General features: G+C 36.9%; 44 protein-coding genes, 2 pseudogenes, 1 riboswitch and 1 other annotated feature. Of the genes and pseudogenes, 35 read left to right on the top strand and 11 right to left on the bottom strand.

Annotated features, from left to right (window positions below):
- Window positions 1-200 precede the first annotated feature (200 nt).
- The 4 genes from BN358_RS06760 to BN358_RS06745 form a co-directional block, all read right to left on the bottom strand.
- The gene (locus tag BN358_RS06760) at window positions 201-2,117 is read right to left on the bottom strand and encodes an ABC transporter ATP-binding protein (protein ID WP_019228468.1); all 1,917 of its coding nucleotides are present in this window, start codon (window positions 2,115-2,117) and stop codon (window positions 201-203) included.
- The gene (locus tag BN358_RS06755) at window positions 2,117-3,841 is read right to left on the bottom strand and encodes an ABC transporter ATP-binding protein (protein WP_019228467.1); all 1,725 of its coding nucleotides are present in this window, start codon (window positions 3,839-3,841) and stop codon (window positions 2,117-2,119) included. Before BN358_RS06755 ends, BN358_RS06760 begins: the two co-directional genes overlap by 1 nt.
- 4 nt (window positions 3,842-3,845) lie before the next feature.
- The gene (locus BN358_RS06750) at window positions 3,846-4,340 is read right to left on the bottom strand and encodes a MarR family winged helix-turn-helix transcriptional regulator (RefSeq protein ID WP_019228466.1); all 495 of its coding nucleotides are present in this window, start codon (window positions 4,338-4,340) and stop codon (window positions 3,846-3,848) included.
- 313 nt (window positions 4,341-4,653) lie between these two features.
- Entirely contained in the window at window positions 4,654-5,292 is a 639-nt protein-coding gene (locus BN358_RS06745; protein ID WP_019228465.1) for a hemolysin III family protein, read from the bottom strand.
- 395 nt (window positions 5,293-5,687) lie between these two features.
- Here BN358_RS06745 and BN358_RS06740 point away from each other — a divergent pair, with 395 nt between their 5' ends.
- The gene (locus tag BN358_RS06740) at window positions 5,688-7,004 is read left to right on the top strand and encodes a DEAD/DEAH box helicase (RefSeq protein WP_019228464.1); all 1,317 of its coding nucleotides are present in this window, start codon (window positions 5,688-5,690) and stop codon (window positions 7,002-7,004) included.
- 192 nt (window positions 7,005-7,196) lie between these two features.
- Here the strand turns inward: BN358_RS06740 and BN358_RS06735 are convergent, their stop codons facing one another.
- Both BN358_RS06735 and BN358_RS06730 read right to left on the bottom strand, forming a co-directional pair.
- Entirely contained in the window at window positions 7,197-7,397 is a 201-nt protein-coding gene (locus BN358_RS06735; RefSeq protein WP_019228463.1) for a cold-shock protein, read from the bottom strand.
- Between the two features lie 208 nt (window positions 7,398-7,605).
- Window positions 7,606-8,532 (bottom strand): LysR family transcriptional regulator, encoded by a 927-nt coding sequence (locus tag BN358_RS06730; protein ID WP_019228462.1) that lies wholly within the window; start codon window positions 8,530-8,532, stop codon window positions 7,606-7,608.
- Between the two features lie 163 nt (window positions 8,533-8,695).
- Between BN358_RS06730 and BN358_RS06725 the strand changes: the two genes are divergently transcribed.
- The 12 genes from BN358_RS06725 to tlp all read left to right on the top strand — a co-directional run bounded on the left by BN358_RS06725 (window position 8,696) and on the right by tlp (window position 21,313).
- A complete protein-coding gene (locus tag BN358_RS06725; protein ID WP_019228461.1) occupies window positions 8,696-10,960 on the top strand; it encodes an FAD-dependent oxidoreductase in 2,265 nt (754 codons plus the stop codon).
- A gap of 131 nt (window positions 10,961-11,091) precedes the next feature.
- Window positions 11,092-11,323, top strand: a binding site (T-box leader).
- 387 nt (window positions 11,324-11,710) lie between these two features.
- Window positions 11,711-12,871, top strand: a complete 1,161-nt coding sequence (locus BN358_RS06720) for a hypothetical protein (RefSeq protein ID WP_019228460.1) — start codon at window positions 11,711-11,713, stop codon at window positions 12,869-12,871.
- A gap of 46 nt (window positions 12,872-12,917) precedes the next feature.
- Window positions 12,918-13,724, top strand: a complete 807-nt coding sequence (locus BN358_RS06715) for an electron transfer flavoprotein subunit beta/FixA family protein (RefSeq protein ID WP_019228459.1) — start codon at window positions 12,918-12,920, stop codon at window positions 13,722-13,724.
- Window positions 13,725-14,714: an electron transfer flavoprotein subunit alpha/FixB family protein gene (locus BN358_RS06710; protein WP_019228458.1), complete on the top strand. Its 990-nt coding sequence runs from the start codon at window positions 13,725-13,727 to the stop codon at window positions 14,712-14,714. It begins immediately after the preceding gene.
- 203 nt (window positions 14,715-14,917) lie between these two features.
- Window positions 14,918-16,297 carry an FAD-binding oxidoreductase gene (locus tag BN358_RS06705; protein ID WP_019228457.1) on the top strand — a complete coding sequence of 460 codons (1,380 nt, stop codon included), beginning with the start codon at window positions 14,918-14,920 and terminating at the stop codon, window positions 16,295-16,297.
- A gap of 59 nt (window positions 16,298-16,356) precedes the next feature.
- The gene (locus BN358_RS06700) at window positions 16,357-16,686 is read left to right on the top strand and encodes a thioredoxin family protein (protein WP_019228456.1); all 330 of its coding nucleotides are present in this window, start codon (window positions 16,357-16,359) and stop codon (window positions 16,684-16,686) included.
- 284 nt (window positions 16,687-16,970) lie between these two features.
- Window positions 16,971-18,695, top strand: coding sequence for an aldehyde ferredoxin oxidoreductase family protein (locus BN358_RS06695; RefSeq protein WP_083851529.1), 1,725 nt, complete (start codon window positions 16,971-16,973; stop codon window positions 18,693-18,695).
- 9 nt (window positions 18,696-18,704) lie between these two features.
- Window positions 18,705-18,929 carry a MoaD/ThiS family protein gene (locus tag BN358_RS06690; RefSeq protein WP_019228454.1) on the top strand — a complete coding sequence of 75 codons (225 nt, stop codon included), beginning with the start codon at window positions 18,705-18,707 and terminating at the stop codon, window positions 18,927-18,929.
- Window positions 18,929-19,633 (top strand): HesA/MoeB/ThiF family protein, encoded by a 705-nt coding sequence (locus BN358_RS06685; protein ID WP_019228453.1) that lies wholly within the window; start codon window positions 18,929-18,931, stop codon window positions 19,631-19,633. Before BN358_RS06690 ends, BN358_RS06685 begins: the two co-directional genes overlap by 1 nt.
- Before the next feature lie 112 nt (window positions 19,634-19,745).
- Window positions 19,746-19,934: a DUF1540 domain-containing protein gene (locus tag BN358_RS06680; RefSeq protein WP_019228452.1), complete on the top strand. Its 189-nt coding sequence runs from the start codon at window positions 19,746-19,748 to the stop codon at window positions 19,932-19,934.
- Between the two features lie 106 nt (window positions 19,935-20,040).
- Window positions 20,041-20,904 carry a radical SAM protein gene (locus BN358_RS06675; RefSeq protein ID WP_019228451.1) on the top strand — a complete coding sequence of 288 codons (864 nt, stop codon included), beginning with the start codon at window positions 20,041-20,043 and terminating at the stop codon, window positions 20,902-20,904.
- Between the two features lie 178 nt (window positions 20,905-21,082).
- Window positions 21,083-21,313 carry a small acid-soluble spore protein Tlp gene (gene tlp / locus BN358_RS06670; protein WP_019228450.1) on the top strand — a complete coding sequence of 77 codons (231 nt, stop codon included), beginning with the start codon at window positions 21,083-21,085 and terminating at the stop codon, window positions 21,311-21,313.
- A 45-nt stretch (window positions 21,314-21,358) separates the two neighbouring features.
- On the opposite strand, the gene BN358_RS06665 is transcribed toward tlp, so the two are convergent.
- Window positions 21,359-22,318 carry a D-2-hydroxyacid dehydrogenase gene (locus BN358_RS06665; protein WP_019228449.1) on the bottom strand — a complete coding sequence of 320 codons (960 nt, stop codon included), beginning with the start codon at window positions 22,316-22,318 and terminating at the stop codon, window positions 21,359-21,361.
- A gap of 159 nt (window positions 22,319-22,477) precedes the next feature.
- Window positions 22,478-22,561: riboswitch (cyclic di-GMP riboswitch) on the top strand.
- A gap of 99 nt (window positions 22,562-22,660) precedes the next feature.
- On the opposite strand from BN358_RS06665, the gene BN358_RS22270 reads away from it, so the two are divergent.
- Window positions 22,661-23,551: a stalk domain-containing protein gene (locus tag BN358_RS22270; RefSeq protein WP_019228448.1), complete on the top strand. Its 891-nt coding sequence runs from the start codon at window positions 22,661-22,663 to the stop codon at window positions 23,549-23,551.
- Between the two features lie 118 nt (window positions 23,552-23,669).
- On the opposite strand, the gene BN358_RS06655 is transcribed toward BN358_RS22270, so the two are convergent.
- Window positions 23,670-24,575, bottom strand: coding sequence for a DMT family transporter (locus tag BN358_RS06655; protein ID WP_019228447.1), 906 nt, complete (start codon window positions 24,573-24,575; stop codon window positions 23,670-23,672).
- Between the two features lie 157 nt (window positions 24,576-24,732).
- Here BN358_RS06655 and BN358_RS06650 point away from each other — a divergent pair, with 157 nt between their 5' ends.
- The 3 genes from BN358_RS06650 (at window position 24,733) to iadA (ending at window position 29,525) form a co-directional block, all read left to right on the top strand.
- Window positions 24,733-26,742, top strand: coding sequence for a sigma-54-dependent Fis family transcriptional regulator (locus tag BN358_RS06650; RefSeq protein WP_198018348.1), 2,010 nt, complete (start codon window positions 24,733-24,735; stop codon window positions 26,740-26,742).
- Between the two features lie 201 nt (window positions 26,743-26,943).
- The gene (nhaC, locus tag BN358_RS06645) at window positions 26,944-28,371 is read left to right on the top strand and encodes a Na+/H+ antiporter NhaC (protein ID WP_019228445.1); all 1,428 of its coding nucleotides are present in this window, start codon (window positions 26,944-26,946) and stop codon (window positions 28,369-28,371) included.
- An 11-nt stretch (window positions 28,372-28,382) separates the two neighbouring features.
- Window positions 28,383-29,525, top strand: coding sequence for a beta-aspartyl-peptidase (gene iadA / locus BN358_RS06640; protein WP_019228444.1), 1,143 nt, complete (start codon window positions 28,383-28,385; stop codon window positions 29,523-29,525).
- 226 nt (window positions 29,526-29,751) lie between these two features.
- On the opposite strand, the gene BN358_RS22790 is transcribed toward iadA, so the two are convergent.
- Both BN358_RS22790 and BN358_RS06635 read right to left on the bottom strand, forming a co-directional pair.
- Window positions 29,752-29,895 carry a YvrJ family protein gene (locus BN358_RS22790; RefSeq protein ID WP_019228443.1) on the bottom strand — a complete coding sequence of 48 codons (144 nt, stop codon included), beginning with the start codon at window positions 29,893-29,895 and terminating at the stop codon, window positions 29,752-29,754.
- Between the two features lie 4 nt (window positions 29,896-29,899).
- Window positions 29,900-30,457: a sigma-70 family RNA polymerase sigma factor gene (locus tag BN358_RS06635; RefSeq protein WP_019228442.1), complete on the bottom strand. Its 558-nt coding sequence runs from the start codon at window positions 30,455-30,457 to the stop codon at window positions 29,900-29,902.
- Window positions 30,458-30,617: 160 nt separating this feature from the next.
- On the opposite strand from BN358_RS06635, the gene BN358_RS06630 reads away from it, so the two are divergent.
- The 8 genes from BN358_RS06630 (at window position 30,618) to ftsH (ending at window position 38,337) form a co-directional block, all read left to right on the top strand.
- On the top strand, window positions 30,618-31,088 hold the full coding sequence (locus BN358_RS06630; RefSeq protein WP_198018347.1) for a hypothetical protein: 471 nt from the start codon (window positions 30,618-30,620) through the stop codon (window positions 31,086-31,088).
- Between the two features lie 153 nt (window positions 31,089-31,241).
- Window positions 31,242-31,514 (top strand): sporulation protein YabP, encoded by a 273-nt coding sequence (yabP, locus tag BN358_RS06625; protein ID WP_019228439.1) that lies wholly within the window; start codon window positions 31,242-31,244, stop codon window positions 31,512-31,514.
- Between the two features lie 6 nt (window positions 31,515-31,520).
- Window positions 31,521-32,132, top strand: a complete 612-nt coding sequence (yabQ, locus tag BN358_RS22265) for a spore cortex biosynthesis protein YabQ (RefSeq protein ID WP_019228438.1) — start codon at window positions 31,521-31,523, stop codon at window positions 32,130-32,132.
- Window positions 32,083-32,538, top strand: a complete 456-nt coding sequence (locus tag BN358_RS06615) for a septum formation initiator family protein (protein ID WP_019228437.1) — start codon at window positions 32,083-32,085, stop codon at window positions 32,536-32,538. The genes yabQ and BN358_RS06615 overlap by 50 nt, the downstream gene beginning before the upstream one ends.
- Before the next feature lie 83 nt (window positions 32,539-32,621).
- Window positions 32,622-34,205, top strand: a complete 1,584-nt coding sequence (locus tag BN358_RS06610; protein ID WP_019228436.1) for a PP2C family protein-serine/threonine phosphatase — start codon at window positions 32,622-32,624, stop codon at window positions 34,203-34,205.
- A gap of 286 nt (window positions 34,206-34,491) precedes the next feature.
- Window positions 34,492-35,877, top strand: a complete 1,386-nt coding sequence (gene tilS / locus BN358_RS06605; protein ID WP_019228435.1) for a tRNA lysidine(34) synthetase TilS — start codon at window positions 34,492-34,494, stop codon at window positions 35,875-35,877.
- On the top strand, window positions 35,870-36,409 hold the full coding sequence (gene hpt / locus BN358_RS06600; RefSeq protein WP_019228434.1) for a hypoxanthine phosphoribosyltransferase: 540 nt from the start codon (window positions 35,870-35,872) through the stop codon (window positions 36,407-36,409). The genes tilS and hpt overlap by 8 nt, the downstream gene beginning before the upstream one ends.
- A gap of 116 nt (window positions 36,410-36,525) precedes the next feature.
- Window positions 36,526-38,337, top strand: coding sequence for an ATP-dependent zinc metalloprotease FtsH (ftsH, locus tag BN358_RS06595; RefSeq protein ID WP_040582143.1), 1,812 nt, complete (start codon window positions 36,526-36,528; stop codon window positions 38,335-38,337).
- Between the two features lie 104 nt (window positions 38,338-38,441).
- On the opposite strand, the gene BN358_RS06590 is transcribed toward ftsH, so the two are convergent.
- Window positions 38,442-40,385, bottom strand: coding sequence for a sigma 54-interacting transcriptional regulator (locus BN358_RS06590; RefSeq protein WP_019228432.1), 1,944 nt, complete (start codon window positions 40,383-40,385; stop codon window positions 38,442-38,444).
- A gap of 275 nt (window positions 40,386-40,660) precedes the next feature.
- On the opposite strand from BN358_RS06590, the gene BN358_RS06585 reads away from it, so the two are divergent.
- From BN358_RS06585 to BN358_RS06540, 10 genes and pseudogenes are all read left to right on the top strand, one after another.
- Window positions 40,661-41,845 carry a M20 family metallopeptidase gene (locus BN358_RS06585; RefSeq protein ID WP_019228431.1) on the top strand — a complete coding sequence of 395 codons (1,185 nt, stop codon included), beginning with the start codon at window positions 40,661-40,663 and terminating at the stop codon, window positions 41,843-41,845.
- Window positions 41,846-41,873: 28 nt separating this feature from the next.
- Window positions 41,874-43,241, top strand: a complete 1,368-nt coding sequence (locus BN358_RS06580; protein ID WP_019228430.1) for an amidohydrolase family protein — start codon at window positions 41,874-41,876, stop codon at window positions 43,239-43,241.
- 75 nt (window positions 43,242-43,316) lie between these two features.
- A complete protein-coding gene (locus BN358_RS06575; RefSeq protein ID WP_019228429.1) occupies window positions 43,317-44,723 on the top strand; it encodes a YfcC family protein in 1,407 nt (468 codons plus the stop codon).
- 74 nt (window positions 44,724-44,797) lie between these two features.
- Window positions 44,798-46,289, top strand: a pseudogene (locus tag BN358_RS06570) (acetyl-CoA hydrolase/transferase family protein).
- Between the two features lie 82 nt (window positions 46,290-46,371).
- Window positions 46,372-46,881, top strand: coding sequence for a prolyl-tRNA synthetase associated domain-containing protein (locus tag BN358_RS06565; RefSeq protein WP_019228427.1), 510 nt, complete (start codon window positions 46,372-46,374; stop codon window positions 46,879-46,881).
- 247 nt (window positions 46,882-47,128) lie between these two features.
- Window positions 47,129-48,808 (top strand): methylmalonyl-CoA mutase, encoded by a 1,680-nt coding sequence (locus BN358_RS06560; protein WP_019228426.1) that lies wholly within the window; start codon window positions 47,129-47,131, stop codon window positions 48,806-48,808.
- Window positions 48,809-48,821: 13 nt separating this feature from the next.
- Window positions 48,822-49,220 carry a cobalamin B12-binding domain-containing protein gene (locus tag BN358_RS06555; protein ID WP_019228425.1) on the top strand — a complete coding sequence of 133 codons (399 nt, stop codon included), beginning with the start codon at window positions 48,822-48,824 and terminating at the stop codon, window positions 49,218-49,220.
- 19 nt (window positions 49,221-49,239) lie between these two features.
- The gene (meaB, locus tag BN358_RS06550) at window positions 49,240-50,181 is read left to right on the top strand and encodes a methylmalonyl Co-A mutase-associated GTPase MeaB (RefSeq protein ID WP_019228424.1); all 942 of its coding nucleotides are present in this window, start codon (window positions 49,240-49,242) and stop codon (window positions 50,179-50,181) included.
- A gap of 113 nt (window positions 50,182-50,294) precedes the next feature.
- On the top strand, window positions 50,295-50,696 hold the full coding sequence (mce, locus tag BN358_RS06545) for a methylmalonyl-CoA epimerase (RefSeq protein ID WP_019228423.1): 402 nt from the start codon (window positions 50,295-50,297) through the stop codon (window positions 50,694-50,696).
- Window positions 50,697-50,998: 302 nt separating this feature from the next.
- A pseudogene (locus BN358_RS06540) lies at window positions 50,999-52,200 on the top strand (sodium ion-translocating decarboxylase subunit beta).
- The last annotated feature ends 195 nt before the right edge of the window (window positions 52,201-52,395 follow it).

The following is a 52,395-nucleotide window of genomic DNA, read 5'->3' as shown; positions in this document are numbered from 1 at the left end:
GCAATCAAAATTGCTGGATTTTTTTATAATGTAAGCGGCGGATTACTGTCCTCAAAATGCGGGCGGACAGTAATCCGCCCCTACGCGCTGGTAATTTAACATTAGCGATAAACTATAAATATCGGATTGTAGGGGAGAACCTTGTGTTCTCCCGCATATAACAATTTGCTGAAATAATAACACGGTCGGATATATGATTTTTATGAAAGCTCGAACATTCCTGTGTAGAGCTGGTAGTACTTTCCCTTTTGTCCTATGAGGTCTTCGTGGTTTCCTCTTTCTATTATTTTTCCGTTTTCTAAAACCATTATGGCATTGGAGTTTCTTACTGTTGAAAGTCTGTGTGCTATTACAAACACTGTTCTGTCCTTCATTAGTGTATCCATTCCTTTTTCAATCAATGATTCTGTACGGGTGTCTATGGAGCTTGTTGCTTCATCAAGAATCAAAACCGGCGGATCTGCAACTGTTGCTCTTGCAATTGCCAGAAGCTGTCTTTGTCCCTGGCTTAAGTTTGTTCCGTCTGAAGTGAGTATTGTGTTGTATCCTTCCGGCATGTGTTTTATGAATGAATGAGCATTGGCAAGCTTAGCTGCTTCAATAACTTCTTCATCAGTGGCATCAAGTTTCCCATAGCGTATATTTTCCATTATGGTACCGGTGAACAGGTGAGTGTCCTGAAGAACCATACCCAGTGAACGTCTCAAGTCATCTTTTTTGATTTTGTTGATGTTTATTCCATCGTATCTGATTTTGCCGTCAGGGACATCATAAAAACGGTTAATTAGGTTTGTAATGGTAGTCTTACCTGCTCCTGTTGATCCAACAAATGCAATTTTCTGACCTGGTTTGGCAAAAAGGTTTATGCCGTTTAAAACAGTCTTATTTTCATCATAACCAAATGTTACATCCTCAAATCTAACATCGCCCTTAACCAGAGTATAAGTCAATGCTCCGTCTTTGTGAGGGTGTTTCCATGCCCAAATTCCTGTTCTGTGTGAAGCTTCAGTAATATTTCCGTTATCATCAACTTCAGCATCCACAAGTGTCACATAACCATTGTCAACTTCCGGAGTTTCATCAAGAAGATTAAATATTCTTTCAGCACCTGCAAGGGCAGTCAACACTGAATTCAGCTGCTGTGATATTTGTGTGATTGGCTGGGAGAATGAACGAGTGTACTGTAGGTACGATCCTATGGTTCCCAAGTCCATGTAGCCGTTTACTGCAAGCAAAGCTCCTGCTGTTGCTGTCAGGGCATAATGCACATAAGACAGGTTTCCCATTATGGGCATCAGTATGCTTGCAAATGTATTGGCGCTGGAAGCAGCCTGGCGGAGTCTTTCATTTATTTCATCAAATTCTTCCTTTACTCTGCCTTCGTGGCTGAACACTTTTACAACCTTCTGGCCTTCAATCATTTCTTCAATGAAGCCATTGAATGTTCCCAGTTCCTTCTGCTGCTTTATGAAGTAGCTTGCGCTTTTGCTTCCTATTTTCTTTACTGCAAAAATCATTATTGAAAACATGAACACAACAAGGAGCGTAAGGATTGGGCTCAATATTACCATCATTGTAAAAACGCCAATGACTGTTATAGTTGATGACACAAACTGAGGAAGACCCTGGCTGAGCATTTCTCTTAATGTATCCGTATCATTTGTGAAACGGCTCATGGTTTCTCCATGGGTGTGAGTGTCGTAATATTTGATTGGAAGGTCCTGAAGGTGTCTGAACATGTCAACTCTTATTTTCCTCATTGTTCCGGTTGATACTTTAAGCATCAGACGGTTGTAAGTAAATGAGCATATTACACCGAAAGCATATACTGCAACCATTATTCCAATCATTCCTAAGAAGCCTGACAAATCAGGATTTTCCTGCCCTATGAATGGCACAACATAATCATTTATTATAGGCTTTAAAAAATATGTTCCTGCAACTCCTGACAATGAACTTCCTATTATTGCAATTACTATTGCAACAAGGTGGATCTTATAATCAAACAAGTAGCTTAAAAGTCTTTTAAGTGTTTTAGAGGTGTTCTTTGGTTTGGCAAATCCTCTCGTACCACCTCCCGGACCACCGTGACGTACTGCAGTTGTTTTTTTCTCCATTATGCCACCCCTTTCTGTTGCGATTCATATACTTCTTTATATATTTCATTTGTCGCTAATAATTCCTCATGTGTTCCAATACCGTCAATTTTTCCGTCATTTAGAACTATGATTTTGTCTGCTTCGCTAACAGATGAAATTCTCTGAGCGATGATTATAGTTGTTGTGTTTTGTAAATTTTCCTTGAAGCTTTGTCTTATTTTGCTGTCAGTTGCTGTGTCCACTGCGCTGGTTGAATCATCAAGTATGAGTATTTTGGGATTCTTAAGAAGTGCCCTTGCAATACAAATTCTTTGCTTTTGTCCTCCTGAGACATTGACACCGCCTTGGCCTAAATCTGTTTCATAGCCATCAGACATTGCAGAGATAAAGTCATGAGCTTGGGCAGCTTTGCATGCAGCTATAATTTCCTCATCTGTGGCATTTTCATTGCCCCATTTCAGGTTTTCCTTTATTGTTCCAGAAAACAGCACGTTCTTTTGAAGAACCATTGCAACATTGTTTCTGAGGGAGTCAAGACTGTAATCTCTTACATCGTGTCCTCCCACAAGAATTTGGCCTTCCAGTACATCATAAAGACGTGGGATGAGCTGAACAAGCGTTGTTTTTGCTGAGCCTGTTCCTCCGATGATTCCAACTGTTTCACCGGAATTGATTTTCAAATTCACATTGTCAAGAGTCAGGTTATCGCTTTTTCTTGCGTAGCTGAAGCTTACATTGTCAAAGACAATTGAGCCGTCATTGGCCGTAATTTCAGATTCTTCATTATTTTTTATGTCTATTTCTTCGTCAAGTACTTCCAATATTCTTTTTATTGATGCTCTTGACATAACAATTCCTATGAATGCAAAGGAAATCATCATCAAAGACATCAGAATCTGTGAAATGTAGCTTATGAAGCTGAAAAGCTCGCCAGTCTGCATGTCGCCTGCAATAACCAAATTTCCTCCGAACCATGCAATGAGTATGGTGCATGCATACATGGTGAACATCATTATGGGCATGCCTGTTATGACAATTCGTTCTGCTTTTATTTGAGCATCTCTTAATGTGTTTGCTGCCTCTTCAAATTTCTCATTTTCATAATCTCTTCTCACAAATGCTTTAACCACACGTATTGCCACAAGATTTTCCTGTACAGAAGAGTTCATTGAATCATATTTTTCAAGCATTTTCTGAAATCTTGGAAATGCCAGGTATGAAATGATTCCCATGGCACCTCCGAGAAAAGGAATTGCAAAAAGAAAAACAGTTGAAAGCTTTGCGTTTATGGACACTGCCATAATAGTTGCACTTACCAACATTATTGGGGCTCTCACAAGCATTCTTATAACCATCATGAATGCAGTCTGAGTGCTTGTAACATCTGCTGTTAGTCGTGTTATAAGTGAAGCTGTGCTGAATTTATCAACATTGGCAAATGAAAAGTCCTGTATTTTGTAAAAAAGTTTTTTTCTGATTCCTGCAGCAAGTCCTGTGCTTGCAAGAGAAGCAAAGCGTCCAGACATTGCTCCGAACACCAATGAAACTAAGGCCATCAAAACCATGAGGACTCCGATTTTAGCTATATATGCTACATCTGCATTGGCAATGCCCACGTCTATTATTTTGGCCATTAAAAATGGTATAAACACTTCAAGTATTACTTCGCCTATAACCATGATTGGCGTCAATAATGCATATTTCTTGTACTTCCCTAGGCAGGGAATAATTTTATCAATCATTTAATCACTCCTTGATGTTAAATTTTTTTGATTCATTTCTTAATGCAACAATTGAATAATAGTCTATTTTGCTGTCATCAGAAATATTTGCTATGAGACGGTCGAGATGCTCTTTAACTGAAAGAAGCTCTTCATCTGAAAAACCATTGAATAGTTTTTTGTCGAATTCATTAAAGCTTTCACGGCACTTTTTAGCCAACTCAATACCTTTTTCGGTAACTGAAAGCATGTTTTTTCTTAAATTATCTTCATCGATTTGTTTCTTTACAAGGCCTGCTTTCTGAAGTCTCTTTGTGGAAGTGGCAATTGAAGCGGGAGAAACACTCATCAAGTCTGCAATTTCCTTCTGAGTGCATCCGTCATGGTGGATGATGTATTCAAGAATCGGAAGCTGTCCCATGTACAAGCCTGCTTCTGCTGAAATTCTGTTTGCTTCCATACGCCTTAAAATGCTAAGCTTTTCAAGACGTCCAACTACTCCTAAAAATTTTTTGTTCATCTTTACCTCCAATGTTAACTGATTAACAGTTAACCGATTAACATTACATATCATACCACTATAATTTAATATGTCAAGATTTTTTAATAAAAAAAGCAGCATTGGCTGCTAAGGGTGCTAATATAACACGGCCGGATTGTACCCGCCTAATTTATTATCTTCGGGAGGATAGTAGTCCTCCCCTACAAACTGGAATGCGCTGGGAACCGAATTCACCGCAAGATGTTGATACAATCAAATCGTAGGGGCGGATCTTGTATCCGCCCGAGCTGTTAATTCAATAGTTTTGTTGTCTTCGGGATGTACTTTATTTTTATCCCACATAATAATACATCATGATGAAATGGCAGAAGGTTCCTGCCAGTACAAACAAGTGGAACAGCTCATGAAATCCAAAATATGTATTGTTGAAGTTTGGCTTTTTGATTCCGTAAATTGTTCCTCCTACGGTGTATGAAACTCCGCCCATTACAAGCCAGAACATTCCTCCTTCAGGCATGTTCTTTGCCAGTGGAGAAAGAACAAGTACAGCAAGCCAGCCCATAGCTATGTACATAATAGAGCTCACCCAGTTTGGAGCTTTAATCCAAAATATTTTAACGAACACTCCAATAAATGTTATGGTCCACACAAGTGCAAGGAGCCTGTAACCAGCACTATTGTTAAGTACAAGCATGCACATAGGTGTGTAAGTGCCTGCAATCAAAACAAATATCATGATGTGGTCAAGCTTACGCATAACAAGTTTTGTTTTTTGTTTTGATTTGTCGATGAAGTGGTAAATGGTGCTTGCGGAATATAATAATATCATGCTAAGTCCAAATATTAAAAACGCAACTGCAGTCATAATGTTGTTTGCATTTCCCAAAAGCAAAAATGTTCCCACAACTCCGAAAACAGCTCCTCCAAGATGAGTGAGGGCGCTGGTAATTTCTTTTTTATCCTGATTCATTCCTGCCTCCTATGTAGTTTTAATAACTATATTATATAGTTATAATATGCTATTTTTAATTATATGTCAACAGTAATATTGAAATTAAAGAATTATTATATGCAAGTTTCTGTCAACATAAGGAGCATTTAACTTTTCTTATAATATGTTGCTAAAATAAAACATTAACTATTATTTCTTAAATCCATGATTTTATTTTAGTTTAACTAAGAAATGTAGGCGAAAAATCAAAAAATAACCGGATAACAGACATAATTAAATAAAATAAGTCAAATGTGTTGCTTTTTTTATTTAATTAGGATATTATAAGGTACAAAATAAAATAGATTCTGAAATATGTAACGAGTTGAGTTGCCTTAGCATGCTTTGGAAAAGAAAAGAGAATAATTTAAAATATGAAATTTGAAAACTTAAATGTAATTGAACCAATCTTAAAAGCCTTATCGGATGAAGGTTACGAAGCACCTTCCCCAATACAGGAACAATCAATCCCTTCAGTACTTGAAGGAAGAGATTTGCTTGGATGTGCCCAGACAGGCACAGGAAAAACAGCAGCATTTGCTGTTCCAATCATACAAAAAATATATACGCAAAAAAACAAAGGATCCAAAAGACAAGTACAATCCTTGATATTAACCCCAACAAGAGAACTTGCAGTTCAAATTGAAGATAATTTCAGAGCATACGGAAAATATACAGGCTTAAAATACCTTTCTATTTTCGGAGGAGTTTCACAAAATCCTCAGACAGATGCGCTGAGAAGAGGTGTAGATGTTCTTATAGCTACGCCTGGAAGACTCATGGACTTAATAAATCAAAGACAGGTGAATCTTCAAAATGTAAAAGTATTTGTTCTTGACGAAGCAGACCGCATGCTTGACATGGGTTTCATTCATGATGTAAAGAAAATAATTTCTTATATTCCCCAGGAAAGACAGACATTGTTTTTCTCAGCAACTATGCCAAGAGAAATATCAGACCTTGTGAATTCAATTTTGTCTGATCCCGTGAAGGTTGCAGTAGCACCTGTTTCATCTACTGTGGACACAATAGAGCAAAGTGTTTATTTTGTTGATAAAAATAACAAGAAGAAACTGCTTGTGGATTTATTGAATTCAGATGAGATTTCTTCAGCTCTTGTTTTTACCCGCACAAAATATGATGCGGACAAAGTTGTGAAGGAGCTTGCAGCAAATAAAATAAATTCTCTTGCTATTCATGGAGACAAATCCCAGAATGCAAGACAAAATGCTTTGAACAGCTTTAAAAAGGGCGAAATTAAAGTCCTGGTGGCTACAGACATAGCTGCAAGGGGAATAGACATAAACGAATTGTCCCATGTAATCAACTTCAATTTACCGAACTTGCCTGAAACCTATGTTCACAGAATAGGAAGAACAGGCAGAGCAGGTATGAGCGGAACAGCAATATCATTTTGCGAATATGAAGAGAAGCCATTCCTGAAGGATATTCAAAAGTTAATCAAGAAAAATATTGAAGTGGTTAAAGATCATCCATATCCAATGCTTATAAACTGTGTTGTTCCTAAAGCTGAGAAAAAAGTGAACAGACAAAAAGTTGAAAGAATAGAAACTGAAATATCAAGAAGCAGAAAAAGTGCCAGCAAGGGATCTTCATACAGAGGAAATTCAAACAAAGGAAGCTCCAGCAAAGGAAATTCTAAAAAATCTTATGCTAGAAGCGGAAAATAATATTATACAAAGGCGGCCAGACCGTCTTTTATTATACCAATTTTCATGCTGTTTTCAAAATATGCTAGATCAGTGTGTAGGGGAGGACTACTGTCCTCCCGAATGTTTATCAATTCATGCAGTATAAATATTAAAAGTGCAAAAAATAAAAAAATCGGGAAATCCCGATTTTAAATGTTCACGCTATGCTATTTATATTATAGTAACATTAGCTGCCTGGTCGCCTCTGCTGCCTTGAGTAATATCAAAGCTAACTGCCTGACCTTCTTCTAATGATTTATATCCATTTCCTTGGATAGCTGAAAAATGAACGAATACGTCATTTCCGTTATCTCTTGTTATAAATCCAAATCCTTTTTCTGCGTTAAACCATTTAACTGTACCTTTATTCATGAGGTACCTCCTAATTATTATTGTATTCAAATTGCAAATAAAAAATTCACATATTTTTACAAATTATATACAAAACATAGATATAATCTCTAAAAACATGTGAAATCATTAAATACATCCGTAATACTTTGTTAATATAACATGGTGAATAATTTAAGTCAATCATTTTTTACATTTTTTTAAAAATTTTTTTAAATTATTTTAAAAATTAAAACTTATATCTTTCAGTCCATGCATTTTTCATGTCACTAATACTTAAACTTTCGATTGAATCCTGTATGCTGTCAATTAAATCATCCATAGATTGGTTGATTTCTTTCCCGTTAATTGTCAGGATATGAAAATTAGAATACACATTTAAATCCCTTACGGATTTAAGCGTTACATTTGCAGGCATATATTCACGGTTGCCAGAAAAGAATCCTACTGCCATGTTTGCGCCGCACAAGTCTGACTGAATGTTCATTTCTGCGGGATTTATAAAAATTTTAGGAATCACTCCATAGGACTTGAGCTTGTCTGTAAATGGTCCATAATGTTTGGTATCTTCGCTTAAAGCTATTACTCTCTCGTTTTTTAAATCATTCAATGATATTGATTCACAGGCTGATAAGGGATGGTTGTTGCTAATAACTGCAAATATTTCAGTTTTGCAGTACAAGGATGACTTAAATTCCTTTTCATTATAAGGGGCAGTACATATGCATATGTCAACCTCACCAGACAAAAGTGCCTGTTCGCATTTTAAATCAGGATATTTTTTGAAGATTACATTTACATTTGGATGAGAACTCATAAAGTTGCTAATGAAGTTTTTAGGCAACATGAAAAAAATCCCTTCTGCATAACCAACGGACATTGTTTCTTTGTTTGAATTTTTCGAAATGCGAATTTGTTGAATTATCAGATTGTATTGTTCTAATATGCTCATTCCGTAAACTTTTAAAAGTTCACCGTATTCTGTTGTTTCAAGTCCGTTGGATGTTCTTTTAAACAAAGGGGCATCAAATTCCTCTTCCAGTTTACTTATTGCCTTGCTCAGTCCCTGCTGTGATATGTATAAATTTTTAGCCGCCTTTGAAATGTTTTTATGTTCACAGGTTTCCATAAAAAGCTGCAGTGTCCTTATATCCATACTGTACCTCATCTCTTGTTATATATATTATACAGTTATTTGCCAGTGAAAGCTACAAAATTTAGTTGTATTTTATTTAACAATTATGTGTTTTACTTTGATTGTCTTAGCTATTATTCTTGATTAAGGGAAGAAAATCTAATTTTAAAAAGGTGGAGATGTTATGAAATCAATGAATAAGTTTATTAGCCTCTTGCTGTGCACATTGTTAATATTTTCTCTCTTTGGCTGCACAAAGACTGAAGAAACAGTTAAGCCGGAAGAAAACAATGAGCAGGAACCAAAGACTGCAACGTATACTGCAGAAGCTAAAGGATTTGGAGGTACAGTTACAGTTTCAGGCACATTCAAGGACAATGTTATTCAGGATCTGACAGTTGAAGCTGCAGATGAAACAAAGGATATCGGAGGAAAGGCTGCAGAGACACTTAAAGAAGCCATACTTGAAGCAAAATCAGCAGATGTTGACGGAATTTCAGGTGCAACTTATACCAGTGAAGCAGTTTTATCTGCTGCAAAGAAAGTTTTCAATCAGGCAGCAGGAATAGAAGAAACTGCAGAAATCAAAATGAAACCTGGAACATACACAGGTTCTGCCAAAGGTTACAGCGGAATAATCAAGGCTACTGTGGAAGTATCTGAAAATGAAATTCTTTCAATAAAACTGGAAAATACAATAAATGAAGACAGTACAATAAAGCCTGACCAGCCAATGTACATAATGCAAAACATTGCCGTAAGGGAACTGGATCAGATTTTCAGTGATGTCGAAAAGTTGCTCCCTGAACGCATTATAGCTGCACAGTCTTTAAGTATAGACACTATATCAGGAGCTACTGCAAGCAGCAACGGAGCAATTTCAGCAGTAAAAAATGCAGTGAAGGAAGCCGGCGCTGATCCGGAAGCTTTCAACAAAACAATTGCAAAAAATGATGCTCAGGAAACGTATGACTGTGATATTGTTGTAGTCGGCGGCGGAACTGCAGGAGCTACTGCTGCAGCACAGGCAAAGGAACTGGGAGCCAAGGTTGTATTGATAGAAAAATCAGCAAGGCTTGGAGGAACAGGGGGACTGTCTGCTGGGCCAATGGCTCTTAATACAGATGCACAGCTTGCACTTGGCCTGAAAGCAGATACAAAAGCTTATTATGACCACTATGATGAATTGATGCACTGGTCAATCAAAGGCTCATTGTTCAGCCAGCTTCTCAACAAGTCAGCAGATACTTTTGACTGGCTTAACGCAAACGGAGTAAAACTAATTCCTGACACAGGATGGTTTGCCGAGACACATGGAAAGACTTCTCTCACATGCTATACAGCTCTTCCATACATGGGACTCGAAGTAAGAAGCTATTTTGAAGACCTTGTGAGCGAAGTAGACAATGTGTTGTTAGAAACAACGGCAACTTCTCTTATAAAAGATGCTGGCGGAAAAGTTACAGGTGTTAAGGCAGAAAAGTATGACGGAACAAAAATTACAGTAAATGCCAAGGCAGTCATTATGGCAACAGGCGGTTTCGGTGGTAATGAAGAAATGATGCAGGAAAAATTAGGAGCTGTTTACAATCTTCTTGGAGTAAGACAAAACGACGGATCAGGACTTAATATGATGATTGATGCAGGAGCTAAAGAATACAACGCTTCGGCAATATGTACTCATGCCATAGGAATTCCAAAAGAAGTGACTGGATTTAACGGATTTGACAGAACAATACCATATTCTCTCGTTACAAGTGCAGCTCTTCTGCAGGTTAATGACAACGGCGAACGTTTCATGAACGAAGAAGTACAGGACACAGATATGACAAGAGGTTCTGTAATGCATGCGGCGCAGGGATCATATTACTATGTTGTTCTTTCACAAAAGCAGGTTAATGCAATAAAAGAAAAGGGAACAAGTGCTGTGGGACAGCAGTATGATCCAATGGCATTCAGCTTCCAGTATATTTCAGCAGGCAAGGATGTGCCTATGACCAACATTCAGGCAGTTCTTGATGCGGCAGTAAAAGAAGACCTGGCATACAAGGGTGCCACCCTGGAAGAACTTGCACAAAATGCAGGAATGGATCCTGAAATCCTCAAAATGAACGTAAAAAAATATGATGAGTCATGTAATGCAGGCAAAGATGAAATATTCGGCAAGACTGTAAGTGAACTCAATGCACTTGGAGAAGGCCCTTACTATGCAGTCAAGGGAACAACTGTAGCATACTGTACTGTAGGCGGAGTTGAAACTGCCATGAACCTTCAGGTTATGAATGAAGATGGACAGCTAATAGATGGACTTTATGCAGCAGGAGTTGAATCCATAGGAAACATTATGGACGGTAAAGGCTATACCAACGTATCCGGAATTGCTCTGTCATGGGGTTTCAATTCAGGAAGAATTGCAGCTGAAAACGCAGTTGAAGCTATAAACAAATAATATAGAGGAATGGAGGCGTCATAACCTTCATTCCTTTTGACATATTTATATATACATATGAATATTTTAAAATTTTTCAAAAAAACTGTTGACAAAGAAAACGCAATGGTTTAATATAACCATTAATATAAATAAATGCGTTGAAGCAGAGAAAGATATTTAAATCATTTAAAGAGAGTTGGGGAAGGTGAAAGCCAACAATGAAAAAATATGTAATATTCACTGCTGAGCATATCTGTTGAAAGGTAATACAAGTAGGCGGATGCGTGAACTCACGTTACAGAGTTAGAAGTTAACAGACTTCGAAGAGTGATGATTATTATATCATAAATAGGGTGGTACCGCGGATCTTTCGTCCCTATAAGCACAGTTGAATTTCAAATGTGTTTATAGGAGTGAAAGATTTTTTTTTATGACCTAACCATATTTTTTCGACCGGAGGGAAGAAAAAATATCTGGTAGGTCAAACGCAACGAAATCCAATTTTATGCGAACGATAGTGAGCTGATAAAATTGTGATTGAGACTGCGAATGACCAGCGACAAACAATGGAAGTCAAGGTAGGTCAAACGCAACGAGTTCCCAAATTATGCGACCGTAGGGAGCTGATAATTTGGTGAACGAGACTGCGAATAACCAGCGACAACTAATGGAAGTCAAAGGTAAACAAATCACATTCCAACAAAATTAAATTATTAAACTATGCGCAGAGTTTAATTTTCAAAACAAAAAAATTACAGGAGAATGAATATGGAAGCAAAAATCGAAAATCAAGCAGTACAAAACGTTAAAATCAAGAAATCCATCGTACCGCCTTTTGTAGGAATAGCAGCTGTATGGTTCGGCACTCATGCGGGACCTGGTGTTGCTTCAGGAAAACAGGTTGCAACTTACTTTTCATCATATGGTAAAATAGGAATGCTGACACCAGTATTTGCAATGGCACTATTAGGACTGGCTATGTATTTTGCAATTGAATATTCTAGAGTAAATAAAGTACATGATTTTAAAACTTTTACCAATAAATTCTTTCATCCTTATGAAAAATTATTCAGCGCATTCTTTGAAATATCTTTCCTTGTAACATCGCTTCTGGCTCCCGGACTATGCATTGCCACAAGCGCAAAATTATTTCAGCAATTCTTTGGCCTTAATATATGGGCAGGAACAGTGTTGATGGTATGCTTATCAGTTGTTCTGGTTATTTACGGTGCGGAAATTGTAAAGGCAGCTTCAACGGCTCTGACAGTGGGAATCCTTGTTGTAATAGGACTTATAGTTGTGCTTGGAATAAGCGCCAGCAAAGGAGCAATCAGCACTAACTGGGCTGCAACAAGCTTTTCAGATCATTCTCTTACAAGTGGCTTATGGTTGGCAATTACATATGCAGGGTTCCAGTCCACAGGCAACATAGGAAACTGCATTTCAGTTTCTCAAGGTCTGAAGAGTAAGAAAGAATCAATGATGTCTGCAGCATTGGGAACTTGTTTAAACGCCCTTATGCTTGTGGCTATAGTGCTGGTAAACTTTGCATATCAGCCTGAGTCAATTCAAAGTCTCCTGCCTAATTACTACATAGTGCAGCAGATAGGATTACCTGTTCTTGAAACTGTATATGTTGTATTCGTTGTAATGGCATCATTGTCTACAATCATCGCATTTGCATTTGCTTTAGTTGCAAGATACGGAAACAAAACTTACATGGTAAAAAGAATCAAGACAGAAAGAAACAGAAGCTTGATTATAGTTCTTTCAATGCTCATATTGGATGTTATGGTTTCAACATTTGGTATAGCTTCAATAGTAAACATTGGATACAAATATTTGGGATATTTCTCAATTTTCGTTGTTTTGTTCCCGTTTATAATAGTTGGATTAATAAGAAGCAAAAAATTAAAAACAGAAAATTAATATGCGCGAAGCATTTGCTTCGCTGCATTTTCATCAAGGAGGAAAAATGACAATAATAGTGCTTATCAAACAAGTGCCTGACATGGAGAAAGTGAAGTTTGACAGGGAAAAAGGAAGAATAGACAGGTCTTCCGCAGGAACAGAAATAAATCCGTTTGACTTGAACGCATTGGAGGCAGCTCTTGTTATAGCCGAAAAAACAGGTGCGAAGGTAGTTGCTGTTTCAATGGGACCTCCTCAGGCTGAGGAATCATTAAGAGAAGCAATTGCAAGAGGAGCTGATGAAGGAATATTATTGAGCGATGCAAAATTCGGCGGATCAGATGTGAAGGCTACCTCAGGCATATTGTCTGCAGCAATTAAAAAAATTGGCAGTTACGATTTGATTATAGCTGGAATTCAGACTGTTGACGGGGATACAGGTCAAGTTGGACCTGAGGTTGCAGGTATATTAAACATTCCTCACATAAGCAATGTTGAAAGTATAAAAGATTTTACTGAAGAATCCATAGATGCTGTATCAAATGTATGGGAAGGACAGTATCTCAAAAGAGGAAAATATCCGTTGCTTATGACCGTAACAAAGGATGTAAATGTTCCAAGGCTTCCTAACTTCAAAAATAAAATGAAGGCAAGAAAAGCAGAAATCACAAAGTGGGACAGCAGCCACTTAATAGATATAATTGATGAATCACGTCTTGGGGTAAAAGGTTCACCAACAAAAGTAAAGAAAATTGAAGTGCCTGCCCAATCGCAAAGAGAAGGAAGAATATTTAAGGACAGTGGCAGCGAGGCTGTTTTGGAAATGCTTGATGTTTTCAAAAAAAGCAGGGTGCTGAACAAGGAGGTTTAAATGGAAGAAAAAGAATACAAAGGAGTCTTGGTGTTTGCTGAACAGAAAAGGGGAGACATTCACAAGGTTGCTTATGAGCTGCTTGGAAAAGGAAAGACATTATGTGACAAGCTCAATTGCAGTCTGATGTCAGTTGTTTTGGGACAGCCTGATATAAATGTAAATGAACTTGTTTACAGAGGCGCTGACAAGGTTTATCACATAGAAGATGAAATGATATTCAGCGTGCCGGATGAAGTTGTATATGCTGAAAATCTGGTAAAATTAATAAAAGACATTAAGCCTGAAATTTGTTTGTTTGGAGCTACAACATTCGGCAGAAGCCTTGCTCCCAGAGTGGCAGCCATTTTGGAAACCGGACTGACGGCAGACTGCACGGATTTAAGCATTGACGATGATATGAGATTAATTCAGATAAGACCAGCCTTCAGCGAAAATATTCTGGCTCACATCAAGTCGGACAATTATCCTCAAATGGCAACTGTAAGGTACAAGGAATTTGATGAAGCTCACAGGGACGAAACAAAGACAGGTGAAATCATTAAAGTAAAAGCAATAAAATCCGGAAACTGCCTTGTGGAAGTTCTTGAAGAAATCTCCAACGAAAATATTAACATTGCAGATGCAGATGTGGTTGTATCAGCAGGAGTAGGAATAAAAAATACAGAAGATTTAAAAATGATACAGGAACTGGCATTACTTCTGGGCGGAGAAGTGGGAGCCTCCAGAGCACTTGTGGAAACAGGAATCATATCAAAAGCACATCAGGTAGGATACAGCGGAAGCAGGGTTAAACCAAAAATATACATTGCATGCGGAATATCAGGAGCTCCTCAACACGTGGCAGGAATGAAGGAATCAGGAATAATAATAGCAATAAACAATGACCCTTCAGCACCAATATTCAAAGTAGCAGATTATTCAATAGTAGGAGATATGTATAAAATTATACCGGAACTTATAGAGGCAATTAAGAATAAAAAAAATTAAGAATTAAGAGTTAAGAATTATAAAAAATTAAGAATTAAGAGTTAAGAGTGAAGAATTAATAGTTTAATGATTTTGGTTTAAGATTATTGAAATAAATATTGTTTGAGCTTAATTTACGTTTATTTATGTCATCCTGAACGGCAGTGAAGGCTCTCGTTTTAATTTGAAAATATTACTTTAGAGTATTAAAATATGGAGGAATTATGAACGAAAATATAATCAGGAAAATGCAGGAAATTGTAGGGGAAGACTGGGTAGTTTCAGACCTTGACAAAGTGAGCAGCTACTGCGAAGATGAAACGGAAAAGGCAGTGAAGCCAAAAGTATGCAGGGACTGCGTAGTTGTAAAGCCTGCAAGTTCAGAAGAAATTTCTGAAATTATGAAATATGCCAATGAGAACAAATATCCAGTAATGGCAAGAGGAGGCGGCACAAGCCTTTCAGGAGCTGCAGTTGCCATAATGCCTACAATCATCATTTCTATGGAGCGTATGAACAAAATAATCGAAGTTGATGAAACATCACTTACTTTAGAATGTGAAGCAGGAGTAACACTCCTTGACATTGTAGAGCTGTTCAGTAAACATGACAGCTTGTACTTTCCTATCCATCCAGGGGATGAAGGTGCTCAGGTTGGCGGAATGGTTGTAATGAATGCCGGAGGAGTAAGGGCCGTAAGATACGGCGTAATGCGCGACCAGGTCAAAGGTCTTGAAGCTGTTCTTCCAACTGGAGAAATAATCCATGCAGGAGGAAAGCTCATAAAAAACAATGCAGGACTTGATCTTAAGAATCTATTAATCGGAAGTGAAGGAATACTTGGGATTGTGACAAAGGTTACTTTATCCATAAAACCTAAGGACAAACATATAGGAAGCCTTCTGGTATCTTTTGAAAATGACTCAGATGCTGTGAAAGCAGTTACTGAAATTTTCAAAAGTGGAATAAAGCCGCTGGCTATAGAATACATGGAAAAGACAGCAATATTAAGGGCTGCTGAAGATATTGGGATGACATGGCCTTCTAACGTTGGAAATGTTGATTTGTACTTCATTGTTTCTGAGAGAAAAGAAGATGATTTGTATGAAATGTATGAAACAATTGTTGGCATATGTGAAGAAAACAATGCAGTTGAAAGCTTTGTGGCAGAAAGTTCCAAGGAACAGAAAACTCTTCTTGAAATAAGAAGCCACGTATACCCAAGCATGCATAAAATGGTTGTTGATGCCATTGATGCTGCTGTTCCAATAAATAATCTTGCAAAGTATATGGAAGGTATCAAGAAAATACATGGAAAATACGGCGTTGAAATATCAACAATAGGTCACATAGGCGACGGAAACATGCACAACAGCATTTTGACTGAGGAGGCAGAAAAGCCTGAATGCTACGATGAGATTGTTGATGAAATATTCAACTTAGTCATAGAATGTGAAGGAGCAATCACTGGAGAACATGGTGTGGGCAAAGTGAGAAATGAAAGGTTGAAGCTGCAGTTCACTGAAAAGGAATTAAATCTCATGAAGGCAATAAAAAATGTTTTTGACCCCAACAACATTTTGAATCCCGGAACAGCTTTGTAATGTTTAAAAAAGCTGCAGCAGGGTATTAATAAAGTTGTTGCTTTATTACAGGAGGGGTTATGGATTATATAAAATCAAATGAAGAATTAAAAAATATGAAAGAAAAAAACAGCATGGTAATTGTTTATTTCGGAAGCGAAATGTGCGGAGTATGTGCATCATTGAAACCGAAAATTGAAGAGATGCTCGAAAAATATCCGAAAATAAAATCAGTGCAGGTAGATGTGGATATTTCCCCGGAAATGGCAGCTGCAAACAACATTTTTACTATTCCCGGTATTCTTTTTTTCATAGACAACAAGGAAACAATAAGGGAAGCACGTTTTATAAGTGTACCTGACATTGAAAGCAAAATTTCAAGATATTATCACATGTATTTTGAACAATAGCAAATAAAACAATTGCTGTATGGCATGGTATGACATTGATTCAATGTTGTAGGGGAGGGTCTCGTGCCCTCCCGTATGAGAGTCACGATAATATTAATGTTAATCGAAATTATGAAGTAAGATTAAGAGCCAAAAGGCTGTAAAGGATGATGACAGCGTCAGGGTTGTCTATAGTCCTAAGAGCCATAGGCTCTTTTTTTGCATTTTTTTGACAATCTAATTTTGTATAGTCAATATTTGCACGGGCAAAATAATACAATAAATTAATAATAGGAGGTAATTGTTTGAAGATTTACCGAGTGAATATGTCAAAACTTTCTTTCTCAATTGAAGATGTTCCTGAAAGATGGAATACTCTCGGAGGAAGAGGATTAACTTCAACCATAATTTCAGAAGAAGTGGACCCTGCCTGCAATCCATTTGGAAGTAAAAATAAATTGGTATTTGCTCCAGGTCTGTTTGCAGGAACAAAGGCTGCAAATTCAGGGCGTTTGTCAGTAGGAGCCAAAAGTCCCCTCACCGGAGGAATAAAAGAAAGCAATTCCGGCGGCACAGCAGCACAGCGTCTTGCGAAACTTGGAGTCAAAGCACTCATAATTGAAGGAATGCCCAAGGATGACAAATGGTACACAATTCATGTGCATAAAGATGGGGTGAATATAAAGGAAGAAACAGAATTGTTGGGAAAGGGAAATTATGAAGTGATTCATACCATTACATCCAGGTATGGAGAAAATACCGGTGTTATGACAATTGGCCAGGCAGGCGAATACAAGATGTCAACTGCCAACATTTCCGTCAAGGACCCAAAAGGTCACTTAAGGAGCGCCGGCAGGGGCGGACTTGGTGCAGTAATGGGTTCAAAGCACATAAAATTCATTTCCCTTGATGATAATGACGGTGAAGGAATTGAAATAAAGGACAAGAAAAAATTTGATGATGCTGCTAAAATTTTCAATCAGGGTCTTCTAAAGCATCCTGTAAGCGGTGAAGCCTTGCCTAAGTATGGCTCCAATGTTCTTATGAACATTTTAAATGAAGCAGGAGGTCTTCCCACAAAAAATTCAAGGATGGGAAGATTTGAAGGAGCAGAAAAAATCTGCGGAGAAACAATGCATGACACAATAGTTGAACGTCATGGGGACACAACCCACGGATGTCATGTGGGGTGCATAATACGCTGCTCTCAGACATACAACGACAAGGACGGCAGCTATCTTACTTCTGGATTTGAGTATGAAACAATCTGGGGATTTGGGGCAGGATGCATGGTCGATGATCTGGATATAATAGCCCACATTGACCATGAATGCGATGATGTAGGAATTGATACCATTGACACTGCAGGAACAATGATGGTTGCCATGGAAGCGGAATTGCTTAAGTGGGGTGACGGAGAAGGAATATTGAATTTAATAGAAAGTGAAATTAAATCAGGAACTCCGCTTGGAAGAATTCTTGGAAACGGCCCTGATTTTACAGGAAAGGCATATGGCGTGCTGAGGGTACCAACAGTAAAGGGCCAGACAATGCCTGCCTATGACCCTAGAGCTGTGAAAGGAATAGGAGTTACCTATGCTACGACACCAATGGGTGCAGACCATACAGCGGGATATTCGGTTGCAGCAAATATACTGAAGGTTGGAGGTTCTGTGGATCCTTTGAAAAAAGAAGGCCAGTCAGAACTTTCAAGAGACCTTCAAATTGCAACTGCATCAATTGATTCAACTGGTCTATGCTTATTTGTTTCATTTGCTGTACTTGATTTTGACGAAGTATTCATTTCCGTTCTCGACATGATAAATGCACAGTATGGAGTGGAGTGGACCAAGGATGACTGGAACAACATGGGCGAGTATGTTTTGACAATTGAAAAGGAATTTAACAGAAAAGCTGGATTCACAAAAAATGATGACAGACTGCCTGAATTCACAAGTGAAGCTATTCCTCCACACGATGCAGTGTGGGATATTTCAGATGAAGAACTTGACAAAGTTCTTCAGTTTTAGGAGGCCAGAATGGAAGTAAATGTTAAGTTGTTTGCCACTCTAAGAGATGGTCGTTTCAAGGAGGAAAAGGCAAATATAAATGAAAACACACAAGTTTCAGATGTCATATCGAAATACAACATTCCAAAAGAAGAAGTTAAAATATGCCTTGTAAACGGACGTGATGCTGATTTGAACCAGACTTTGAAAAATGGCGACACATTGTCTTTGTTTCCGCCGGTAGGAGGAGGTTGATGAAAGGAATACTAGCTCCAAGATATGAAAGAAATTACAAGACCATATCGGTTGAAGATCAAAACAAATTGGCTGATTCAACAATTGCCATAGTAGGCTGCGGCGGCCTTGGAGGAACCATGGCTGAAGAATTTGCCCGCCTTGGGGTCGGACATCTCATACTGGTTGACGGAGATACAATTGATGAAACAAACTTGAATCGTCAGCTGTTTTCAACTGAATATAACATTGGAGCAAAAAAAGTTGAAGCAGCAAGACAAAGGCTTCAAGCTGTGAATTCTTCCGTTGAACTTACGCTGATTGATGACTGGTTCAATCAGGATAATGCAGCAGATATTTTCAGCGGAGCAAATCTGGTATGCGACGCTCTTGATTCAATACAAAGGCGCATATATCTTGAAGAGTCCTGTCACAGGCTCAAAAAGCCTCTTGTTTATGCAGGAATAGCAGGGTGGTTTGGAATGCTTGGAGTGAGTCTTCCTGGTGATTACAGCGTTTTAAAAGTTTTTAAGGATGGCAGGGAAAATGACAGAGGCATGGAAAAAACGTGGGGCAATCCTGCATTTACTCCATGGGTTATGTCAAGTCTTGCAGCAGCAGAATCGGTCAAGATAATTGTTGGAAGAGAGCCTGCTTTAAGAAATTCGTGGCTGCAGGCAGATTTGCTGTACATGGAATTTGAAACATTTAAAATTTCAAAATAATGCAAATGTTGTAAAAACATTTTATATTAAAAAAGTTAAACAAGGGCATAATATTTTAGAAAGTTTAAAAAACTTATAAAACTTTTCAAATAATATTATCAAGGAGATAAATATGGAAGGCAAAGTTCAAAAAATGGATCAGCACAATCCTGGTATTAAATGTGTTGTAAACACATGTTATTATTACTCACAGGGAGATCACTGCAACGCTCAGAAAATTGAAGTTCAAAGCCGCAATGCTCATAGTACAAAAGAAACAGACTGTGCAACATTTGTTCCTAATAACCAAAGCATGTCATAAGTTATTTCTTAAAAAATTGTTCCTTAAGTTTAGGAACAATTTTTTAATTGTAAAACAGCTCGGTCCAGGTATATAATTATGTAAAATTATTTTTAAAGGAGAAATTATGTATTCAATGCCGTTATACAGGCCTCCAAGCGAAGCAAGGAGCCTTATCATACAAGTAACAGAAGGCTGCTCCCACAACAAGTGCAGATTTTGTTACATGTACAAATGCAAGCAATTCAGGCTGAAGTCAAAAGAAGAAATAAAGGAACATGTACAAGAGCTTAAGGCATATTATGGTGACGCTGAAAGGATTTTCCTGGCAGATGGTAATGTTCTGTGCCTTAAAACTGAAAAGATTCTTGAAATGTTAGATTACATAAAGAAGGAATTTCCAAACGTTAAAAGAATTAGCTCTTATTCTGGACCATTAGATTTATTGAGAAAAACTGAAGAAGAACTAATAGCCATCCATGAAGCCGGTCTTGAACTCTTGTACATGGGCGTTGAAAGCGGATCAGACAATGTATTGTCTCTTATGGAAAAAGGAGTAAATCAAACGGAGATGACTTTAGCCGGACAAAAGGCAATAAAAGCAGGATTTAAGCTATCATGCATGATTATTTCAGGTCTTGGAGGAAAAGAGCTGATGCATGAACATGCCGTTGAATCGGCAAAAGTTATATCTGCAATAAATCCGCATTATTTTTCACTTCTCCGCCTTGTTGTGGAAGAAGAATCCGAATTGGCCGATGACATAAGACAGGGAAATTTTCATCTGTTGACACCTCTTGAAGTGCTTGATGAAAACATAATAATGCTTGAAAACATGGAGCTTGAGGACTGCATATTCAGAGCAAACCACGTTTCAAACCATGTTAACCAGGCAGGAATACTCAACAAGGACAAGGAAGAGCTGGTTAAAAGACTAAAAAGACTCCGTGAAAGCGGTAATTTCATACCGCTTGAATATGATACACTGTAACATTTAATGAGTCTGATTTCCAGCTTAGGTTGATGATAACATCAGGGTTAATCAATAATTTGAGCTGGAATTTCCGGCTTTTATTGTGCTTAAATAGGAATTCTGTAAAATTTCGCCGGAATAATTACAATGAACTAAGAAATAATAATTCAGGGACTATTATGAAAAGGAGAAAAATATGAATAACCCAAAACCAGATGACAGAAGAGACAATGTTGACAGAATTCAAAACATGATAGACAACACAATAGTCAACTACAGAGAAACAAAAGATCTTATGAAAAAAGTTGACAACGAAAAAGAAAGACAGGATTTGGCTGATAAAAATATGAGAAGAGAACAATCTCTCAAAAATATGAAAGAAGAAATAAGGGATGAAGCAATAGACAAGAAAAACGGATATAAATAATCTCTTTCGGGCGGACACGAGGTCCGCCCCTATCATCCCCTACAATCATTTGTTTACAACATTGACGGGATTTCCTTCAATGAACTTTTGAATATTTTCTATAGTATAATCCATAAGTCTTTTTCTTGCTTCAATTGGAGCCCATGCAATATGTGGTGTTATAATTATGTTTTTAGCAGATAGAAGCGGATTGTCAGTTCTTATGGGTTCTGTTGAAACAACATCACATGCTGCGTAGGCAACCTTTCCGCTGTTAAGTGCATCTCTTAAATCTTCTTCCACAATAAGCGGTCCTCTTGAATCGTTTATTATAATGACACCATCCTTCATTTTGGCAATATTATTTTTGTTTATTATTCCACTTGTTGAAGGCGTCAAAGGGCAGTGTAGTACAACGACGTCTGAATTTTCCATGAGCTCATCAATATCAACATACCTGCATGTATCGCTTTCAAGAGCTGGGTTAGGATGACTAGCATTTGCAAGAACTTTCATTCCCATAGCCTGGGCGATTTGTCCGGTTTTCTGCCCAATTTTTCCATAGCCTATTATTCCCATTGTCTTTCCCTCAAGCTCGATGAGAGGATAGTTCCAGTATGTCCAGTCCTTGCATTCTGCCCAGTCTCCGTTTTTTACGGACCTTGAATGTTCCCCTATGTGGTGGCAGATTTCTAAAAGAAGTGCAATGGTAAACTGTCCAACAGAAGCAGTACCGTATGTGGGAATGTTTGAAACCACAATGTTTCTTTCCTTTGCGTAAGCTGTTTCAACTATGTTGTAACCAGTTGCAAGAACACTTATGAATTTAAGATTTTTGCATTGTTCCATATCTTTTTTTGAAATAGGTGATTTGTTTGTAAGAACTATGTCTGCATCTTTGATTCTTTCAACAGTGAGCTCAGCAGGAGTTCTGTCATAAATTTCAACATCGCCAAGATTTTTTAGTTTATCCCATGACAAGTCTCCGGGGTTTAAAGTATATCCATCTAAAATTACTATTTTCATATTATCTCCAGGTAATCTGCTGTGCAGTAGTATTGATATTTCATTAAGGAAATTTTATCAGATATTTATTCCATGTGCAATTGATTTTACAGGAAAGAATTATTTTGATTGACAAAATTTATATATAGGAATATAATTTTACCATGGAATAAATTAGCGAACTGATAAAGGCAAACCCGGTGAAAGCCGGGGACGCAAAGCCACGGGCCTTAAGGTACATACCAAGGCAGCCGGGTTACCAAAATTGTTAATACATATAAAAGTATTGGCTCTGTTTGGCGACCCATTCAGAGCTTTTTTTGTCCAAAAATTACCCTGTGGGAAAAAGGAGATCTAGATTAAATGAAAAGCATTAACAAAATTGCATTGATTTTGGCACTTCTAATGACATTAGTTTTTCCAACTGTAGCTTTTGGGGAAGATCTTGATGGTGAAACAAACAACACAACAGATGAAACTCAGGTAAGTTCTGAGGTTGATCAAGACGCAGATGTTGAAACTGATGAAGACATCGAAGATGAAGAAGAAGTAGTTGAAGAAGGAAACGGTAAGGGCAAGGGAAACAGCAAAGTATGGAAAGAGGCAAAAGCGGCTGTTGAAGCTGAAAAGGACGAAATTGAGGCACTAAAAGACGGAATCGAAGATGAACTCGAAGCACTTGATACAAGCCTTGAAGCAGCCGAAGCACTTGGGGACGAAGCAGCAATTGCAGAAATTAAGTTGCAGCTTGAAGCAAAAAAATTAGAAATGAACGAATATAAAGTTCAAATGAAGGTAAAAATACAAGAAATGCAGGAAATAGTGAGAAACAAATATACTCAAGAAGAGCTTGAGGCCTTAAAAGAAGTTTCTTTAAGATTTGACAGCATTGAGAATGTTGATGTCATTTCTGTAGAAAATGTTTTGTTCAAAAAAGGTAATGCTAAATTTGACACACCTCCTGTAATTAAAGAAGGAAGAACATTGATTCCTGTGAGAGCTGTATCAGAAGCCTTGGGAGCAAAAGTAGAGTATGATGACGTAGAAAAAATTGTCACCATAACAAAAGACGGAAAAGTAATTGTATTTTCTCTGGCTGAAGGAACAGTTACAGTAAATGAAGAAACAGTTGAAATAGACGTTCCGGCTGAAATAATGAACAACAGAACAATGGTTCCTCTAAGATTCATTGCTGAACAATTAGAACTTTCAGTTGTATGGGACCAGGAAACTCAAACAATCAATATTGATTAATACTCCTCCTCTTAAGGGCTGCTGCATAATGCAACAGTCCTTTGCTTTGTAAATTTTACTGACAGAATAAAAAAGGCACTACTAAATAAGCTGTGCCTTTTGGATTCATTAGTTCAGTTTAACTGGCTTCTCCGGGATTTTCTTTGCCAAAATTTTCAGACTGTGCAATAAGCATTCCTAAAAGCATCAAGGCACATCCTAAGTAACCTCTTGGAGACATCCTTTCAGCAAGAAGTACTATTCCTCCTATGGCTGCAAACACTGACTCCATGCTAAGAGCAATAGCTGCATGTGACGGTTTTGCATATTTTTGTCCCACTGCCTGCAAAGTGTACGCTACTCCTGCTGACATAATGCCGCCGTAAAGAATTGGCACAAGAGCACTTGAAATTCCTGCAGCATTGACATCTTCTGTTATAAATGCAGTAATCATGCTTAATACTGCACATGTGGCGAATTGAATGCTTGAAAGTTTTATGGCATCGACATTTTTAACAAATCTGTCAATCAGAAGTATGTGGCATGCCCAGAATACGGCTCCTATAATTTCTAAAAAATCTCCAAACTCAATTGTAAAGCTTTCATTGATGCTTAAAAAATAAAGTCCTATAGCTGCAGTTAAAGCACCAATCCATGTCTTCATGTGAGTTTTTTGCTTGAACAATATTCCTATTATTGGTACAAGGACTATGTAAAGGCTTGTTATGAATCCGGCCTTGCCGGCTGTGGTGTAAATGAGTCCTATTTGCTGCAAGGAAGCTGCAATGAACAATACACTTCCTGCTATTAACCCTGATTTCACCGTTGTTTTTAAGTCTGCTTCTTCCTTTTGTTGTTCTTTGTTTTTCCTGTTGAAAAAATATATTACAGGCAGCAAAGATATGCTTCCTAAGGCAAATCTCACACCATTGAATGTAAAGGCGCCGACGTGCTGCATTCCCACTCTTTGTGCAACAAATGCAAATCCCCATATTGCTGCTGTCAAGAGCAGTATAAATACTGATTTCACTTCTTTTGTCTTCATAAATATTCTCCCTGCTATATAATATAAAACAATTCTATATAAACATATTAACATGAAGAGGATTAAAATACCAGCCTATTTTAATATGAACGTGCTGCGGCAATTTCGGTTGTTCTTTAAATATGGTCGTGATATAATTACAAAAAAATGCAAAGGTGTGATAAAAATTAAGAAGATATTGGTTGTAAGCGAAGGAAGAAATACCGGTCTTAGAATACTTAATCAGCTTAACCAGCTTTTGGGAAAATATGTAAGGGTAGAAAACATGTTGATTTCTGAGATGAAATCCAAGAAGGCAGATGCTGATTTAATTTTATTTACAAGTGCACATTTTTTAATAAGAGCTTCAAGATATATAGACAGCAGTGTGCCCACCTTAGTTGCCAAAAGGGTTATTGATCACAAAAATATCAAAGAAATCATAAGCATTGAATATGATGAGGATGTTTTGTTCATAAACGACAGCTATGAATCAACAAAAGAAGCAATTGAACAGCTTTATGAACTTGGATTAGACCATGTAAGATACAATGCTTACTATCCAGGGTGTTCATCTTTTCCTCAACTGCAAACAGCAATAACTCCGGGAGAAGGTCAGCTAGCTCCTTACAAGCCTGATAAGCTTATTGACATAGGGTCAAGAATTCTAGATGTAGAGACTATTCATGAAATAACCAGAATTCTTGATGTGGACAAATTCTTAAAAGACAGCCTGGTTACAGACTACATAAGAGATATAGTTGAAATTTCAAGAGAGATTGATGAGAGCAGAAAAACAAGCAATGAATCTATGCAAATGCTCCAAATGATTGTAAACACACTTGACTATGGTGTGGCATTTGTTAACAGTAATGGCATAATCATGAGTATTAACTCTAAATTTGAGTATATACTCGGTCTTAAGAAAAAGTGCATATTGGAGAAAAACTTTCAGGACATTATAAGAACCCCAATAAATGAACTGAAGGATAACAGCACATTCCAGACTAAGATTGAAAACAAGGAAGTGTCCATTAATGTTCGTCAGGTGAATTTTTCTAAAAGATATGGCTTTGTAATTTCTGTCAAGATAAATAAAAGCTCAAATGAAACAGATATAAAAACAAGTTTTACTGCAAGTTCTTATGTCAAAAGAAATCTTCACAATTTTGATGATTATCTTACAATTAATAATAATGTAGTTAATATGATAAACAGAGCTAAAAAATTTTCCAAAAGCGACGGCACGGTTCTCATTACAGGGGAAAATGGAACTGGAAAGGAAATACTGGCGCAGGCCATACATATGAATTCTTACAGAAGCAGCAAATCTTTTGTTCCTATTAATATTGCAACTTTAACTTCAAACCTGGTTGAGGCTGAATTGTTCGGATATGAGGAAGGTACGTTCACTGGAGCTGTCAAAGGCGGTAAAATGGGAATTTTTGAAATTGCTGACGGAGGCACAATATTCATAGATGAAATTGGGGATGTTCCGGTCGATGTACAAGCAAAGCTTTTAAGAGTTCTTGAGGAAAAAAGAATTCGAAAAATTGGTTCTGCAGATGAACTGTCAGTTGATGTAAGAATAATTTCTGCAACAAACAAGAATCTTCTTGCTCTTATAAAAGAAAATAAATTCAGACTTGATTTGTTTTACAGGCTAAACATACTGCCTTTGGAAACAATACCTCTTCGCAAGCGAAAGGAAGATGTGGAGTTTCTTCTGAAATATTTTATTAATATTAACCTTGATGACAAGAAAATAAAGTCCCTCAATGAATTTTTTGCACAGGAAACAATTGAATTTTTAAATAAGTACCAATGGCCGGGCAACGTGAGGGAACTCATTAATCTTATAGAGTATCTTATGTTGATTTATGAGGGAGAAAAGATATCATTGAACCATCTTCACAGCTACATGCATGATGTGTCCGGAGAAAGACGTATTTTTTTGGATGAATTTGAAGATTGGGTGTTGAGGAAATTTTCAGAGAATAAAAATATGCCGGTTGGAAGGGCTAGAATTGCTGAAATTGCTATTGAGGAAGACATGGATATAAAAGAAGGAAAAATCAGAAGAATTATTTCTGATTTAAAAAATATGGGGCTTATTAATGATGATGGCAGCAAAGGGTCTAAAATAACAGAGCTTGGTGAAAAAACTCTAGCAGAAATTTACAAATAACTCGGTTAAAATTAACCGGCTTATGGTTTATAAAAACCTGAATGAAACATTGATGTGCTGCAGTGTGTAAATCAAGTTTTTTGTTAACACCTAAGAAGTCTTGATTATTAAACAAAAATAAAACACCTGATTTAATTTTGTAATTTGGCACAATAATTGCTTGTTACTAATGGAAATATAAAATTAAACAAGGAGTGTAAAATGGAAAATATTAAAAACAAAGTTAAGAAAAAACCTACATTCGCACAAGCTGTGACACCCATAGTGTTCATGATGGTGGCACTTGTTGTAGGAGTTGGTATTATGAAGATGAAAGCAGAGCCTATACTTATTCTTGTGGCATTTGTTGCGGGTTTTATTGCAATCAAGCTTGGTTATTCCTGGGATGAAATGCAAAAGGGAATCATAGAAAAAATTTCAATGTCAATGCCTGCAATATTAATATTGTGGAGCGTTGGAGCTCTTATAGGAGCATGGATGTTTTCCGGAGTAATACCTATGATTATTTATTACGGAGTTGAAATAATAAATCCTAAATTTCTTCTTGTAACAGCATTCCTTATAACAGCAGTGTTTTCAACAATAACCGGAACTTCATGGGGTTCTGCGGGAACAATAGGAGTTGCAATAATGGGTATTGCCGGAGGATTGGGAGTCTCTCTTCCAGCTACAGCAGGTGCTGTAGTTGCCGGTTCATATTTTGGTGATAAGCTTTCACCTCTGTCAGATACAACAAACCTTGCACCTTTGGCTGCAGGTGCAAATTTATACGATCATATAAGACACATGCTTTATACAACACTCCCTGCAACAGCTGTTGCGCTTGGGGTTTATTTTGTAGCCGGCCTTGGTGCATCAGGAACAGGCAGCCCTGCTGAAACTGTAGCTGCACTTCAGGGAACATTGGATCAGATGTTCCATTGGAATATATTCTTGTTAATCCCGGTAGCGCTTATAATAGTCGGTTCATTGCTCAAATGGCCTACAATACCTACAATGCTTGGAAGTGCATTGACAGCAGTTGTCATAGGTATTGTATCTCAGGGATTTACTCTTAAAAACGGATTTCTTGCTTTAATCAAAGGATTCAACGTTACAATGACAGGCTATGAAGGAGAAATATCAAAGGATATTCTGACGCTTCTGAACAGAGGAGGAGCAGAATCAATGGCAGGAACAACAATTTTGGTTTTCTGTGCGATGGGTTTTGCAGGAATTATGAGCGCCACAGGAATGCTTGATGTAGTTCTTGAATCAATTATGAAAAAAGTGAAGTCTACTTCCGGAATAATAGTATCAACAATAGCATCATGCTTTACAGTTGCTTTTGTAACAGGAAATTCATACTTGTCTATATTGCTTCCTGGACAATTGTTCAATTCAGTTTATCCAAAATACAACCTGCAGCCTAAAAATCTTTCCAGGACGTTGGAGGATTCAGGTACTGTATTGGTTCCTCTGATTCCGTGGTCAGCAGCAGGAGCTTATATGACTGCAACCCTTGGTGTTCAGACATTAGAATATCTTCCTTGGGCAGTGTTGAACTATACAGGTATAATTTTTGCAATAATACTTGCTTTTACAGGTTTTGGAATAGCATATATTGATCCAGCAAAGAAAAACAAATAACGGAGTTTACAATGATATTAATAAAAAATGTTGATGTATATTCACCTGAATACATCGGGACAAAAGATGTTCTTACAGCAAAGGGAAAAATTGTGTTGATTGATGATGAAATAAGCATCTTCAGCAAAAAAATATGTGTAATAGACGGAACGGGCAAAAAACTGGTGCCTGGGTTTATTGACTGTCATGTTCATATAACCGGCGGCGGAGGAGAAGGAAGTTTTAAAACCAGAGTTCCGGAAATTACATTGTCCAAGCTCATTGAGGGAGGAATTACAACTGTAGTTGGACTTCTTGGAACTGATTCCACAACAAGAAGTGTAGAAAACTTAATAGCTAAGGCAAAATCTTTAAAAGAAGAAGGCATAAGCGTCTATGCAGTTACAGGGTCATACGGATTTCCTTCTGAGACATTAACTGATTCTGTTAAAAAAGACATAGTGTATGTGGAGGAAATTCTTGGAGTTAAAATTGCTCTTTCAGACCACAGATCTGCAAGCATATCAAATCATGAACTTGCACGTCTTGCATCAGATGCAAGAGTGGCAGGCATGTTGTCAGGAAAACCAGGAATTGTAGTTGCACACATGGGAAACGGCAAAAAGGGACTTGGTTTGATAAACGAGGTTCTTGAGGAAACAGAAATTCCTGTAAAAACCATAAGGCCCACACATGTGAACAGGAGAAAAGAGCTGCTTAATGAAGCATTTGATTTTGCAAAAAAAGGCGGGATAATTGACCTTACATGCGGCATATCTGAAGAAACATCTCCTTCTTCTGCAATAATAGAAGCTGAGAAAAACAATGTGCCTCTTGAAAATATCACAATAAGTTCCGATGGTTACGGCAGCTGGTCAAGTTATGACAGTGTAGGGAACTTAAAAGACATAGGTGTTTCGTCAGTAAAAAGCCTTTTCGAAGAATTCAAATTCATGGTGAAAAATTTGAATTTTACTATAGAAAAAGCATTGATGTTTTACACATCCAATGTTTCAAAAGCACTGGAAAAGTATCCGCAGAAGGGTTTTATAAGTGAAAACTCCGATGCAGATTTGCTCCTGCTCGATAAAAATTTAGAAATAGATACGGTTATAGCAAATGGAAAAGTTATGCTAGCCGCAGGAAAAATTGAAATAAAAGGTACTTATGAATAAAAAGATACTGACACCTTATGGTCAGTTAGACTATTGACAAACCCTGACGCAGTCATCCTGAACGATAGTGAAGGATCCCATTTTTATTGAAAACATGAGATTCTTCGGGCTACGCCCTCAGAATGACAACGTCTAAAGTTACTTTGTCATTAACATGACTGACACCGTATGGTGTCAGTTTTTTGTTTTGAACAAGAATATCTTATTTAATAAGTTCGAGAATTCTTTACTTCATGCTTTTAATTGCTGTTGTAAGCTCATGAATTGATTCCGTAAGCTGTGTCAGCCTGGATTCTATGCGTACCAGCAAATATGCTGTGACTGCAATGGGGAATCCGAAATTGCCCAGTAAATTGATGAAATCTTCCATAAATTCACCTCCTGCACATTTGAATACTGAGCTTTGACAGTGCTTGTCTTTTTAGTGAGCGGACTTTGACGTATTTGATTCCAAGATTCATCGAAATAGATTGCATGGATTGTCCATAAAAGTAGTATAAATATATAATCTTCTGTTCTTCAGAAGAAAGATTCTGTATGCTTTTCATAAGATCATATTTTTCTTCTTGTTCTATTGCGCGTTCAATTGAGCTAAGTGATGAGGCAGTTTTATATTCATGAAGTGCTTCCTGCAAACTGAATATATTTGTTCTAAAACGCGATTTTCTGTGTTGATTTTTATAGAAGTACTCAAGTTTTGTCTTAATATAATGGAGGTAATGGACATTTTTTTTGCTGTCAAAGGTTTTAAGCGACATGAGAATCAGAATATACCCTTCCTGAGCCATATCTTCAGCTTCTGTATCCCACACATCCCAATATTTATATATATTTTTATAAATAAGAGGACGGAGTCTTTTTAGAAGAATTTCCTGAAAATTCTTGTCCCCTTTTAGAGCTTGCTGAATAATATGATTAATATCAATATCCATAAATTTCAGCTCCTTTCTGATTTATAGCTTAATTATAAATGAATGTTTTATGGGTGTAAAAGTATGTAAGGGGCTTAAATGGATGGTGAAATGATATGTTTTCTTGAAATGTACAATGTGAAAATTTCAATGAAAATCAAGTCAGAAGGAAATGTTTTTTATGGAAAATCAAATGAAATTCAACGAAATTGAAGCAATGCTTCCCGTATATGTGAAGGATATAGGTAACTGTACGGAAATTGTCACAGCTGATGGTTCTTATGTAAAAAGTGCCGCAATCGAAACATGTATAAAAAATCTGGCGGATTATTACAATATAAGCTTGTATCACAACCGTGTTAATTACGGCGAAGAACTTGGCATAACCAACAAGGTGCCAATTGTCATAAACGAGAATCTTGTGTTCATATACATCAACATCCGTGAACCCATGTTCAAACATGATGCTGCTTACGGATTTGTTGATCTGAATGCAATAAAGCAGGTGTTTCAAAAAGAAGACAGTGCTGCAATACTCATGAAATCAGGCAGAATAATTCAAACAAGACAAAGCGTTAAAACAATGAAAAGAAACATTCTTAACGCCAGACTTGCAAAGGAAATATACAGGGAAAAACACAAAATGAATTAAGAATGAAGAGTTAAGAATTAAGAATTAAGAATTACAGGAAGGATTTTTGCTTTGCAAAAATCCTTTGTTTATTTATCAGTGCATAAAATCAAATTTTTCATAAAAATAAAATTGTAATCATATAATCTATTATAATGATACAGGGGGGATTTTATGGACGAGAAAACTACACAAAGCTTGATGCTTGAAAATAAAGAATTGCTAAATGTTACAGGAGTTGATGGCGTTGATAACTTCAATGACGAAACTGTTGTTCTCATAACAACAAAGGGAAAGCTTACAATTAAGGGGCAGAAATTAAACATAAGCAAGCTTAATGTGGAAGAAGGAAAGCTTGTTGTAAAGGGAGTCATCAATTCGCTTATTTATTCCGATTATGAAGGACAGAAAGAAAAAACAAGTTTGGTTAAGAGGCTGTTTAAGTAGGTTCTTATGGATTTCTTACCATACACTCAAGAATACATGCTTGTTGTGGCCATTATGGGTGGAATGCTTCTCGGCTTCATATGGGACATATACAGGCTTGTCAGGCATTATGTTAAAATGGGTGCAGTGGGAACTGCACTTGGTGACCTGCTGTATTGGATTGTAAGCATTTATATAAGCGTGGAACTCATTTTTTATGTAAGCTACGGAAATGTGAGAATGTTCATTTTGCTTGGATTTGTTCTCGGCGCACTGTTGTATTTTTACGGAATAAGCAATTATATATTGAAAGCTTTTATTTTTGTTGTGGATCTTTTTATAAAAATAATAAGAAGAGTTTCCTTATTCATGATAAGACCAATTAGGATTCTTGCAGGAAAAATTAAAGTTCTTTTGACACCTCTTATGGTCAAGTGGCAAAAAACGTGCATTAATGCAAAAAAAAGGTATAAATTTTACAAATTCAAAGCAAAAAAGATTTCCAAAAACAGAAAACTGATGTATAATAAAAAGAAGCAAAGCAAACGAAATCAAAAGCTAAAAAACAAAAGAAGAAAGGAGCATGCAATTGAACGAAGATCAAAAAATAATAGAACTAAAGAAAAAAATAAACCATGACGACTTCAGAAGACAAGAACGTGAAATCAAAGAACAAAAAAGACAGCAAAAGTTTGCTGCTCCGGTAAAAAGAAAAAGGAAGCTCAATGTGGTGAATTTCTTGTTTACTGTGTTTTTGATGTATTTTGCATATACTGCATTCTCTCAATATCAGATGCTAAGTGACCTCAACAAGGAAATTGATCAGAAAATGCTGGTTAAGGCTGAAGTTGAAAAGAAAGTTAATGAGCTTAAAGATGATGTTGCCAAGATGAGCAATGAGGAAGCTTTGCTTGAACTGGTTGAAAAAATAGCAAGAGATCAATATAAAATGGTTAAGCCCAATGAAACAATTTACATAGATAAAAACAAAAATGACAACAAGCTAATACGAGGAATCGGCTTTGAAAAAGATTTGCAGGATTAATAATTTAAAACATTGCATATTTTGACAGTATTTTACAATCAGCTTCTGCTACTATATTAGTAACAATGCGAGAGGTGGAAGAAATGATTGGAAAAGCTGATGATAAAAAATTCAATTTAAGTTTGTTGGAAAATATAATTAGCAATGAAATTAAACACATCAGGAAAAATTGGTTTTTGTTTTTGGTGTGTTTTTTTGCTGCAAGACAAAATATTATTGATGAAATATTCCCGTTTTCTGTTGTTGCCTTAAGCGTGTATTCCTACGTGAAGGGCAGCTCAATTGTGATGCTTGGGACAACCATAGCCGCTATTTTATCAGTTAGGTTTGATTATACCTATATTATAATGCTTACAGCTATTTATGCATATTTTTATGGATTCAGAAATGAAGAAAAAAAGTCCATTGTTCTTGCATCTTCTTATTCTGCTTCTGTTCTGTTTGTGTCAAAGACAACAATTCTTGCAGCAGAAGGATTCAATTGGAATGGTCTCATGCTTAATGCTTTTGAAACACTGTTTGTTTTCAGTGCAATTATTCTGACAAATGAATTTATCAGAGTTGCAGGAAAAATAAAAACAGGTTCGTTCAATACAAATTTTCACAGAAAAAGAACAAAAAAATTAAACACCACTATTGCTGACAGTGAGAAAAAGGATACAGGAAACATAGTGTATCTCCATAGGGCGAGGGAGGAAGCAGCTTCAGCTTTAGAAGCGCAAGACAAATCAAGTGCTAATTTATATTCCGGTACAAGAAAACATATTGATATTTTTTCGGAAAAAGCTAAAACAAAAATAAAAGAGCAGCTCTTGTGGCAATCCATAAGTGTCAAATATTTTGAAGTGATTTCTTCAAACAAAAATACAATTGCACTAAGCATCACTGTCAAAACTGAAAAATCCTCTGATGAGGCAGAAGCTGCAGTAGAACTCATAGTTAGAAACGTGTGCGGTGTGAAGTTAAAATGCACCGAAAGGGTTTTAGCATCACCTAATTACTATGTGCTGAAGTTTAAAAATATAAGGAGAATAAAAATAAGAACATACAGCGCTTCTGCTACAAAGGAAGGAAGCAGTGTATCAGGTGACAGCTTTGCCTATGCAGGAAGGCTAGACAAATATTACACAGTTCTTTGCGACGGAATAGGGTCTGGTCATGAAGCTTTCGTGGAGAGCAACGGAGCCGTTGATTTATTGTCTAAATTTTTATACACGGATTTTTCGGAGGAGCAAATTTTAAGAACACTAAATTCAATTTTAATGTTTAAGCTAACAGATGAAAGGTTTGTAACATTCGACCTTAATATAATTGATTATGGAACTAAGGAAATAAGGCTTTACAAGGCTGGTGCTGCTCCAACTTACATTGTAAGCAAAAATTCTGTGGACAGAATATCAGGCAAGAGCCTTCCAATGGGTATACTGGACAATTTTGAATACAGTTCCTTTAAGAGGGAAGTAAGAGTAGGAGATATAATTGTCATGGTTACAGATGGCATAACAGATTCCATAGGAATGGATGAAAAGAAAAATCTGGACAAATACCTGGAACTCATTGCCGGAAAGGATCCTCAAACAATTGCAAATTCCATATTAAGTTATGCCCTAAGAGGACAGGATTCTGTATTCGACGATATGACGGTTCTGGTTACAAAAATAGGGTAGTACAATAAAAACAAAGAATGAAAGTGATGTTGCACCAATTGACAAAGCTATTTCAACAATGTAGGGGAGGACCTTGTGTCCTCCCGTGCTTGCGGGTACGACTATACCTGCAATGGTAAAAAATGCTTGCCAAAAGTCTGGTGAAAGCAATGCTTTCATTCTTTTGATTTAAATTTAAATTTCAGGGTATATTGATAAATAAGCAATATTTATTTTTTTACAAAAATATTTTTAATTTCTTTATTTTATGGTATAATTTATCCTATGCAAATAAAAGAGGAATAATATGTATAATTTGGTTAAAGAAAATATAATCCAAAAACAGCTTATCAAAGCCGGGGACAATGTTCTTATCGGTTTGTCCGGCGGTCCGGATTCAGTTTTTTTATTTCATAACTTAAGAAAATTAAAGGAAAGCTTAAGTTTTAATTTGTATGCTTCACATATAAACCATATGTACAGGGGCAAGGATGCACAGCATGATGAAGATTTTGTTCGTTCTCTTTGTGAAGACTATGGTGTAAGGTTATTTGTAAAAAGAAAAAATGCGACGGATTATGCCAAGGAGCTTAAAGTTACTGAAGAGGAAGCTGGAAGAATTCTCAGGTACAACTTTTTCAGAGAAAACTTAAGTGAAGTTGGCGGAGGCATAATAGCTGTTGCCCACAATCTCAATGATCAGGCTGAAACAGTGCTGCAGAGAATTTTAAGAGGTACAGGAATTGACGGCCTGTGCGCCATGTCCTTTGTGAAGGACGACTTAATAAGACCAATGCTTAATGTTCAAAGATCTGAAATAGAAAAATACCTTCGCGATAATAATTTTGAATTCTGTATTGACATTACAAATACTCAGGCAATTTATGGCAGAAACAAAATCAGGCTAAATTTAATTCCATATCTTGAGGAAAATTTTAATCCCAATATTCAAAATTCTTTGTACAGACTGTCAGAAACAATGGAAAGAGACAAAAAAATCATAGACAAATATGTTGAGATTAAATTTTGTGAAGCCTTGATTGATGCAGGCAAAAACAAAATTGTTTTAAATTTGCAGAAATTAAAGGACATGGATGAAGGCGAAGCAGGAAGAGTCATAAGAAAATCCATCGAGCAGCTCAAGGGCAACACTATAAATGTTGAAATGAAACATATAGATTATGCCATAGATTTCATCAAAACAGGGTCCACAGGCAAAAAAATTAATTTGTCCGAGGGCTTTACAATTGAAATCAGCTATGATAATTTTATAGTCAATAAAATTGTTGAAAATATTCCAGAGTTTAAATATACAATAGAGCTTGAAAAACCCCTGTTTATCAAAGAAACAGGCAAGACAGTGCTTTGCAGTGTAAAAGATACTTCCGAAGTTGACATAAGGGAAAGTCATAGCATTAACCTGGATTTTGATAATATAAAAGGAAATCTCACTGTCAGAAACAGAAGGACAGGGGATACAATTGTTCCGTGCGGAAACACGTGGAACAAGAAAATCAAGGATATTTTTATGGATTTAAAAATTCCTGCAGAAGAAAGAGACAGTAAACTGATAATTGCAGATGATGAAAATATATTATGGCTTGAGGACTTCAGAATCCACAACGGTTATAAAGTGTCATCTTCAACAAAAAAAATATTAAACATTACCATAGGGAGGAGCACTAATGAATAAGGATATTAAGAAAATACTAATTGCGGAGGATGAACTTCAGGCTAAGGTTAAAGAACTTGGAGCGAAAATCACAGAAGATTACCAGGGTAAGGATTTACTTTTGGTTTGCGTTTTAAAGGGAGCTGTACTATTTGTAAGTGATTTGATGAAAAGAATAGATTTGCCTCTTGAAATTGATTTTATGGCAATTTCAAGTTATGGTTCAAACACACAATCTTCAGGAGTTGTAAGAATTTTAAAAGATTTAAATCAGTCTATTGAAGGAAGAAACGTACTTATAGTTGAAGACATAATAGATTCAGGATTGACATTGTCCTATCTTGCTGAAAATTTAAAAGCCAGAGGTCCTGAGTCAGTTGAAATATGCACAATACTTGACAAGCCAGACAGAAGAACAACAAATCTTGATATAAAATATACTGGATTCCAGGTTCCTGATGAGTTTGTTGTGGGATATGGATTGGATTATGCTGAAAAATACAGAAATCTTCCATATATAGCAGTATTGAAAGAAGAAGTTTACACAAAATAAACTGTTACTAAAATTTACAACTTTTACTAAATTAATTGTAAAGTAAAAACATATGTGATACAATTTTATCATCAGATAGTCTTAAGACAAATAGGAGGCTTTAATTGAAAGGATTTATGAGAAGCATCGCAATGTATATACTTATCTTTGTTGTAATAATAATGCTGGTGCAAAGCATGGTTGAACCGGCAGCAGAAGAACAAAGCATAAGCTACAGCGAGCTTATAATTCAAATACAAAATGACAATATAAAATCACTTTCCTACACTGAAAGCGAAGTAAACGGGGTATTCAAGGATGACTCTAAATTTACTTCTTATGTTCCAACTGTGTTCTTGTTTTCTTCAAGTTTTTATGACAAGTACCTTGCTGAAAAGGTTGAAGCAGGCGAAATAACAATTGAAGGTGAGCCAGTACCGGCAACACCTCTGTGGGTTCAGGCACTTCCAACCATAGGAATGCTTGTTCTTCTGGGAGTTTTGTGGTATGTGTTCATGAAACAATCACAGGGCGGCGGAACAGGCAAGGCCATGTCCTTTGGCAAGAGCAGAGCCAAGATGGTCAAGGAAGATGATCCAAACAAAAAAATTACTTTTGCCGATGTTGCAGGTTTGGATGAAGAAAAGGAAGAACTCAGCGAAATAGTTGACTTTCTTAAAAATCCGGCTAAATTTGTGAGACTTGGAGCTCGTATACCAAAAGGAGTTCTTTTGGTGGGACCTCCTGGAACTGGAAAGACTTATCTTTCAAAATCCGTGTCGGGAGAAGCAGGAGTTCCGTTTTTCAGCATAAGCGGTTCCGACTTCGTTGAAATGTTTGTAGGCGTGGGTGCTTCAAGAGTCAGAGATTTATTTGACCAGGCAAAGAAAAATGCTCCGTGCATTATATTCATAGATGAAATTGATGCTGTGGGAAGAAGAAGAGGCGCTGGCCTTGGGGGCGGTAATGATGAAAGAGAACAGACATTGAACCAGCTTTTGGTTGAAATGGATGGTTTCTCAGGCAATGAAGGAATAATCATCATAGCAGCAACAAACAGACCTGATATTCTTGACCCGGCACTCATGAGACCGGGCAGATTTGACAGACAGGTTCACGTTGGTCTTCCGGACGTTAAGGCTAGAGAACAAATACTTAAAGTACATGTCAGAAAAAAACCATTGTCAGACGATGTTGATTTGGAAGTTGTGGCAAAGAGAACTCCGGGATTCACTCCGGCAGATCTGGAAAATGCAATGAATGAAGCTGCTCTTTTGACTGCAAGACACAACAAGACTCTCATAACAATGGATATTATAGAAGAAGCAATAACAAAAGTAATTGCAGGACCAGAAAAGAGAAGCAAAGTAATAAACGAAAACGAGAAAAAGCTCACTGCATATCATGAAGCGGGCCATGCAGTTGTTGCAAGACTTTCTTCAAACAAAGATCCTGTTCACATGATAACTATAATACCAAGAGGCGGTGCAGGAGGATTTACAATGTACCTTCCTGAGGAAGACCGTTCCTATGCTTCTAAAATGGAAATGGAAGAAAACATAGTGAGACTTCTTGGAGGAAGAGTTGCAGAAAAACTTGTACTTGATGATATTTCAACAGGAGCTTCAAACGATATTGAAAGGGCAACTAAAATTGCAAGAGCCATGGTTACTACCTACGGCATGAGTGACGAGCTTGGACCTATGGCATACGGAACTAATGACGACGAAGTTTTCCTTGGAAGAGATTTCAATAAAATCAGAAACTATTCAGAAGAAGTTGCTGCAAAGATAGACAAGGAAATGAGAAGAATTATTGACAATGCATATCACAAAACAGAAACACTGTTAAGCGAAAACATGGAAAAGCTTGAGCGTGTTGCGCAGGCTCTTCTCGAAAAGGAAACTATAACAGGAAAAGAATTTGAGATGCTTTTTGAAGAAGCATAAATCAATTACGTAGGGGAGGACCTCGTGTCCTCCCGCTTAAGAATGAATAAGGGATGGCTCAGCCATCCCTTATTTTTTTTATTTTTATAGATGTAGATTAAGATTTAAACTACATCATTTTTTATATTTTTCAGCTTTTTCCAAAGTGTTGTTCTGCTTATGTTAAGTTCTTGACTTACCATAGCTCTATTGCCGCTGTATTTATCCATATACCAGCTGATAATTTCCTGCTCCATGGAATTAAGAGATCCGGCACTTAATTTTAAAACATTTTCACTTTCATCTCTTACTTCATGGGAACAATGATGTTTTGAAGAAAGTTTTATTTCACTTTTTTTAATATCCTCAGAAGTAAGCACATGGCTGTTTGAAAGTATTACAATTCGCATTAAATAATTCATAAGCTCGCGGACATTCCCCTTCCAGTCATGGCATTGAAATGCAGAAATGAAATCATTGCTGCAGGATACAATATTTTTGCTGTACTGAGCATTGTAAAAGGTTAAATAATGATGGATCAGCAAAGGAATGTCTTCAATTCGCTGTCTTAATGGAGGTATTGAAATATTAAGAACATTAAGCCTGTAGTACAAATCGTGTCTGAATGTACCCTTATCTACTGCATCAAGTAAATCGGCATTTGTGGCTGCAATAATTCTAATGTTTATAGGTATCATTTTTGTACCGCCTATCCTTAGAACCTGTCTTTCCTGCAGAACTCTTAAAAGCTGAACTTGAATGTTAAGGGGAAGCAGTCCAAGCTCATCAAGAAATAAGGTTCCGTTGTGAGCCAGTTCAAAATATCCTGGCTTACCTCCAACCTTAGCGCCTGTAAACGCTCCTTCCTCATAACCGAAAAGTTCACTTTCAATTAAATTCTGTGAAAGTGCTGCACAATTTATTGCAACAAAGGGCTGGCCATGCCTATTTGATGCATTGTGAATGCTTTGTGCGAACATTTCTTTTCCGGTTCCGCTCTCTCCTATTATGAGTATGGTGCTGTCAGTTTGAGCATAACTTATTGCCTTGTCAATACATTCCTTCATTTTTGATGAAATTGTTGTATCTTCTAAGTCCCGAAAAGTTGCATTTGCATTCATGCCTTTTTTAATGTTTTGTCTTCTGACATTATGATCCAAGTACGATATATATGAACTTTTCTGAAAACTGATTACAGTACCTATGTAAAATTCTTTAGCAAATATTGGTGTTGATCTCATGAGTATTTTGTTTCCTGAAAATTCAATTTCTTTTCCTGTCTCATGATTTTTGCTGTTAATAATTTCAATAAAGTCATAATTTTTAATGAAATTACTAACCGTCTGCCCTATTATATCTTGATCTGAGTTTATATTGAGAAGTTTTTTTCCAATGTTGTTTATGAGTGTTACTACGTTGTGTTCATCCAGATACAATACACCATCCGGCATTTCATTTATGAATGTCCTTAGTTGGTTTTCGTGTCTGTATTGTCTTTCTTCTGCATATCTGATGAGCAGTGCCCTAGATAATATTTCCTTCATGGAGTAATTGCTGGTGCTATACATAACAAAAGGAATTCCAAGTTTGCTGCATATGTTTTGAATATGGCCATACCCGCATATAACAACCTGCTTTTTATCTGAATACGCTTGATAGACGCATTGCTCAATATCATAAATATTGTTGTAATGATATTCGGTTAAATCTATGTCAAGTATATCCTTCAGATTTGAAAAATCCTCGGTAAAGAAATTATCATAATGAATAAATGCAATATTTTTAGATATTTTCATAGCCTCAACAATGGAAGTTATTATGTCAAAAGGAGTTGCCTGAGCTTCCAAAACCGGTATATCTGTGCTTTTTTTAATCATTTTTGCTGTTATACCTCTGCTGATGATTACAGAAATATTATATTTCATGGAAAGGCTGTTAACCTGTTCAACAGCTTCATCGAAAGCCTCTTCTATCAATATGTAATCGTCAAATGCAATTTCATTAGTTGTGTTTCTAACCATTTCGGTGAAATTATTGTTAGGTGAAGTAATAATAAATTTCGGTATCAATTACTGGACTCCTTCTACACGTTTATTTTATTAACGCACGTTCACTATTTAAACATTATAAATTTAAATAGTGAACATATGCTGAAAGAATATAACAGAAATACATAAAATTCAGTACATACAGATTGGCATAAAAATTGCTTATATTATTTTATACATACATTATATATTTTTTGTGAAATTATGTAAATACCAAAGAATTTGTGTTGATTATTAAAGATGACTTTCGGCCAGATTTTTAGTCCAAACATTATACTTAGCTAATGGAGGTTAGTATGGATACAGATAATTACGAGAATTTAAGTGAAGTTACAAAACTTACTCAAGAACTAATAAGGATACCCAGCCACAAATATGTAGAAAACAGGGAATCCAATGTGGCAGAGTACATTTACAATTATTGCAGTGAAAATGGACTTGATGTGGAGTTTCAGAATGTTGAAGGAAAAAGAAGAAACGTAATAGCAAGGCTTAGAGGAAGCGGTACCGGAAAAAACTTGATTTTTAACGGACATACAGATACTGTTCCTCCATATGAAATGACTGTGGAACCTTTTGGGGCAGATATATCAGATGGATATATTCTTGGAAGAGGAGCCAATGACATGAAGGGTGCATTGGCATGCATGATTACTTCAATGCTTAACATTAAAAATAAAGGCAAGATATTGGGAGGAGACATAATTCTTACTGCTGTTGTGGGAGAGGAAGAAGAAAGCGGTGGTACTGAGTTTGTAGTGAAAAGCGGTATAAAAGCTGACGGTGCCATAGTGGGAGAACCTTCAAACTATGGTTATGCTTTAGGACATAGAGGACTTGAATGGCTTGAAATAAGAATTGAAGGGAAAGTTGCCCACGGAGGAAATCCAGAGCTAGGTATTAATGCAATTTCCAAGGCTGCAAAGTTAATTAGAAAAATTGAAGATGAACTTATGCCGAAATTAAAACAAAGGCAGAATGAATGGATGGGACCATCGGTAATGAACTTCGGACTTATAAAAGGAGGAACACAGCCCAGTTCTGTTGCAGACAGCTGTATTATTCAAATAGACAGAAGATATCTTCCGGATGAAAATGTTGAAAGTGTAATAAAGGAATATCAGGACATTATTGACTTGCTCAAAAAGGAAGATCCTGAATTCAAGGCAGAAATAATAAGAATGGAATCAAACATGATGGAAGAATTTGATCATGCACCGCTCATAGCCCAGCCTGATTCTCATATAGCATTAACGGTATACAATGTTTTAAAAGAATTTAACGGCTGTGAACCTAACATAGAAAAAAGAAGAGGATGGACAGATGCTGGCGTACTTTCAACCTATGGTAAAATTCCGACAGTTGTAACAGGTCCCGGAGATCTGAAATATTCACATGGAAAAGATGAAAAGATACCTGTGAAAGACCTTGAAAATTATGTTGAAATATATACACGGATTGCAGAGGAGTTTTGTCAGTAATTAAAAATATTACTTAAAAGGAGAAGCAATGCTTGATTTAAAAATAGTTAACGGTAAAATAATCGATGTTGAAAACAGGAAAATAATAGAAGGTGATTTGGGTATAAAAGACGGAGCCATAATCCATATGGGTCATGTAACGGAACAGTCAAGAAAAGTCATAGATGCTGAAGGTCATTATGTTTCACCTGGTTTTATAGATATACACATGCATGAAGAAGATTTTACTCTTACTAAAAAGCAAGAATATGATATTTCTGCAACAATGCTGAATATGGGCGTTACAACATGTGTTGCAGGAAATTGTGGAAACAATAGACAAAGCATTGAAATGCTCAGTGAATTTATTGAAGAAAAGGGAAATCCGGTAAACTATATGTCGTATATAGGCCACAACTATTTAAGGAATCAGGTTGGAAGCACAGATATTTATAAAAGATCAACAGCGAAGCAGATTAAAAAAATGCAGTCAATCACAGCAGAAGCAATAGATTTCGGGGCTGTGGGAGTATCTTACGGATTGGAATATTGTCCGGGAATTGATTTAGAAGAGGCAATAGAAATTACTGAACACATAATAGGAAGAAATGATCTCCTGCTTTCGGCCCACTATAGAAAAGATGCTGTGAACGCACTTGATTCTATAAATGAAATGGCAGAGATTGCCAAGGAGACAAAAATTCCTTTTCAAATTTCCCACCTGTCAAGCTGCAGTGCTTTTGGCAATATGACAGAAGCACTGAAACTTATAGAGAACATAAAATTAAACGGTATAGATTTGTCTGTTGATGCATACCCTTATGCCGCATTTAGTACTTTTATTGGTTCGGCCGTATTTGACGAAGGATGCTTTGAGTCATGGAACAAGAGTTATGATTCGATTATGCTCACTGAAGAGCCGTTTAAAGGAGTGTACTGCAACAGAGAAATATTTGAAAAGGCCAGGAAAGAATATCCCCAAATGCTTGCTGTAGCAAATGTAATGAATGAGGATGAAATAGTTGAAGCGTTAAATCACCCAATGGTTATGATAGCAAGTGACGGTATTTACAGAAATCATTCCGGACACCCCAGAGGAGCAGGGACATTTCCCAGGGTAATAGGCCATTATGTCAGAGAAAAAAAGTCAATGGAGTTTTTTGATGCAATTAACAAAATGACATTGATGCCTGCTAAAAGATTGAAATTAAAAAGAAAAGGCTTGCTCAAGGAAGGATTTGATGCTGACATTGCAATATTTGATTTCGCCAGGATAATTGACAAGGCCACTTTTCAGGATCCTCAACTTAGGCCGGAAGGGATTAAATATGTAATTTTAGGAGGTAAAATTGCAATAAATAATGGAAAGGTTATAAACAATACGCTTGGAAGATTCTATAAGCGTGGTGAAGCTTAAGTTAAAATTTTTCTGTATTAATGATTAATAAACAATAGTTTATTGATTTTTAATAAAAAAACTGAGGAGGCTTTTATGGAAAAAGATGTAAAGAAGAAAAAATTTAAAGTTCCGCACACTTATGTAATCTTGTTTTTGATGATTATCATAGTTGCAATTCTTACTTATGTAATACCTGCGGGACAGTATCAAAAAGTTGAGTCAGCAACAGGAAGAATGGTTGTTGATCCGGAATCGTATGCTCAAGTTGAGTCAACACCGGCGAAAATTTTTGATGTGTTGAAAGCATTTCCGAAAGGACTTGGAGCAGCTCAAAGCATAGTTTTCTTTATTTTTATTGTTGGTGGTTCCTTTAATGTAGTAAATAAGACTGGAGCAATTGAAGCAGGAATAAGCAAGGTAGCGTTGAGTCTTAAAGGAAAAGAAAAGCTTCTCATCCCTATTATTGTAGTATTGTTTTCTTTGGGAGGAGCCACAATAGGTATGGCAGAAGAAGCAATTGTGTTTGTACCAATTGGAATTGCTCTTGCCAGAGCTTTAGGTTATGACGCCATTGTAGGAATGTCCATAGTGGCGCTTGGTGCAGCAGCAGGCTTTACTTCAGGTTTCATGAATCCGTTTACTGTAGGGGTAGCGCAGAGTATTGCTGAACTTCCTATGTTTTCAGGTATCGGTCTTCGACTTGTGATTTGGGTTTGTACAGTAGCTCTTATAATAGCCTACATATACAGATATGCAAACAAAGTGAAAGCAGATCCTACAAAAAGTTTGGTTTATGAGCTTGAACTGGAAGAAAAAGATCATGCAATTGACTTGAACAATGTTATGCAAATGACTGGAAGACACACGGCAGTTCTGTCAATATTCGCCATAGGTATGGGTATATTGATATTCGGAGTTTTTAAATACGGATGGTATATCACAGAAATTGCTGCAATTTTCCTATCCATAGGAATTATAGGAGGTCTTGCAGGTGGTATGAATTTTGACGATATCGCAAAGAATTTTATTACAGGAGCAAGAGATATGACAACAGGAGCTTTGGTTGTTGGTCTTGCAAGAGGATTGCTTGTAATAATGGAAGGCAGCATGATTATCGATACAATTGTGTTTAGTATGGCAAGTGTGGTTTCAGCACTTCCTAAGACTGTAAGTGCTGTTGGTATGCTATTGGTTCAGTCTATACTGAATTTCTTCATTCCATCAGGTTCCGGACAGGCAGCAACAACAATGCCTATTATGTCGCCGCTTTCTGAGGTAATAGGTTTAACCAGACAATCAGCGGTTCTTGCATATCAGTTTGGCGATGGCATATCAAACTCAATAATTCCAACTTCAGGAGTATTGCTTGCAAACCTGTCTGTTGCAAAAATCAAGTATGAAACATGGGTTAAGTACGTGGCTCCTCTTATAGGCCTTTGGACATTGATGGCTGCAGTATTCATGGTTATTTCTGTTTTAATCAATTACGGACCATTCTAACACATAATGTTTAAGCTCCTCTCACGGGGAGCTTTTATACAGATATTAGAGCAAAAAGGAGAGTCAGAAGTCAAATGGAAAGAGTAAGATGTAAAAAATTAATAGACAAAGTTATGAGTGCTGATGAAGCAGCAATGTTTAATAAAAAATAACAGCATCGTAGGTACATCAGGATTCACTCCGGCAGGATATCCAAAAGCATTGCCTGCTGCTCTTGCAAGAAGGGTTGAGAATGGAGAGAATATTCAGATAGATTTAATCACCGGAGCCTCCGTAGGACCTGAGCTGGATGGTATTCTTGCACAAAAAGGAATTATAAGAAGAAGATATCCATACCAGACAAATCCGGATATAAGAAATTCCATTAACAGCGGAAAAATTAAATATAATGATATTCATTTAAGCCACTCGGCACAATACATAAAATATGGGTTTTTGGGACAGATAGACACAGCTATAATAGAGGCTGTTGCAATCACTGAAGATGGAGGTATAGTTCCAAGCACTTCTGTAGGCAATTCAAATGTAATTGTTGAATGTGCACATAAAGTCATTGTTGAGATAAATACTTGGCAGCCCCAAGAACTTGAAGGAATGCATGACATATATTCAACTTCGAATCCACCGCTTAGAAAGTCAATTCCAATTAAAAGTGTAAGTGACAGAATAGGTACACCGTACATTCCCTGTAATCCGGACAAAATTGTTGCAATAGTTTTTTCTGATATAACGGACAAAACAAATAAAGTTGCTGAAATAGACCATAATTCAAAATTGATGGCTGAGAATTTAATTTCTTTTTTAAAGGCTGAAGTTAATAAAGGCAGACTTCCTAAGGATTTGCTTCCTTTACAATCTGGAGTAGGCAGTGTTGCCAATGCAGTATTGGGAGGCCTGTGCAGTTCTGAATTTTCAAACTTATACTTTTACTCTGAGGTGCTGCAGGATTCTGCATTGGATCTCATGGATTGCGGAAAGCTGATAAGTGCTTCTGCAACATCTTTAACAATATCACCTGAACGTTTGGATGATTTTTATAGAAATATTTCTAATTACAAGGATAAAATTATCCTGAGACCGCAGGAAATAAGCAACAACCCGGAAATTATAAGAAAACTGGGTGTTATATCAATAAATACTGCTATAGAAGCAGATATATACGGAAATGTAAATTCAACTCATATAATGGGAAGCAAAATAGTGAATGGAATAGGCGGATCTGGAGATTTTGCGCGCAATGCTTATATTTCTGTGTTTACAACACAATCAATAGCACTTAACGGCAAGGTTTCTTCAATTGTACCAATGGTTTCACATGTTGATCATACTGAGCATGATGTTATGGTATTGGTTACGGAAAATGGTGTTGCAGACTTAAGAGGATTGTCTCCAAAAGAAAGAGCAGAACTGATAATTGAAAATTGTGCCCATGAAGATTATAAAAAAATGCTTTGGGATTATTATATAAGTGCTAAAAATAAAACAAATGGCAGCCAAACTCCCCACATACTGCGGGAAGCTTTGTCATGGCATGAAAGATATCTTGAAACAGGGTCTATGAAATAAAAACATATAGAAATGAAAGCATTGTTGTAAAAAGTATTTATATTTGATACAGTTAAATTATCAAATTAATACGAGGTGCATTATGGACGACAATGAAAAGAAAGTTTATGAAGTTCTTGAAAAACTTCATATTGATTACGAAAAGCACGACCATCCGGCAGTATTCACATGCCGTGAGGCCGACATTTACACAAGCGGGTTAAAGGGAGTTCACACAAAAAATTTATTCTTAAGGAATAGAAAAGGTAACAGCCATTACCTGGTGGTCATGTGCGAGGATAAGGTACTTGATGTAAAGAGCTTCGGAGAAATTATTTCAGAAAAAAACATAAGTTTTGCTTCACCTGAAAGAATGATGAAGTATTTGAAATTAACCCCGGGCTCTGTATCGATTTTTGGAATAATAAACGATACAGAACATTCAGTCATGGTTTATGTGGACGAAGACATAATGAAAGAAGAATTTATCAATTCGCATCCAAACGTGAATACATCAACTTTGGTAATCAAAGTATCGGACATGATGAGGTTTTTGGAGGAAAGCGGAAATCGATACCAAACGATTTCCTTGAAAATAGCCCAAAAACCATGACAGACAATAAAAATTATTTTTATTTTAAGTAGCCTTAAAAAAGTCTCAAGAAAATTGAAAAAACATAATCCTGCTTGATATTTCAACCTTAAGAAGCATTTAAGACACAATGTTAAACACGATTTTGCAACTTTTACTGCAAGTTTGAAATTCTTGGAGTCATTTTTGGTTAACATCTTGCAAAAATAAGCTTTTTAGATTATATTTATTGAGAAATATATTGTTAAACAAACAAGTGGAGGTATGCATGTTAAATAATGAAGAGCTTTCAAAAATAAAAACAGCCAGAGAAAATTGGGAAGAAAAAGTATTAAATAAAACGCTGGAGAAATCTCCGGAAAGCAAAGAAGAATTCAGAAGTGTCTCAGGAGCAACTGTAGAAAGACTGTACACTCCGGAAGATGTTGCAGAAATAGATTATGTGGAAGAAATCGGTTACCCTGGACAGTATCCTTTTACAAGAGGCTGCCAGCCAACAATGTACAGAGGAAAGAACTGGACCATGAGAATGTATGCTGGTTTTGCCACTGCAGAAGAATCAAATGAAAGATATAAATATCTCGTAAGCCAGGGTTCAACAGGACTGTCTGTTGCATTTGACCTGCCTACTCAGATTGGATATGATTCAGACCATTCACTGGCACAGGGAGAAGTTGGTAAAGTTGGTGTTGCCATAGACTCTCTTAAGGACATGGAAATACTTTTTGATGGAATTCCTTTGGACAAAGTAAGCACATCAATGACAATAAACGCACCTGCAGCAGTTCTTTTGGCAATGTACATAGCTGTTGGGGAAAAGCAGGGGGTTTCTGCGGACAAACTTAGAGGAACAATTCAAAACGACATTCTTAAAGAATACATAGCAAGGGGAACTTATATATTCCCTACTGAGCCTTCCATGAGACTCATAACAAACATTTTTGAATATTGCTCAAAGGAAGTTCCTAAATGGAATACTATAAGCATTTCAGGCTACCACATAAGAGAAGCAGGCTCAACTGCAGCGCAGGAAGTAGGATTCACACTTGCTGACGGAATTGCATATGTTGAAGCAGCCATAAAAGCAGGCCTTGATGTGGACACATTTGCACCAAGACTTTCATTCTTCTTCAACTCTCATAACGACTTGTTTGAAGAGGTTGCCAAATTCAGAGCAGCAAGAAGATTGTGGGCAAAAATAATGAAGGAAAGATTCCATGCAAAAAGCGAAAAATCAATGATGCTCAAGTTCCACACACAGACAGCAGGATGCACGTTAACAGCACAGCAGCCTGACAACAACATCATTCGTGTTGCCATGCAGGCATTGGCAGCAGTACTTGGAGGAACTCAGTCTCTTCACACAAATTCAAGAGATGAGGCACTTGCTCTTCCTACGACAGATTCCGTAACTATAGCTCTAAGAACTCAGCAGATAATTGCCAGCGAAACAGGAGTTACAAACACAATAGATCCTCTTGCAGGTTCATACTTTGTTGAAGCGAAGACAAAGGAAATTGAAGACAAGGCAATGGAATATATTTCAAAAATAGACGATCTTGGTGGAGCAGCAAGAGCAATTGATCTTGGATACATCCAAAAGGAAATTTCTGATTCAGCATACAAATATCAGATGGAAATAGAATCTCTTGACAGAATAGTTGTAGGCGTGAACAAATACCAGGTTAAGGAAGAATCTCCAAAGGGACTGTTGAGAGTTGATCCAATTGTAGGGGAAATGCAGACAAAGAAAATCCAGGACGTGAAATCAGCTAGAAATAATGATGCAGTTAAATCAAGACTGGAAGCTTTGAGAACAGCTTGTCAGGGAACTGAAAATGTGATGCCTTTTATTCTTGATGCAGTCAAGGAATATGCAACATTAGGAGAAATATGCCAGGTAATGAGAGATGTGTTCGGAGAATATGAGCAGGCAGTGCTGCTTTAATTAGGAGGATGAAATGAGCAAAATTATTAGAGTATTAGTAGCCAAACCGGGTCTTGACGGTCATGACAGAGGAGCAAAGGTAATTGCCAGGGCACTTCGAGATGCAGGAATGGAAGTTATATATACAGGACTTAGACAGACACCTGAACAGATAGTTGCAGCAGCAATTCAGGAAGATGTTGACGTAGTTGGAATGAGCCTTTTATCAGGAGCACACAATTACTTGTTCCCGAGAGTTGTTGAACTTCTTAAAGAACAGGGAGCTGACGATATACTTGTTATAGGCGGAGGAGTAATCCCTGATGATGACATACCAGGTCTTAAGGAAGCAGGAATTGCAGAAATATTTACTCCTGGAACAACAACTACAGAAATGATTGAATTCATCAAAAATAATATAAAAGACAATTAAATGATTTTTGGGAGTCCTTATGGAATGGATTAAGAAAATGCTTGAGGGGGACAAAAGAGCATGCGCCAAGCTTATTACAGCAGCAGAAAACAACCCTGATGAAGCAGAAAAGATAATAAGAGAAATACACACTCACACAGGCCATGCTCATGTAATAGGCATTACAGGACCTCCTGGAGCGGGAAAGAGCACTCTGACAGACAAAGTTGTGAAATCTCTTGTAGACGAAGGAAAAAGAGTAGGTATAATAGCAGTGGACCCAACAAGCCCTTATTCTGGAGGGTCGATTCTTGGAGACAGAATAAGAATGCAGGACTTGGCCCTAAATCCCAATGTATTTATAAGAAGCATGGGAACAAGGGGATACCTTGGAGGACTTTCAAAATACACTAAAAATGCATTGAAAATTCTTGACGCCGCCGGATATGACTACATAATTATTGAAACCGTGGGAGTGGGCCAGTCTGAAGTAGACATTGTAAAGATTGCAGACACCATTTTAATGGTTATGGTTCCGGGGCTTGGTGATGACATTCAGTCAATCAAAGCAGGAATAATGGAAATAGGCGACATTTTCGTCATTAACAAAAGTGATTTGTTCGGAGCAGACCGCACGGCAACTGAAGTGAACATGATGCTTGATTTAACCATGGACATGGAAAGAAGACCTCCGGTTGTGAAAGTTGTTGCTGTTAAAAATGAAGGAATCGACAATTTGATTCGAGAAATAAAAAGTCATATCCAGTACCTGGAAGAAAGCGGCCAACTGGAAAAAAGGCGAAAAAACAACATGAAGCTTGAAGTTGTGGAGCTTATTGAAACGGAGCTTAGAAAAATTGTAATTTCCCACACAGACAAGGATAACAAGCTTGATGGAAGAGTTGCACAAGTATACAGCAAGGAAAAAAATATTTACGAAGTAAGAGACGAGTTCTTAAAGGCAATTAGAAAAGACAATTAAGAATTAAGAGTTAAGAATTAAGAATTAAAGAAGGAATTCGGGCTCTGCCCGAATTCCAACAATAATTTTTCACTCTTCATTCTTAATTCTTCATTAAAAAAGCGGAGGGTTTTATGGTTAGAAAAGTGGATCACATAGGAGTGGCGGTAAAAAATTTAGATGAAGCATTAAGTTTTTACGAGAATATACTGGGATTGAAAGCAGCAGGCAAAGAAGTTGTTGAAGAACAAAAGGTGACAGTTGCATTTCTTCCTGTAGGAGATTCAGAAGTAGAACTTTTGGAATCAACACAAGAAGACGGCCCTATTGCAAAATTTATAGAAAAAAACGGCGAAGGTGTTCAGCACATAGCATACAAAGTTGACAACATTGAAGAAGCAATTGCTGAAATGAAGGAAAAAGGAATAAGAATGATTGATGAAAAACCACGTTATGGCGCAGGAGGAGCAAGAATAGCATTTTGCCACCCAAAGAGCACATTCGGGGTTTTAATAGAGCTTACTGAAAGAAATTAGTCTATATTTCATGACATCATGAATCGAGGTGAAAGCATGATTAACTTAAGTCCATTTGCATCAATAGGAATTGTATTGGCAATATCATGGATATTTATCAGCTTTATAAAAAAAGAACTTAAGTATTAATACAGGGTATTTAAAGGAGACAAAATGGAGTCTGTTTATTTCGTTTTGAAGGTATATTTATTGGGCTTTGCTGCTTCTATATTTATAGCCTTTGTAATCAAATTGATATTGCTTGTTATAAGGCAGTTTGGAAAAAAACATGCATAATTTAATTAATGACGTGAAAAATTACTATGAATTTATTAAATCTTTTTCAAGGGGTAGGAACTTTATTTTATCAGGAACCCAAAATTGCCATAGCAAGAATTGTTCTGATTCTTCTGGGCATGCTGATGGTGTACCTTGGTAAAAGAAAAATACTTGAACCCCTCATCATGATTCCCATGGGATTTGGCATGCTGGCTGTCAATGCAGGAGTATTGTTTCTTTCAGCAAGTCAGACAGGAACATTGTTCATGGACCCTCTTGTAACTGATACAGACAGCCTCATGAACATAATGCAGATTGACTGGCTTCAGCCTATTTATACTTTTGCATTCAGCAATGGTCTTGTTGCATGTTTTGTGTTCATGGGAATAGGTGTTATCACAGATGTTGAATGCGTATTGAAGTATCCATTCACAGGAATGCTCATTGCAATGTTTGCAGAGCTTGGATCAATTGCAACTTTTCCTATTGCCCATGCCATGGGACTTACATATGGAGAGGCTGCAGCCGTATCTCTTATAGGAGGCGCTGACGGTCCAATGGTTTTATTTGCTTCACTTTTTCTTGCAAAGGATTTGTTTGTTCCAATCACAATTGTTGCTTATCTTTACTTAAGTCTTACTTACGGAGGCTATCCTTTCCTTGTCAGACTCATGGTGCCTAAGGATATAAGGGCAACGGTAGTAAAGACTGCAGCAAAAAAAGTATAACTTCCGGAGAAAAACTTGCATTTGATGTGGTTGGATGTGCGGTGCTGTGCCTGCTTTTTCCATCAGCTGCTCCCTTGTTTGTCAGCTTTTTCCTGGGCAATGCCATACGTGAGTCGGGAATTGAAAGATATACCAAATTAATAGAAGATGTGTTCCTTTATGGAGCGACGTTTCTTTTGGGATTGATGCTTGGAGTTCTTTGTGAAGCAAGCACCATATTAAATCCTAAAATACTCATACTTCTGTTCCTTGGAATTGTAGCTCTGCTTTTATCAGGCATCGGAGGAATAATCGGCGGATATGTCATTTATTTCATAAGCAACAGAAATTTCAATCCTGTTATAGGTATAGCTGGAGTATCTTGTGTTCCAACAACAGCCAAGGTTGCACAGAAAGAAGTGTTTAGAGTGAACCGTTACAGCTACATTCTTGAATATGCTATGAGTGCAAGTATATGCGGAGTAATAACAACTGCAATACTTACAGGAATTTATGTCACATTGGTACCTCTCATGTAGATATCAGTATGAATATAAATATCAGAGCAATAATACATACGATACTTTTGAAATTTAATTTAAAAACACATGGCAGTACTCATAAATTATTAATATTCAAGATGACCTGCAAACGTTATTTTGAACTTCAAAGTAATAATAAATCAAGCGGAGGTATAAATGCCAAAAGATAAATTGATGGAGCTCAGGGAGTTG

It is taken from the genome of Sedimentibacter sp. B4, from assembly GCF_000309315.1.
Lineage (GTDB): Bacteria > Bacillota > Clostridia > Tissierellales > Sedimentibacteraceae > Sedimentibacter > Sedimentibacter saalensis.
Note: the sequence above shows the minus strand (reverse complement) of the source record. Positions and strands in the feature narration are given on the sequence as shown.

Excerpts from the sequence above, each read along its gene's own strand:
- BN358_RS06760 (WP_019228468.1), bottom strand. The coding sequence starts at position 2,117 with ATGGAGAAAAAAACAACTGCAGTACGTCACGGTGGTCCGGGAGGTGGT.
- BN358_RS06755 (WP_019228467.1), bottom strand. The coding sequence starts at position 3,841 with ATGATTGATAAAATTATTCCCTGCCTAGGGAAGTACAAGAAATATGCA.
- BN358_RS06750 (WP_019228466.1), bottom strand. The coding sequence starts at position 4,340 with ATGAACAAAAAATTTTTAGGAGTAGTTGGACGTCTTGAAAAGCTTAGC.
- BN358_RS06745 (WP_019228465.1), bottom strand. The coding sequence starts at position 5,292 with ATGAATCAGGATAAAAAAGAAATTACCAGCGCCCTCACTCATCTTGGA.
- BN358_RS06740 (WP_019228464.1), top strand. The coding sequence starts at position 5,688 with ATGAAATTTGAAAACTTAAATGTAATTGAACCAATCTTAAAAGCCTTA.
- BN358_RS06735 (WP_019228463.1), bottom strand. The coding sequence starts at position 7,397 with ATGAATAAAGGTACAGTTAAATGGTTTAACGCAGAAAAAGGATTTGGA.
- BN358_RS06730 (WP_019228462.1), bottom strand. The coding sequence starts at position 8,532 with ATGGATATAAGGACACTGCAGCTTTTTATGGAAACCTGTGAACATAAA.
- BN358_RS06725 (WP_019228461.1), top strand. The coding sequence starts at position 8,696 with ATGAAATCAATGAATAAGTTTATTAGCCTCTTGCTGTGCACATTGTTA.
- BN358_RS06720 (WP_019228460.1), top strand. The coding sequence starts at position 11,711 with ATGGAAGCAAAAATCGAAAATCAAGCAGTACAAAACGTTAAAATCAAG.
- BN358_RS06715 (WP_019228459.1), top strand. The coding sequence starts at position 12,918 with ATGACAATAATAGTGCTTATCAAACAAGTGCCTGACATGGAGAAAGTG.
- BN358_RS06710 (WP_019228458.1), top strand. The coding sequence starts at position 13,725 with ATGGAAGAAAAAGAATACAAAGGAGTCTTGGTGTTTGCTGAACAGAAA.
- BN358_RS06705 (WP_019228457.1), top strand. The coding sequence starts at position 14,918 with ATGAACGAAAATATAATCAGGAAAATGCAGGAAATTGTAGGGGAAGAC.
- BN358_RS06700 (WP_019228456.1), top strand. The coding sequence starts at position 16,357 with ATGGATTATATAAAATCAAATGAAGAATTAAAAAATATGAAAGAAAAA.
- BN358_RS06690 (WP_019228454.1), top strand. The coding sequence starts at position 18,705 with ATGGAAGTAAATGTTAAGTTGTTTGCCACTCTAAGAGATGGTCGTTTC.
- BN358_RS06685 (WP_019228453.1), top strand. The coding sequence starts at position 18,929 with ATGAAAGGAATACTAGCTCCAAGATATGAAAGAAATTACAAGACCATA.
- BN358_RS06680 (WP_019228452.1), top strand. The coding sequence starts at position 19,746 with ATGGAAGGCAAAGTTCAAAAAATGGATCAGCACAATCCTGGTATTAAA.
- BN358_RS06675 (WP_019228451.1), top strand. The coding sequence starts at position 20,041 with ATGTATTCAATGCCGTTATACAGGCCTCCAAGCGAAGCAAGGAGCCTT.
- tlp (WP_019228450.1), top strand. The coding sequence starts at position 21,083 with ATGAATAACCCAAAACCAGATGACAGAAGAGACAATGTTGACAGAATT.
- BN358_RS06665 (WP_019228449.1), bottom strand. The coding sequence starts at position 22,318 with ATGAAAATAGTAATTTTAGATGGATATACTTTAAACCCCGGAGACTTG.
- BN358_RS22270 (WP_019228448.1), top strand. The coding sequence starts at position 22,661 with ATGAAAAGCATTAACAAAATTGCATTGATTTTGGCACTTCTAATGACA.
- BN358_RS06655 (WP_019228447.1), bottom strand. The coding sequence starts at position 24,575 with ATGAAGACAAAAGAAGTGAAATCAGTATTTATACTGCTCTTGACAGCA.
- nhaC (WP_019228445.1), top strand. The coding sequence starts at position 26,944 with ATGGAAAATATTAAAAACAAAGTTAAGAAAAAACCTACATTCGCACAA.
- iadA (WP_019228444.1), top strand. The coding sequence starts at position 28,383 with ATGATATTAATAAAAAATGTTGATGTATATTCACCTGAATACATCGGG.
- BN358_RS22790 (WP_019228443.1), bottom strand. The coding sequence starts at position 29,895 with ATGGAAGATTTCATCAATTTACTGGGCAATTTCGGATTCCCCATTGCA.
- BN358_RS06635 (WP_019228442.1), bottom strand. The coding sequence starts at position 30,457 with ATGGATATTGATATTAATCATATTATTCAGCAAGCTCTAAAAGGGGAC.
- BN358_RS06630 (WP_198018347.1), top strand. The coding sequence starts at position 30,618 with ATGGAAAATCAAATGAAATTCAACGAAATTGAAGCAATGCTTCCCGTA.
- yabP (WP_019228439.1), top strand. The coding sequence starts at position 31,242 with ATGGACGAGAAAACTACACAAAGCTTGATGCTTGAAAATAAAGAATTG.
- yabQ (WP_019228438.1), top strand. The coding sequence starts at position 31,521 with ATGGATTTCTTACCATACACTCAAGAATACATGCTTGTTGTGGCCATT.
- BN358_RS06610 (WP_019228436.1), top strand. The coding sequence starts at position 32,622 with ATGATTGGAAAAGCTGATGATAAAAAATTCAATTTAAGTTTGTTGGAA.
- tilS (WP_019228435.1), top strand. The coding sequence starts at position 34,492 with ATGTATAATTTGGTTAAAGAAAATATAATCCAAAAACAGCTTATCAAA.
- hpt (WP_019228434.1), top strand. The coding sequence starts at position 35,870 with ATGAATAAGGATATTAAGAAAATACTAATTGCGGAGGATGAACTTCAG.
- ftsH (WP_040582143.1), top strand. The coding sequence starts at position 36,526 with ATGAGAAGCATCGCAATGTATATACTTATCTTTGTTGTAATAATAATG.
- BN358_RS06585 (WP_019228431.1), top strand. The coding sequence starts at position 40,661 with ATGGATACAGATAATTACGAGAATTTAAGTGAAGTTACAAAACTTACT.
- BN358_RS06580 (WP_019228430.1), top strand. The coding sequence starts at position 41,874 with ATGCTTGATTTAAAAATAGTTAACGGTAAAATAATCGATGTTGAAAAC.
- BN358_RS06575 (WP_019228429.1), top strand. The coding sequence starts at position 43,317 with ATGGAAAAAGATGTAAAGAAGAAAAAATTTAAAGTTCCGCACACTTAT.
- BN358_RS06565 (WP_019228427.1), top strand. The coding sequence starts at position 46,372 with ATGGACGACAATGAAAAGAAAGTTTATGAAGTTCTTGAAAAACTTCAT.
- BN358_RS06560 (WP_019228426.1), top strand. The coding sequence starts at position 47,129 with ATGTTAAATAATGAAGAGCTTTCAAAAATAAAAACAGCCAGAGAAAAT.
- BN358_RS06555 (WP_019228425.1), top strand. The coding sequence starts at position 48,822 with ATGAGCAAAATTATTAGAGTATTAGTAGCCAAACCGGGTCTTGACGGT.
- meaB (WP_019228424.1), top strand. The coding sequence starts at position 49,240 with ATGGAATGGATTAAGAAAATGCTTGAGGGGGACAAAAGAGCATGCGCC.
- mce (WP_019228423.1), top strand. The coding sequence starts at position 50,295 with ATGGTTAGAAAAGTGGATCACATAGGAGTGGCGGTAAAAAATTTAGAT.